Annotated in this window: 46 protein-coding genes and 1 riboswitch; of the genes, 15 read left to right on the top strand and 31 right to left on the bottom strand. The window is 39.0% G+C overall.

Annotation, left to right across the window (positions count from 1 at the left end; genetic code table 11):
* Positions 1-73: 73 nt before the first annotated feature.
* The 16 genes from SYJ56_RS22980 to SYJ56_RS23055 form a co-directional block, all read right to left on the bottom strand.
* Positions 74-394: an NADPH-dependent FMN reductase gene (locus SYJ56_RS22980; RefSeq protein ID WP_323838333.1), complete on the bottom strand. Its 321-nt coding sequence runs from the start codon at positions 392-394 to the stop codon at positions 74-76.
* Entirely contained in the window at positions 394-612 is a 219-nt protein-coding gene (locus SYJ56_RS22985; RefSeq protein WP_323838335.1) for a DUF6500 family protein, read from the bottom strand. Before SYJ56_RS22985 ends, SYJ56_RS22980 begins: the two co-directional genes overlap by 1 nt.
* Before the next feature lie 423 nt (positions 613-1,035).
* Complete coding sequence (locus SYJ56_RS22990; RefSeq protein WP_323838337.1) at positions 1,036-1,503, bottom strand: nuclear transport factor 2 family protein; 468 nt, start codon at positions 1,501-1,503, stop codon at positions 1,036-1,038.
* An 890-nt stretch (positions 1,504-2,393) separates the two neighbouring features.
* Positions 2,394-3,533 carry a glycosyltransferase gene (locus tag SYJ56_RS22995; protein WP_323838339.1) on the bottom strand — a complete coding sequence of 380 codons (1,140 nt, stop codon included), beginning with the start codon at positions 3,531-3,533 and terminating at the stop codon, positions 2,394-2,396.
* 32 nt (positions 3,534-3,565) lie between these two features.
* Positions 3,566-4,207, bottom strand: coding sequence for an acyltransferase (locus SYJ56_RS23000; protein ID WP_323838340.1), 642 nt, complete (start codon positions 4,205-4,207; stop codon positions 3,566-3,568).
* Entirely contained in the window at positions 4,204-4,797 is a 594-nt protein-coding gene (locus SYJ56_RS23005; RefSeq protein WP_323838342.1) for an acyltransferase, read from the bottom strand. Before SYJ56_RS23005 ends, SYJ56_RS23000 begins: the two co-directional genes overlap by 4 nt.
* Before the next feature lie 13 nt (positions 4,798-4,810).
* Positions 4,811-5,992: a glycosyltransferase gene (locus SYJ56_RS23010; RefSeq protein ID WP_323838344.1), complete on the bottom strand. Its 1,182-nt coding sequence runs from the start codon at positions 5,990-5,992 to the stop codon at positions 4,811-4,813.
* Positions 5,985-6,920 carry a hypothetical protein gene (locus tag SYJ56_RS23015; RefSeq protein ID WP_323838346.1) on the bottom strand — a complete coding sequence of 312 codons (936 nt, stop codon included), beginning with the start codon at positions 6,918-6,920 and terminating at the stop codon, positions 5,985-5,987. The genes SYJ56_RS23010 and SYJ56_RS23015 overlap by 8 nt, the downstream gene beginning before the upstream one ends.
* A gap of 9 nt (positions 6,921-6,929) precedes the next feature.
* A complete protein-coding gene (locus tag SYJ56_RS23020; RefSeq protein ID WP_323838348.1) occupies positions 6,930-7,895 on the bottom strand; it encodes a GNAT family protein in 966 nt (321 codons plus the stop codon).
* Positions 7,896-7,904: 9 nt separating this feature from the next.
* Positions 7,905-9,701 carry an ABC transporter ATP-binding protein gene (locus SYJ56_RS23025; protein WP_323838350.1) on the bottom strand — a complete coding sequence of 599 codons (1,797 nt, stop codon included), beginning with the start codon at positions 9,699-9,701 and terminating at the stop codon, positions 7,905-7,907.
* A 27-nt stretch (positions 9,702-9,728) separates the two neighbouring features.
* Positions 9,729-12,317 carry a glycosyltransferase gene (locus SYJ56_RS23030; protein WP_323838351.1) on the bottom strand — a complete coding sequence of 863 codons (2,589 nt, stop codon included), beginning with the start codon at positions 12,315-12,317 and terminating at the stop codon, positions 9,729-9,731.
* A gap of 1,071 nt (positions 12,318-13,388) precedes the next feature.
* Positions 13,389-14,546, bottom strand: coding sequence for a M14 family metallopeptidase (locus tag SYJ56_RS23035; protein WP_323838353.1), 1,158 nt, complete (start codon positions 14,544-14,546; stop codon positions 13,389-13,391).
* A 421-nt stretch (positions 14,547-14,967) separates the two neighbouring features.
* Positions 14,968-17,307 carry a TonB-dependent receptor gene (locus SYJ56_RS23040; protein ID WP_323838355.1) on the bottom strand — a complete coding sequence of 780 codons (2,340 nt, stop codon included), beginning with the start codon at positions 17,305-17,307 and terminating at the stop codon, positions 14,968-14,970.
* Between the two features lie 63 nt (positions 17,308-17,370).
* A complete protein-coding gene (locus SYJ56_RS23045) occupies positions 17,371-18,624 on the bottom strand; it encodes a sensor histidine kinase (RefSeq protein ID WP_323838357.1) in 1,254 nt (417 codons plus the stop codon).
* A gap of 88 nt (positions 18,625-18,712) precedes the next feature.
* Positions 18,713-18,847 carry a hypothetical protein gene (locus tag SYJ56_RS23050; RefSeq protein WP_323838359.1) on the bottom strand — a complete coding sequence of 45 codons (135 nt, stop codon included), beginning with the start codon at positions 18,845-18,847 and terminating at the stop codon, positions 18,713-18,715.
* Positions 18,844-19,527, bottom strand: a complete 684-nt coding sequence (locus SYJ56_RS23055) for a response regulator transcription factor (RefSeq protein WP_323838361.1) — start codon at positions 19,525-19,527, stop codon at positions 18,844-18,846. Before SYJ56_RS23055 ends, SYJ56_RS23050 begins: the two co-directional genes overlap by 4 nt.
* Positions 19,528-19,896: 369 nt before the next feature.
* On the opposite strand from SYJ56_RS23055, the gene SYJ56_RS23060 reads away from it, so the two are divergent.
* From SYJ56_RS23060 to SYJ56_RS23075, 4 genes are all read left to right on the top strand, one after another.
* Positions 19,897-20,307 carry a hypothetical protein gene (locus tag SYJ56_RS23060; protein ID WP_323838363.1) on the top strand — a complete coding sequence of 137 codons (411 nt, stop codon included), beginning with the start codon at positions 19,897-19,899 and terminating at the stop codon, positions 20,305-20,307.
* A 154-nt stretch (positions 20,308-20,461) separates the two neighbouring features.
* Positions 20,462-21,550, top strand: coding sequence for an efflux RND transporter periplasmic adaptor subunit (locus SYJ56_RS23065; protein WP_323838365.1), 1,089 nt, complete (start codon positions 20,462-20,464; stop codon positions 21,548-21,550).
* 28 nt (positions 21,551-21,578) lie between these two features.
* Positions 21,579-24,746: an efflux RND transporter permease subunit gene (locus SYJ56_RS23070; protein WP_323838367.1), complete on the top strand. Its 3,168-nt coding sequence runs from the start codon at positions 21,579-21,581 to the stop codon at positions 24,744-24,746.
* Positions 24,739-26,178: a TolC family protein gene (locus tag SYJ56_RS23075; RefSeq protein WP_323838369.1), complete on the top strand. Its 1,440-nt coding sequence runs from the start codon at positions 24,739-24,741 to the stop codon at positions 26,176-26,178. Before SYJ56_RS23070 ends, SYJ56_RS23075 begins: the two co-directional genes overlap by 8 nt.
* Before the next feature lie 93 nt (positions 26,179-26,271).
* Here the strand turns inward: SYJ56_RS23075 and SYJ56_RS23080 are convergent, their stop codons facing one another.
* From SYJ56_RS23080 to SYJ56_RS23110, 7 genes are all read right to left on the bottom strand, one after another.
* Entirely contained in the window at positions 26,272-26,796 is a 525-nt protein-coding gene (locus SYJ56_RS23080; protein WP_323838371.1) for a lipocalin family protein, read from the bottom strand.
* A 354-nt stretch (positions 26,797-27,150) separates the two neighbouring features.
* Positions 27,151-28,263: a Fic family protein gene (locus SYJ56_RS23085; RefSeq protein WP_323838373.1), complete on the bottom strand. Its 1,113-nt coding sequence runs from the start codon at positions 28,261-28,263 to the stop codon at positions 27,151-27,153.
* A gap of 239 nt (positions 28,264-28,502) precedes the next feature.
* Positions 28,503-29,198, bottom strand: coding sequence for an ABC transporter ATP-binding protein (locus SYJ56_RS23090; RefSeq protein ID WP_323838375.1), 696 nt, complete (start codon positions 29,196-29,198; stop codon positions 28,503-28,505).
* Complete coding sequence (locus SYJ56_RS23095; RefSeq protein ID WP_323838377.1) at positions 29,195-30,679, bottom strand: DUF5687 family protein; 1,485 nt, start codon at positions 30,677-30,679, stop codon at positions 29,195-29,197. The genes SYJ56_RS23090 and SYJ56_RS23095 overlap by 4 nt, the downstream gene beginning before the upstream one ends.
* 255 nt (positions 30,680-30,934) lie before the next feature.
* Positions 30,935-31,906 carry an ABC transporter ATP-binding protein gene (locus SYJ56_RS23100; RefSeq protein WP_323838379.1) on the bottom strand — a complete coding sequence of 324 codons (972 nt, stop codon included), beginning with the start codon at positions 31,904-31,906 and terminating at the stop codon, positions 30,935-30,937.
* Between the two features lie 3 nt (positions 31,907-31,909).
* Positions 31,910-32,941 carry an iron ABC transporter permease gene (locus SYJ56_RS23105; RefSeq protein ID WP_323838381.1) on the bottom strand — a complete coding sequence of 344 codons (1,032 nt, stop codon included), beginning with the start codon at positions 32,939-32,941 and terminating at the stop codon, positions 31,910-31,912.
* A 75-nt stretch (positions 32,942-33,016) separates the two neighbouring features.
* Entirely contained in the window at positions 33,017-34,201 is a 1,185-nt protein-coding gene (locus tag SYJ56_RS23110; protein WP_323838383.1) for an ABC transporter substrate-binding protein, read from the bottom strand.
* Between the two features lie 99 nt (positions 34,202-34,300).
* Positions 34,301-34,515: riboswitch (cobalamin riboswitch) on the top strand.
* Between the two features lie 113 nt (positions 34,516-34,628).
* Between SYJ56_RS23110 and SYJ56_RS23115 the strand changes: the two genes are divergently transcribed.
* From SYJ56_RS23115 to SYJ56_RS23130, 4 genes are all read left to right on the top strand, one after another.
* The gene (locus tag SYJ56_RS23115) at positions 34,629-36,485 is read left to right on the top strand and encodes a TonB-dependent receptor (RefSeq protein ID WP_323838385.1); all 1,857 of its coding nucleotides are present in this window, start codon (positions 34,629-34,631) and stop codon (positions 36,483-36,485) included.
* Entirely contained in the window at positions 36,482-36,607 is a 126-nt protein-coding gene (locus SYJ56_RS23120; RefSeq protein WP_323838387.1) for a hypothetical protein, read from the top strand. Before SYJ56_RS23115 ends, SYJ56_RS23120 begins: the two co-directional genes overlap by 4 nt.
* A gap of 4 nt (positions 36,608-36,611) precedes the next feature.
* Entirely contained in the window at positions 36,612-37,661 is a 1,050-nt protein-coding gene (locus SYJ56_RS23125; protein ID WP_323838389.1) for a YncE family protein, read from the top strand.
* A 218-nt stretch (positions 37,662-37,879) separates the two neighbouring features.
* Entirely contained in the window at positions 37,880-38,998 is a 1,119-nt protein-coding gene (locus tag SYJ56_RS23130) for an ATP-binding protein (protein ID WP_323838391.1), read from the top strand.
* A gap of 1 nt (position 38,999) precedes the next feature.
* On the opposite strand, the gene SYJ56_RS23135 is transcribed toward SYJ56_RS23130, so the two are convergent.
* Genes SYJ56_RS23135 through SYJ56_RS23145 form a run of 3 tightly spaced genes read right to left on the bottom strand, consistent with a single transcriptional unit; the run spans position 39,000 to position 41,142 of the window.
* Complete coding sequence (locus tag SYJ56_RS23135) at positions 39,000-39,740, bottom strand: DUF4163 domain-containing protein (protein WP_323838393.1); 741 nt, start codon at positions 39,738-39,740, stop codon at positions 39,000-39,002.
* Positions 39,737-40,738 (bottom strand): methylmalonyl Co-A mutase-associated GTPase MeaB, encoded by a 1,002-nt coding sequence (meaB, locus tag SYJ56_RS23140; RefSeq protein ID WP_323838395.1) that lies wholly within the window; start codon positions 40,736-40,738, stop codon positions 39,737-39,739. The genes SYJ56_RS23135 and meaB overlap by 4 nt, the downstream gene beginning before the upstream one ends.
* Complete coding sequence (locus tag SYJ56_RS23145) at positions 40,735-41,142, bottom strand: hypothetical protein (protein ID WP_323838397.1); 408 nt, start codon at positions 41,140-41,142, stop codon at positions 40,735-40,737. The genes meaB and SYJ56_RS23145 overlap by 4 nt, the downstream gene beginning before the upstream one ends.
* Before the next feature lie 52 nt (positions 41,143-41,194).
* Here SYJ56_RS23145 and SYJ56_RS23150 point away from each other — a divergent pair, with 52 nt between their 5' ends.
* Genes SYJ56_RS23150 through SYJ56_RS23160 form a run of 3 tightly spaced genes read left to right on the top strand, consistent with a single transcriptional unit; the run spans position 41,195 to position 42,824 of the window.
* Positions 41,195-41,731, top strand: a complete 537-nt coding sequence (locus SYJ56_RS23150) for a CopD family protein (protein ID WP_323838399.1) — start codon at positions 41,195-41,197, stop codon at positions 41,729-41,731.
* Positions 41,732-41,736: 5 nt separating this feature from the next.
* Positions 41,737-42,387 (top strand): SCO family protein, encoded by a 651-nt coding sequence (locus SYJ56_RS23155; RefSeq protein ID WP_323838401.1) that lies wholly within the window; start codon positions 41,737-41,739, stop codon positions 42,385-42,387.
* Entirely contained in the window at positions 42,384-42,824 is a 441-nt protein-coding gene (locus tag SYJ56_RS23160) for a c-type cytochrome (protein ID WP_323838404.1), read from the top strand. Before SYJ56_RS23155 ends, SYJ56_RS23160 begins: the two co-directional genes overlap by 4 nt.
* On the opposite strand, the gene SYJ56_RS23165 is transcribed toward SYJ56_RS23160, so the two are convergent.
* Positions 42,825-43,244: a hypothetical protein gene (locus tag SYJ56_RS23165; RefSeq protein ID WP_323838406.1), complete on the bottom strand. Its 420-nt coding sequence runs from the start codon at positions 43,242-43,244 to the stop codon at positions 42,825-42,827.
* A 128-nt stretch (positions 43,245-43,372) separates the two neighbouring features.
* On the opposite strand from SYJ56_RS23165, the gene SYJ56_RS23170 reads away from it, so the two are divergent.
* Together SYJ56_RS23170 and SYJ56_RS23175 are read left to right on the top strand one after the other, a co-directional pair.
* The gene (locus SYJ56_RS23170; protein WP_323838408.1) at positions 43,373-44,194 is read left to right on the top strand and encodes an aminotransferase class IV; all 822 of its coding nucleotides are present in this window, start codon (positions 43,373-43,375) and stop codon (positions 44,192-44,194) included.
* Between the two features lie 78 nt (positions 44,195-44,272).
* The gene (locus SYJ56_RS23175; protein WP_323838410.1) at positions 44,273-44,647 is read left to right on the top strand and encodes a hypothetical protein; all 375 of its coding nucleotides are present in this window, start codon (positions 44,273-44,275) and stop codon (positions 44,645-44,647) included.
* 298 nt (positions 44,648-44,945) lie between these two features.
* On the opposite strand, the gene SYJ56_RS23180 is transcribed toward SYJ56_RS23175, so the two are convergent.
* The 4 genes from SYJ56_RS23180 to SYJ56_RS23195 form a co-directional block, all read right to left on the bottom strand.
* Positions 44,946-45,347: a hypothetical protein gene (locus tag SYJ56_RS23180; protein ID WP_416377833.1), complete on the bottom strand. Its 402-nt coding sequence runs from the start codon at positions 45,345-45,347 to the stop codon at positions 44,946-44,948.
* 72 nt (positions 45,348-45,419) lie between these two features.
* A complete protein-coding gene (locus SYJ56_RS23185; protein WP_323838413.1) occupies positions 45,420-46,682 on the bottom strand; it encodes an ABC transporter permease in 1,263 nt (420 codons plus the stop codon).
* Positions 46,679-47,311 carry an ABC transporter ATP-binding protein gene (locus SYJ56_RS23190; RefSeq protein WP_323838415.1) on the bottom strand — a complete coding sequence of 211 codons (633 nt, stop codon included), beginning with the start codon at positions 47,309-47,311 and terminating at the stop codon, positions 46,679-46,681. The genes SYJ56_RS23185 and SYJ56_RS23190 overlap by 4 nt, the downstream gene beginning before the upstream one ends.
* Positions 47,312-47,313: 2 nt before the next feature.
* The gene (locus SYJ56_RS23195; RefSeq protein WP_323838418.1) at positions 47,314-48,489 is read right to left on the bottom strand and encodes a hybrid sensor histidine kinase/response regulator; all 1,176 of its coding nucleotides are present in this window, start codon (positions 48,487-48,489) and stop codon (positions 47,314-47,316) included.
* A gap of 288 nt (positions 48,490-48,777) precedes the next feature.
* On the opposite strand from SYJ56_RS23195, the gene sucD reads away from it, so the two are divergent.
* Positions 48,778-49,659 (top strand): succinate--CoA ligase subunit alpha, encoded by an 882-nt coding sequence (gene sucD, locus SYJ56_RS23200; protein ID WP_323838420.1) that lies wholly within the window; start codon positions 48,778-48,780, stop codon positions 49,657-49,659.
* Positions 49,660-49,910: 251 nt separating this feature from the next.
* A complete protein-coding gene (locus SYJ56_RS23205) occupies positions 49,911-51,212 on the top strand; it encodes a serine hydrolase domain-containing protein (RefSeq protein WP_323838422.1) in 1,302 nt (433 codons plus the stop codon).
* The last annotated feature ends 254 nt before the right edge of the window (positions 51,213-51,466 follow it).

Consider the following 51,466-nt stretch of genomic DNA (forward strand, 5'->3'; position numbering starts at 1 on the left):
AACAAAAAGACCTGTACCAACTTCTTCCCTCAAACTGGAAGCAGCACAGACCTAAACCGATTCTCTGAAATTCCTAATCCAAAACATATGGGATGCTCGGAGCGATACATTCAATTGCGTTTTTCAGTCCACTAGGAATACTAAAAACATATTCAGGAGTACAAATTATTATTCCATCAGCGTTTTCTACTTTATCCCGAAATTCTATTACTGCTTCCGGAGTATTTTCACTGGTTAATTCAGTCTTGAAATGTGGCAGTTCTGTTAAATCGTCAAAAATTATCAATTCAAAATTATTCTGCTCCATTTCGGCGATTGCTTTCAGAATGGCAAGGTTAGAGGAGTTTTTGCTCACACTACCATTAATTCCTAAAACAGTTAGTTTTCCAGCCATTACAGTTTATTTTGGACCATGTCCTTGATTTTAACAGCTTTCTCAAAGTGATCAAGTTTATGCCTCATAATCCACCATTCTGAAACTTCCATTAGTAGTTTCGGATTGTCGTTTTTATTTGCAAAAAAAGCATAAAATGAAAGTCCAACGTTTTCCCCTTTTTTCTCAATTTTTTCGTTGCAAACCGAAATTATTTTTTCAATTATTAATTCATTCATTACTCTCAATATTTACATATAGCTTGTTTCAGCTTGCCGGGAATCGGGTCAGGCAAGGGAATCACACCTTCACCTTCCAACAGTTCAGATAGTTATCGCAACGTGCGTAAGAGTCTCACCTCACACGGTACAGGTTTTCTGTTGAGACTAAAGAAGGGTTTTATCGGTTCGGGATTTTAGCCCATAAAGATAATAAAAGTTGGTTTTTCTACCTCACCCCCGCCCTCTACTGATGTGAGAGGGCGGGGGGCTCCGGTAAATGATAGCTCCCGAATAGCTTTCCCCCGAGTCGCTTACTCTCGTGGTCAAGACCTCGGGATCTTTGATTTCAATAACTAAAAAATATCTGCAAGAAAGGAGAAAAACCGGAAGTTATGAATCGAATACAAGGGAAGCTTAGTTGATAGTTATTGATTTTTTTTATTACCAATATTCAAAAATGCGGGAGATTTTACCATCTCTAAATTCAAAAAGGGTCATTTCCAGCTTGCCATCTTTCATTCCGCTGTCTTCTTTTTTTACAAATCTTTTTTCCACAACCACAGCGTTTAGTCCAATAATTTTGTTTTCTATCTTTATATCAGCGACTTTCCCGTCATAACCTCCATTTTTTTGATTCCTAACGTATCCGTTATACAGATCCTCTTTTGTATAAGTCCCGCCATATTTTGGATGAACATATGTAAAGTCGTCTGTAAAAAGTTCAAAAGTGCTATCAATATCTTTGATTGTCGAGTTGGCCTGAAATATTTTAAGGTTCAGATCGTAATATTCCTTTACTACGGTTTCTAATGAATCTTTATGAGCTTTTGAGGCCTCTTGAGCAATTATTTGGCTGGTTGCTAAAAAAAGTAAAGTTGTAGAAACTAATATTTTCAAATGTGTTTTCATATGATTATAATTTGATTTTAAAGGCCATAACTTGTCCCGTGACGATGGAAACGGAATGGAATCTCGCAAGGCAAATAATCCTTCCACTGTGGTCGTTCTTCGACATGCTCGATTTCATCTGTTTATAATTGATTTTTTATGGTCATCCCGTCCCGATAATTATCGGGAGCTATCGGGAGGAATCTTGCAGTGGTTAATCATCCCTTTGTGTCGCTTTGGTCATGCCTGCCTGTCCGGTAGGCAGGCTCGATTTCATATGTAATTTTGTTGGTTCAAATTTTATCCAATTTTTGTGAATTTGCAAGGTGGGAGTTGCATACACCTTAATACAAAGGGTAAAGAAAATAAAACATCTCCCTGTAAATCCGGCCCCTCTCAGGGCATGCTATTTGACACTATTCTTCTAAAGAACTGCTGTTAGTTTGGGTAGAAAGTAGAAAAGTGTGACTATTCTGTTTAAATTCTATTTCTCCAAAAATAGCCATATATCCATTTGACGGCAAAGGAACTTCAATCCAATATTCTTTGATAGATTTACTAGTATCATTATTATTGTCTGGTTTACTCTTTAAAGCTATGGGCTGAGATTCCCATAAGGCTTGACGAAAATCTTCATTTGCTGACTGGCTTGTCTATAATCACGCTTTTGTTGCAGAAGCATCTGCAGATATCTTTAGAACAATTTTATTTCCTTCCGGCAAGTTCTGCCACTTTAACTTTGGAAGGCTTTTATGGGAGGCTACCGCTCTGACAAAGGCAAAAGCAGTAGGGTTGATTCTAGGGTCAGTATCAGCACTTACATGATTGGCTTTTATTGATGCTACCTTATTATTGGTCCATAGCGGTCACTCACTCACCTGTTTAATCTCGCAGCTTCTTGAAGGAAGACACTAACAATTTTTTAGCAAATTTTTCAACACCTTTTCATAATGGAAATATTCCAAGGCAATTTCTCTCGCTCTCATACTATGAAAACTATAATCACGGTTAACTTCAATAAAAATTGACTTTAGATCTTCAGGGTCCGTAAAAGAAAATAAGCCTTGGCCAGTTTCTATGTTTTTTGAAAATCCGGTATCCTGGACTACTACAGGTTTTCCACTCATCAGATATGCAGCGCTTCGTTCACTAAACCAACCACTGTTACTTGAAACAAAGCCATCTTTGGCCACGCTCCACTCTCCTTTGGATTCTGAGATATATTTTTGAAAGGCTTCCGGAGTTTTCGAAGCCACTTCGGGATTAGTTATGATCCATCCCCTTGCTCTTAATTCATCCCGAGGGGCTGATTTACTACCTAGCGCTAATTCAAATCGTTCATTGATTATTCTTGGTAAATCAAAATAAGGTTGGAATGAGGTGGATTTCATTCCAAATATTTTACCATCCCACTCCGCATTTTTATGACTATCCCAATTCATAAGCGTAGTCCAATTTCCTTTAGTTAATACTTTTTCGTTCTTCCAAAGCTCAGGGATAACGGGCTGTCGGGTAGGAACCCACGTAAATTGATCCTTTGGAATTTGACAATCTTTGTTCCCGATGTTTTCTCCAAAAGAAAAAAACACATTATGCTCTTTTGCCATAGCATTTGAAATTGGGTCCTTGATAAGTCGAATCTGTGTAAATACTGGATCCGTATCGATAAAGATCTTGATTGGAATATTTTGAACCTCTTCTCTTAGTGGATTTACTCCCGCAATATTGATAAGAACATCAGCGTCACTTAAAAAATTTAATATTTTTTGCTTGGGGTTTCCAAACCATCGACTTGTATGATAATCAAAATATGCCCATTGGCGATTCATCCCATAATTTGAAAAAATTGCATCGATAAATTTTAAGCCATATGAGGGATCAGTTGACACTTCAAAAGTGATGGGATTATAACAGGAAGGATAATCTTCACTATACTCTATAAAAAGCACTTCATGTCCCAAAAGTTTTAACCCTAGGGCATATTGAAAATGATGCCAAACCGCACCTCCAAAAGGTCCCCTGACGATATATCCTAATAAGACAATTTTCATTACTCTTGAATAATTTTAAGATCAAATTGAAGTTAATTCTGATAATCCCAATTAAGATCTGTGGGATCAAGCTGTTTGATAATTTTTGCTGGATTTCCTACTACTACCGAATATTCCGGGATATGCCCTGATACAATGGATTTACTCCCAATTATTGAACCTCTTCCGATGAAAGTGCCTGGTAAAACTACAGAGTCAAAACCAATCCAAACATTATCCTCAATAATCACTGGAGAGGAGGTAGAAAAAGGTAGTTGACGGGAAATTGATACCGAACTCCTTTCTAACAAAATCGCTCTCTGTTCGATAGTAAGATTTTCACCAAAATAATTATCTGTAATTACAGAGCCCCAAGAGGCCATGACATAATTCCCTATTGAAATTTTTTCGGAACATAAAAGTGTGGTTCCCTGTAGAATGCAATATTCTCCGATTTCGGTTACTCCATTTTCTGAGGTAACGATTTGAGCCAAGTCATAAATGCCTGAACCCTTTCCGACTTTCAATGCTACTTGTTCTTTGCTTTGAAACATTAAAAAACAATAGGCGGAATCTATGTAAACATCATTGTCCAATAAAATATTGGCAGGCAACTCTCCATGGTACCAATCATTAGGGATTAAATATCTTCCATCCTGATCTGTGAATCCACTCTGTTTTATGTTCCGTTTCATACAATTGGTTTTGCGGGATTTCCAGAAACCTTCTGGCCGGGTAAAACATTTTCCAGAACCAAAGAGCCAGGATAAATATAGGCCCCCTTACCGATTGTAACTCCTTTAAGGATTGTGGCATTCAACCCAATCCAGACGTCATCTTCAATTTCTACATCTTCTACTTTAAATTCAGGCCTTTCCTTTCTATTTCCCAAGGGTGAAAGAGCGATAATATCTAATAGCCTTTCTAATGGATCTAAAGGATGAAAATCTGAGTCCACTATTGTAACCCCGCCAGAAATAAAAACTCTGGATCCGATTTTTATCCTCCTTGAACAAACCAACGAAGCATTGGCTAAAAAGCAAAAATCCCCTATTTCTATTAGTCCATTTTCTTCTGCAGCTAGAGAGGTTCTCCACAAAGTAACATTGGAGCCAATCTTCAGCCCAATGTCTAATTGCGAATGATAATTTTTAAAACAATGACTTGAATCCAGCATGGTATTTTCTCCAACCTGGATATTAGTCGGGACTATTCCACTAAACCAGTCCCCTGGGAATTTAGATCCTGGAATTAAAGGATAAAACTTTGGAATAGAATTAATCATTTGTTTGATAGAATTAAAGTGAATCAATCAACTTCCCTAAAACAATGTTATGGTCAAAGTATGATTTTGCCAGTTCTCTTGCTCCCAATGAATGTGCCTTCCAATTTTCCGAAATTTTCCGAATCGCATGTTCTGCTTCATGTTCATCCGTAAAGGAAAAAAGCCCCATTCCTGTGGGATAAAATTCAGACCAACCGGTATCCTGTGCTACAACAGGGCGGCCTGATGCTAAATAACAGGCCGATCTACATGAAAACCAGCCAGTTTTAGCTTTAACATACGTTTCTTTAGCTACTGAAATTTCTCCTTCTGAAGAATAAATAAATTCCTGATACAATAAATGATCTCCCGATGCCTCCTCAGGAGAGATTAAATTCCAGCCATTCTCCAATAATTTATAAAATTGTCCACCTTTAACACCTCCTCCTGTTTGACTCACGGCAAGCTTGAACGAAATATGCGGAAGTAGATTTGGTAGATTTAGTATGAGAGGAAAAGTAACATCTTTTTGACCCCAATCTTGCCCGGCAAATTTTAATTTTTTTCCTACTTTCCAGTTCATTAGCGTGGTAAAGGAAGATTTTGATAAGTCAAGTTCTTTATACTTCCAAAAATCCATGCAAATGGGTTGCCGAGTAGAAACCCAAGAAAATTCTCCCCGAGGAATTAAGCAGTCTTTACCAAAAATATTCTCCCCAAATGTAAAATGGTGGGTGTGCCATTGTGCTAATTCTTTTAAATTACCATTATCCGTAGTAAAAGATTGGTTAGAATTTATTTGAATTTGAGTAAACATTGGATCAGTATCCAATAAGATCCTAACAGGGATATGGGAATATTCCTCTCGAATCACATTCGAGCATGAAATATTTATGAAAATGTCAGCAGCTTTACAAATTTCAAGATATTCCCTTTTTGACCTACCAAAAAATTGTTGCGTCAGTTCATCTCGGTAAATATATCGGTCTTCCAGACCAAAATATTTCATAATTTCACGAAGCCTATTTACCGTATCAGTACTATCATTCCAGACTCTTCCAAAGACAGGATATATTTTAGTGTCTTCTAAGTAATAGACATCGTACCCCATCCACTGAAATCCAATCACATATTGAATATAATCCCATACGACTCCTCCAATTGGCAGAAGTCCTAAAAAACCTCCAACAACTACAGTTCCTTTTGAATTAATCATTTGCTGAGACATACCAATTCGGACTTTTGAGGACTTGGTTTGGGATACTTGGGTTCAACAATTTAACACCAAAGTAAAAATCATAGTCTCCATATTCATAACCCGCTTGACTAAGGAGAATCTTCAATGAATCAGTCGCTAGACAAACTATTTTTTGAAATTGATCCATTGACCCATACATACTGAATAAGTAATTGGAAATTTCTTTTATTACTGATTCACCAAACCCAGCTTTAAATAACAAATCACAAATTTGAATTTGATTCTCCTTTGCCTTTTCCAAATAGGTAGCAACTCCAATAAGAGTTTCGCCTTCTAAAACTCCAACGATTTTATAATCACGATGGCTATTTTTCCATTTTAGATTTTGACCGTCTCTAGAGATCATATAATTGTTTTGATTAGAAATCTCATCCCAAAGTAGATCAATACGATTATCATCAAAATCAATGGGACTAATTTCATATACAGCATCATCAAACTTCATATCGGTAGATAAGGACAATTTAAAAAGCGGAAAACTAAATATATGAATATCAAAAAAACTTGCCAGTCTCTTCCATCTTGGATCTGGAAGCATAATTACTAGATCAAACTTCTTTTTCTTCAAAAGTTGAATACCAAAATTATATAACTGAATAATATATTTATATCCCGATAAGCCCGTGGACCTTTTAGCTATAACAGCAGCATAGGGCCGACTTCCAAAAAAGACCTCTTTACCCAATGATACACTCAATGATACAAAAATAAGTTGAGCTTGAATATTGCCGTCATTTTCAACAATTACTACAAAGGAATTACCAATAGGCGAAGAAAGAAAACGCTCTTTCCAAAGTTCCTCATTAATCACATCCCAACCAGCATTTAAATTCCAAAACTCAACCAGTTTAGGATAGTCACTTGAAGTACATTCCCGCAGCGCCATGATCTATAATTAATCATTTGGAAAAATAAACCATTCATTATCTAAATTTTCAACTTCTGCTACAGAAACTGTAGAAGAAATACCAAACACAAATTTATATTCAACATATTGTGTTTTAAGCTGATCCAGAAAGGGTTTTAAAAAATCATTTGATATGATTTTAAGTTCTTGCTTCTCAATAGGGATCGCTTTCTCTATCCATAATAAATGAAATTTTTTAAGTTTTTTGAAAAGAAGAGGAACATCAATGAATTCAATCATTAAAAAATCCAAAATCAAACCTGAATTTTTTTTTATCACAAAATATCCAGTTAGTTTTTTCTCTAAATCAAAAATTCCGACGATTAAGTCATTTCTCCATTTGTAATTTAACCACTCTTTCGATCTATTGATAAAAGAAAGGTTTGAATTTTTTAGTTTAAACTTTTCCCAAATCAGATTAAATTCATTTGTAAATCCATTTAATTCATGTAGCGTATACTTAGTATCTTCAACATCTTCCTCCAAAATTTGAAGGCAAGGGAAAATTTGAATTTTCCATGGAAATAAACCAACCTTATGAATGGATTTTAAACTTTTTACCCACCCATATGCAGGCATGGTATAAAGCCAGTTATATCCTTTCTCTTTGATATATTTATTGCCTTCCAAAAAAAGCTCAACCACCAAAGATTTACTTTCAGCATATACGGATGACCTATACTCCTCATGGATAATTGGGGCAGAAATTTTAACAGCCTTTACTTCCATACTACTCAAATACATTAAAGTGGGAGTATAAAATATTTGACCAACAATTTTATCAGATTTATCCGTGGCCAAAAAAATTATTGCGTCCCCAAATGGCCCTGGAAGCCACATCTTAAACTCGCTTTCTTCTGGTCTTCCCCAACCAGAAAAATATTCCCATAAATCAAGGACTTCTTTCAAATCAGAATCTACATATTCTCTAAAGAAGAATTTTTCAGTGTTCATATCAAAAAGTTAGTTAATGTTTTGCTGGGTGTAAAGATTAAAATAGAGCCCATTTAGTTTAATCAATTGATCATGAGAGCCCAATTCAGATATTAGTCCATCGTTTAAAACCAAGATTTGATCTGCGTTTTTAATAGTAGAAAGTCTGTGGGAGATTATAATCACTGTTTTATTGAAATAATACTCTTTAAGCCTTTTAAATATTCTTCCTTCTGTAATTGCATCCACAGAAGATGTCGGCTCATCTAAAACAACAATTGGATTGTCCATTACAAAAGTCCTAGCTAGAGACAAACGCTGTTTTTCTCCCCCTGATAAGGACAATCCAGCTTCGCCTACCATCGTGTCATATCCCTTTGGAAGCTTCATAATGAACCCATGTGCTTCGCTAAGTTGCGCTGCTTTAATCACCTGATCCGTCGTTGCTTCAGGATTACCGAACCTAATATTTTCAGCAATACTCACCGGAAACAATATCGGATCTTGCAAGACCATTGAAATATTACTTCTTAAAGAATTTAAACTAAAATTACTTATATCAACACCATTAATTCTTATCTCCCCCGCCCATGGATCATAAAATCTACCCAACAAAGAAATAAGTGAGGTTTTTCCTGCCCCGGTTGTTCCAATTATCGCAGTTACTTTACCCGGAAATGCTTTAAAATTAATAGCCTTTAATACATGATTTTCATCATCCTTAAATCTATTATACCCAAAATCAACATTTTCAAACTCAATTAAACAGGATTCTTCTGACAATTCGAATGGATTTTCTTTTTCAAATACTTCTTCTTTAGAATCCAATATCTCGTAAATTCGACTTGCTCTAGCTGCTATTGTAATGGTTGCACCAGCGGCAGTTGAAAGCGAAGTTACCGGCCCATAAATTGCGGTTATGTACCCTAAGAAAACATATAAATCTCCAGGAGACACTTTCCCGTCAAGTCCTTTATACGCACCAATCGCCACCAAAACAACAGAGGCTATTCCTGTGATTAAAGCAACTGATTGATTATAACCTTCCCCAATAGTCACTGCCTTTAAATATGCCTTTTTAAATCCTGAAATTAAAAAGTCCAATTTTTCTAACATGAACTTTTCTCTGACAAAGGTCTGAATGACTCGCATGGATACCAAAGCTTGTTGCACAAACGCAGAAAGTTCACCTTGTTTTGTATACTGTTCCACAGTAGTATCATTCATTGGTTTATTGACAATAAATAACACATACACTAGTAAGGGTACAACAGAAATGGCGACAATCGCTAACGTCAAATCTATCAAAGCCATTACATAAAACATCCCGATAAGAATCAAAAGGGAAGAAATTATTGGAAGGACAATCTGAGCGACTAATAAATACACCACGAAAATATCTCCATTAAACCTTTGGAGAAGATCTCCAGTTTGATTTTTGGAATAGAATTTCATGGATAAAACCTGAAATTTTTTATAGAGATCAAGAGACAGATCATACACAAGACCTATCCCAATTTTTGTTACAAACAAAAAAGAAATATAATTTAAAACAATTCCTCCTATGATGATTATTAACATGAAAAATAAACTATAGTTGAGCAAGTCACTTTCAGATTGCCCAATATTATTCAATTGTAAAAAACCACTAATAAACTCAGGTAAATCCTTTTTCAACAGAACATTATCTATTATTACTTTAACCGGAAGTGGCTTAGCAACTGTAAAAAATACACCAACAATTGAAATAAATATTAAAAGTATCAACTTCCACTTATATGGAAGCAGATATCTCAGCAATCTACTTATCGTATTTATATTTTTCATTTCAAATTACTAATGTCAAACACATCTTCAATTCATTGAATCAATTAAAACATTCTCAATATTAGAATTTTCAAATTTTGGCTTAATTTTTTTCAGGTCGTATTGAATTTCTTTTTCGCCATTTTTTCTTGAAGCCAATGTTTCTACTGAAACTCTAAAAAACCTTAAAATATAACATGAATCAGCTACAATCTTGAGCACCAATAAAATTGACAAGGACCCAAAAAACAATAAGCTTAGGTAGGCTTTAAATTCCAATGCAATGATGGTTACTAAAAATAGCCCCAAAAACAATGATACTGTGATCATAGAAAGACGCAACCACTGTTTAATTTTAAAATATTGTCTCCCCATTCCATGTTCTTCAACAGTCAATAAAGCTCTTGCAGAAATAAATGGTCCAATTTTATATTCTAAATCCCAACGGTCAAATTCACCTCCATTTTGCACTTTCATTTTCTTTTTTAATAAGTCGGTTTTCAAATCCAGTTGCCATTCGGATAATTCTGTCCACTTTTCTGACCAAACATAAATCACCCGAGGAAAGGCAGAAAAACTCTTAAAATGCTTAAGGTTTGTAAGACTTCCCCTTGATGGGTTCAAGCCATGTTTTAATCGTCCTCGAAGTCTCGATATAGGTTGGATAAAGTGCATATAAGTTGTAATCAAAAAACCCTTAAACTTTTGATCTTTTGGGATTGACTTATTTTTCTTGATTGCTTTTCGCGCAGAAAAAGCGGACTGCGCAAGGATCAATCCGAGTAAGAATAAAAAAATCGGGAATGCAATTCCAAACATGGGAAATTCTAGTCCAAAAACTGAAACAATTCCAAAAAACAAGACTAAAAGAAACCATTCTGGCATTAAAGAAAAGCTACTCCAGGAATTAATTGAATCATTGTAAACAGACTGAAACAAGGCAGAACCTTGACTTCCATAAAAAATTTTCCGTTTTTCAGGATAGATAGAATTCGTTAATCCATTCCCATAAATATGACCTCTCCAGCTTAAATGACCCAAACTATTATATTTTTCTGGCCATTTTTTTTCTAACAGAGCTTCCGCTTTTCCATATCCTTCTTGCTGTTTCCAATACATCTTCAAAGAACTACGCCTATGATGCCATACAAAAGCAGAGTGATGAAACCCTATTGTGTAACCTTTATTCTGAATCCTCCAACAAATATCTACATCATCTCCCGCAGCTCTAAAAATGGGGTCAAAACCTCCTAATTCTATTAAAACAGACCTTTTGAAGGACATATTACATCCAGGAATATGCTCTGCTACCTCATCATCAAGCAATACATGGCAAGGGCCTCCTGGTGAATTTGCCACACAATGAGACACTAATTCAGCCTCCTTTGGCGGTAAATTTGGCCCTCCTATTCCTGCATGATTAGTACTTAAGTATGAGGATGCTAAATAAGTAAGCCATTGAGGGTCTGGGTAAGCATCATCATCGATATAAGCAATGATTTCACCATTTGAAGCATATAGACCTGTATTCCTAGCACTACTCAGCCCTCGGTTTTCTGTACTTATCAATTGCACGCAAAACTGTGATGCAATTTCTGCTGTATTATCTTTTGACCCATCGTTTACTACAATCACCTCGTAACTTGGATATTCTATTTTAGATAACCCAACCAATGTATCTCTGATTGTTTTTGAACCATTGTAGGAACAAACCACTACAGAAATAAGAGGCAAACCGTCTTGCTCCTTGTATGGCAATTCCCCAAATACTTTTCTTACAGTGGCTAAAGCAGGTTTTGGATTTCGGGATCTGTCGACCAATCCAAAATCCCAATCATCAATTGGGAGTCCTCCCCTCCACCAATCGTCTGTCCATGAAAAAACAAAACATCCGGCACACCCCTTTTCAAAAATCTTTCGAATCTGCCAATCCAAGATTTCGGCTTGCTTTTCAAGCCCATTTCGCATACTGTCGAGCCCAATTTCAGAAAGTAAAAGTGGTTTATCCTCCGCCAGATTATGTAATCTGGCTAAATACCGAATCAATTTTTCCTCAGTTTCAAGAAAGACATTGAAACAAAAAAAGTCAAGAAAGGAAAGATCCAAATATTCAGTTGTTGGATAATTCACATAGGTAACCAAAACATCAGGATCCACTTCTTTGACAGTATGATAGAGTTTTTTCAAAAACAAAGAGATCCTTTTATCCCCGTACCATCTCACTATCTTTGCTGGTATTTCATTCCCGATAGCATAGCAAAAAATAGCTGGGTGATTTGAACAAAGAATAATATTTTCCCTAACCCGATCAACAATTTCACTTTCTTGTTTCTCCGAATCTAAAAAAGTTAAATGCTGCTCCCATGGCATACCAATCATCATTTTAAGATTGTACTTCAACGCAATATCCAAAACAGGCGTTGGGGGCACTGTATAAGTTCTCACAGTGTTTACTCCATTTTCTGCCATTAACTTAAAATCCTTATCAACAACTTCTATTGGGGGGAATAAGTCTCCGGATTCATTGGGCTCAAAGGTACCATAGGTAACTCCTTTAATGTAAAATCTTTGATCTCCCAACTTGAAAAATTTACCATCGATGGATGGTCGATTGCCTTCTTTTTTGACATTTTCCATAAACTTTAGATTAAGTGTTACCTTATCAAACTTTTTGAAACTTGCCACATATTTTGTCCAATGTTATTGATTCAAAAAAAACAGAACCTCTTTGAACGAAAGTGGCACCTTTTTATAATTAAAACCATAAATCAAAATATTCAAGTCTGCTTACTCCCAGAACAAAGAATCCTACGCTAAATTTTTAAAAACATGCCTTATTGATCACAAATCAAATTTGATTTTAAAAATTTTAGAAACTAAAGCAGTGTGTTTTGTAACTATTTTCCTTTTTTTTAAAAGTGAGTTTTAAGTGTAATAATCCTACTTATAAAGCCTTAATTCAATTATTTTTGATGTTTCTTTATAAATTTACATTATTTTTTTCAAAAACATATTTTTGAAGTTAATATCCATAAAAAAACTTTTCATTTTTTTTACCGAACATTAGAATTATGTATTTCGCAATTTTTTTGGGATATCTCTAGACTAATTGTTAAAAACAATGGTAATTTTTACCATATTTTAAAAAAAATAATTTAATTATTGAAAATTTCTTGCTCTACGAATTTTCTTCTTTTTACTTTTCTAAATAACGTATAGTTGGATTAAAAAATAAATACATTAAATTCTATGTTTAGTTTTAACTAAAAGACATTTGAAGCAATCTTAGTACAAGGATTGGAGATTTACTTTTGTACAATGTATAAGTTGGAGTATATGAATTTGTAGAACATCTGCCTGACCCATTGTGACAAAATATTCTTATAGAATTTCTTCTCAATCCCTGTTAAGTTACCTATTAGAAATTCTGATTAACCAAAATTATTATCTATTTCTCTATATGTGTCAACTAAGAGAATTTACTCTTTGTTCCAAACACTATTCCATCATGGAAAGGTTAAATTTCTTAGAAAAACTAATGTTATATCTATAAGATTTCACTACTGTAATAATCAACAATGCATTCACCTTAAGAAAGCGGACATTCATGGATGTGACACATATTTATAATAAACATAGCTCCGTCTTATGCTTAGGCCATATCATTCCGCCCATGTTTACCTTGAATGAAGATAAATTGCTTCTCTTCTAATTCACTTTAGCGATCACCGTTACATCTTCTCCTTTATTAACAGGAGGAGTAGTGACTATCAATAGCAGTAATCCATCATCTTCTGCGTAAATGGTCTGAAGAATATTATTAAAAAAATCAGTTACATGACCTAGCTTCATTCCTTTTATCACATAATCTCCGGCTTTTTTCGCAGGATAGAATATGCCATCAAAATTGGAAGAAGAATAGATTCTCTGATGAATAACAATAGGTAAGTTTATTACTTCTCTTTTCTCATCGAGTGGAAGAAAGCCCAAGTGATCAAGTAGGTTCAAGACACTTACGGCAACCTTTTCCACCGCATCCTGCTCTATTATTCCCAAACGACCGCACTCAATATCAATGGAAGGTATTCCTCTTTTGAAAGCTTCAGCAGTACAATACAAGCTTGGTTTATCGGCTTTCATATAATCTTTCCCGTCCGTATTGAATATCACCACATGGTCAAAACCAAGCGAAAGAGCCATCTCTTTTCCTTTGGCAGAAACCTCAGGCANGGCTTTCATATAATCTTTCCCGTCCGTATTGAATATCACCACATGGTCAAAACCAAGCGAAAGAGCCATCTCTTTTCCTTTGGCAGAAACCTCAGGCATGTCACTGTTACTGTAGTAGGCTGCGTATCTCATCAGATCCTCGGGTGCATCTCCCGAATGCATATCTAAGAAATAATCAGCTCTGGATATGATATGTTCTGAGATAAAGTGAGCTACTTTTTCTGTAGTAGTTCCAATTTCATTACCCGGAAAAGACCTATTCAAATTCTTGCTATCAACTGGACTGATATAGGGAGATCTTCCCAAAAAACTTTCTACCCCCGCCAATTGCACCAGAATGACTACGCCTTTTAATTTTTGCGGATTGATTGAATGGATCAACTTCTGCGCGCCCATAATTGGCGCATATTCAAAGCCGTGAACTCCAGCTGTGATCCCCAAGGTCTCCCCATCCTCTACCCCATTAAAGACGGAGACAGGAATAAAAGTAGAATCCTGACCATTAACTATTGGTATAGTAAAATGTTCTTTTGTGCCTGCTTTAATCTCCTTGTTTTGAAATAAAAAGGAAGACTGGGCAGCAGCGAATTCTGACATTATCAACATGGCGATGATTAAACTAATTTCTCTCTTCATCTCTGATATGAATACATTGATTTCCCAATACGGTTAACTTCTTAATCCCGCTTTAGGAACAAACCTATTAACCGCAACAAAGTTGCATATAATGTAATGTTAATACAACTTGTACCACATAAAATCTAGGGATTTACCATTTTGATCATATTTTTGTTAATATCTAAATCAGACATCTTACTTGCTTCAAAAGTAGCATTCCTCAGAAGTTTGATTCAACATCTATCAAAAAGATATTCTAAGAATATGATTATCAGTAACGATGCCAGTTCCAAAATAATCCATGGTTCACCTCGACAAGCTCGGTGTCCCGATTGAGATTAGTGTTGAGGTAGGATCAACATAAAAACTCCGGTGGTCAAGCTTGTCGAGACCACTTTTCGAAATGACGCCTACTGGTAAAAACGCGGACTATCATATTTTAGAAATTATATCTTGCTGTTACCAGAAAGATTCGGGTTTCCCTTTTCGCCCTGAATTCCTGAGAAAAGGTATTTGTTAGCGTTTGTCCCGCAAATCTCTGCGTATTGAAAACATCTCTCAAACTGAGTAATATACTTGCTTTGTCATCGATAAAAGACTTTTGAACACTAGCATCCACAGAGTACCGGGCAAGGTCCCGACCTTGGGCTTCCACTTCGGGGGAATCGTAATTCCCAACCAATTGCAGGTTAACACCCAGCGGTAATTTGAAATCCTGAGTAAGTTTAGCATTCCAAGAAAAGCCAGAATTGGTAAAATCCTCACTGATATTTGATCCATCCACCGTTATTCTAAAAAGTGTAAGTCCACCATTCACTGAATACCAGCTGTTAACTTCGGAGACACCGATGAATTCCATCCCATACGATTGGGAGGATAGCAAATTTGACGGTTGTGAATAGGAGATTCCATCTTCCACGATGGTGATAAAGTCGAGCTGTCCATTTACCTGCCTGTAGAACAAATTGGTAGTGAAGCTTGATTTTTCAAAATTTGCCAAATGCCCAAGTTCAAATGAATTGATCATTTCTGGTTCTAGATCGGGGTTACCACGTCTAATATTCAAGGAATCTGTGATATCTGGAAAAGGATTCAATCTCCAAGCAGTAGGTCTATCTATCCTTCTGGAATAGGTAACTTTCAAGGAGTGATTTTCATTAAGATTATACATACCCTGCACACTTGGGAAGAGGTTGAAATAGCGCTGGTTATTTGTCTCATCTGTATTTTTCAGATAAGTATCTACTTGCGTGTATTCACCCCGAAGTCCCAGTGCATACTCAAATTTTTCCTTTTTAGATGAAAATATGGCGTATCCAGCATGAATCTGATCTTTGTAAAGAAACTGGTTACTGACAGCTGGGTCTTCAACAAAAGAATCACTGGTCTCCCTATATCTCAGGTACCGATAATCATTATCAAACTTCCTTATGTTTGATTTCAGACCTGCTTCAAATTTACCTGTCTCCCAGGGTTGAATGTAATCAGCCTGTAGCACCGTGATATTTCTCACCTCATCAGTGAATGCCTGCTCTTCGCCAGTCAGATTCTCCGGTGATGGGTTTAGTGTGTTGGTGAAAATGTCAATATTCTGCGTTTTATACTGATTACGATAAGAGTAACTCGCAGTAGCCCGAAATAAATGTCCTTTATCTTTGAAATTATGCTCAAAAATCAAAGCATTATCCAATCCTTCATCTATCTCATCCTCATTGTTCCTTCTGACATAATCAAATGATTCCTCCGAATCACCTGATGCCAAACTTGATAGTTCAGAAAATAACGTATTTGTCTGGAATTGGTGTCCATATTGGTAAACACCTTCATAGCTCAACACATTATTACCGAAGTAATAATCAGCTCCATAATTAAGGTTATGGCTTGGTTCCCGCTCTGAGCTTATAGTATTTTGATCAAGTTTTTCCTGATCTTCGAATATTACCCGAATGGAACTCCGCTCCCCAATGCTCTTCCAGTTCCTGTAATTATACCCTCCAAATACATTGAATTTGACGTTACGATGATTTATTCTTCCGCCCATACTTGTCCTTGCCCTTGTTCCGTAGGTAGCTTCCACCCCCCCATGAGTCCCAAAATCTTGCCCTTTTTTTAAGACAATATCTATCACTCCACCTTCTGCTGCTGCATCATATCTTGCATTTGGATTGTTGATGATCTTTATTTCCTCCACCGCACTTGCTGGAAGCTGATCCAAATTCTGGGTGAGAGAAGAGTTTCTTCCGTTTATCAGAATATTGGTGCCACTACTTCCTCTCAGTGAAATACTGCCGTCTTCAGATACCGAAATGGAAGGTGTATTTCTCAGTATGTCCAATAAAGTTCCGCCAGCATTTGCCAGGTTGTTTTCAGGTGAGATAATGATACCTTCCAAACTTGATCGCACAGGCATCTTAGTAGTCTGAACTACCACTTCTTCGAGCTTAGCAGCATCGCTTACCATAGTCAGTTCGCCAAGAGAAACATCACCATTGACCTTCACACCTTTTACAAGTAGGTCTTCATAGCCGATAAAAAAAGCTTTCAGCACATAGTCACCTTGTTCTGCTTGGAGAACAAATTGACCTTGCTCATCGGTATCGCTATAGATTATGGGACTTGCTGATCTTTCAGATTCAAAAAGTGCCACTTGAACAAAGCCAAGAGCCTCATTCCTTTCTTGGTCACGAAGTGTACCGGTGAGTTCAAAAGTCTGGGCCAATCCAAATAATGGACTGGCGATCAAGGCTAGTATTAGAAGGAATTTATGTTGCGGCTTCATCAGGATAATCAGTTGGTTTTAGTGTAAGTATACACCAACATTCTATACCAATTTTGAAGCATGTCATCTAAATTGTATGCGAACTACATGAAGTTGCTTCTCAAATTTGTATTGGAGACGGAATCCGTAGTTTTTACAGATTTGGTTTACAATTGCCAATCCTAAGCCTACTGAATCTGAATAGTCGGATTCTTTCTTGAATCTATTGAGCATTTCTTCCGGGTGGAAAGAAGGTTCTTTTCCTGTATTTTTTATTTCCAGTACGTGTTGATCCAATTGGATTTCTATTGATCCTCCTTCTAAATTATGCTTGATGGCATTTCCTATCAGATTGTGAAGTAGAATCTCGGCAACATACGGATGGATATCCAGGATTACTTCATCCTCTATCTCAAGGTCCAGTCGTATGGCATGGATCTGAATAATTTCTTCTAAGCTTCCTAGGAGATGATGCATTCCCTCGCTGAAATTATAAGGGTCGGGAGACTCAAATTCTTCATTTTCCAGCTTGGCTAAAATTGCTAATGACTTGACAATTCTTCGAATCCTCTCATTGTTGTCGTATGCAGATTGAATAAGTACAGCCTGAGGTTCAGAAATATCTTCATTCATTAGCAATTCAAGTTTCCCTCTAACTACCGCTGAAGGTGTTTGAATTTCATGCGAGAGATTCTCAGAGAACTCTTTAATCTGTCGATAGTCCTTTAGGAGTTTTTTGGACATTTTTTCTAAAAACATATTTAGTCGGTCAAACTCATAAATTCCGTTGGAAGAAAACTTCAGAGGCTCGTTTTTCTGGAATGAAAACCATTGTAGCTTATTCAAACTTTCATTAAAAGGACGGAAAATCTTTTTGGATATCACACGCAGAAAAAACCCTATAAACACCAATTGAATGAAAAATACCACAAGCATGGTGGTGACAACCGTCTCTGTGATGTCATCTGCTTCCACCACCAAATTAAAGTAGGAAATCCGGTAGTGTTTTCCATCTATTTTGAAGGACCGGCTGGCTTTTAGCTGAATCTCATTTTTGTTCATAGGATCGTGATAGGCCAGCGTGTCACGGAGCGAAATATCTTCTATCGGCAAGTCCATCGGGATCTCCTGGATTTCGAGTTTATCCATAGCCAGACTTTGGACGGGTGCGCCATTCTTAATTCGCTCGGCATAAGAACTTATCTGCCGATCAAGCTCCATTCCCAGCTCAAAATCTATTTCGGAACTTAGTTTATTGTATATAAAAACAGTACCGAATAGCAATGCTGCTACAGTGATACCCAAAAACCAAAGACTGATGATATTGATGAGTTTCATGTGATTATAATTGTATTTTGAAGGTCACATGGAATCTCGCGATACAGAATAATCATTTCTCCTTGAGTCACTTGTGTCATGCTCGATTTCATCTGTTTATTTTTTGTTTTTCAATGGTCAGATAGCCTGTCCCGTCCCGATAGTTATCGAGATCGATTCGGGAGAATCTCACATGGATAATAATCATCTCTCTGAATGTCGCTTGAGTCATGCTCGATTTCATATCACTGAAGTGTCAAATTTGTATCCTAATCCATAGACTGTATTTATGTAATCCCTACCGCCGGCTGTAGATATTTTTTTTCGTAGATTTTTGACATGCTGATACACAAAATCAAAATTTGAAAGATCGTCTGTGTAATCTCCCCAGAGATGCTGCGCAATAGCCTGCTTACCCACTACCCTATCTTTATTTATCAGAAAAAACAGGAGAAGGTCAAATTCTTTTTTGGTAAGTTCCAGAACCTTGTCATTCACCAAAGCCTGAAAACTAGAATTCAGTATGGTGATTTCGTTGAAAACCATTTCATCAAAGCCCTGCATTTTAGTTCTTCTGTAAATGGCCTTCAATCTTGCCAGCAGTTCTGAAAGGTGAAAGGGTTTTGGAAGATAATCGTCAGCTCCCTGATCCAGACCCGAGAGCCTGTCATCCAAAGAATCCTTCGCTGATATTATAAGCACATTCGTGTCAATTTTGTGCGTTTTGATACTATCCAGAAGATCTAGACCACTTCCATCTGGAAGCATAAGATCTAACAGTACGCAATCATAGGCATAGCTGAGCAATTTATCCTGGGCATCAAAAAGTGTACGTGCCGATTCACAGCGAATTCCTTCATTGAGGAGGTAATTACTGATATTCTCTGTAAGGTCTATATTATCTTCTACCAACAATATCTTCATGAATAACTTATTCCAGGATAGCTAAGCAAATTACGGATCATAAATTTGTCTCCGAAAAGCTACGGTTTTCTTTTGAAGGAATTCTGAAGTACCAAGACTTCGCCTCCTCTAGTAGAACTTTGACTAACAATTTAACTCTATCTCGGGGTTATCATTTTCATCAACTCCTAGACAAATCTTCTCATGCATCTAAGCTAACTACTTCAAATACAACGTAAATACCCTCTAATAAGCCTTCATTGAGGTCTTAATCGATAAACAGAGGAAAATTGGATAAGAAATCAATGCGGATACTATAAAACAATATTCATTAATAATTAACCAAGTGTAGTTGACTATCATAAAACTCTTATCTAAGTTTGTGCCCAAATGGCAAAGTATCTAATTAGATTCTTATTATCGCTAAGCATCCTCATATCGAGTGGCTATAGTTCTATCTATGCCAATATAGATACGGATAATGCTATTAATAGCTATGGAGGCACATTTGAAAATGTATTAGGTACCAACAGTACCCGCCAGCATCCTCTTTCCATCTCTACGACCAAAGGTCACGGCAGTGATATATTCACAGTCAATAATTCCAAGATTGAGGAAGAGGAAAAGGAATTTGTTAGTAACGATCACTTTGAGGAGTATCAATATCTCACGGCACTGCACTTCACACGTTTTTTTGAATTTTTATTCCAAAACTTACTAGGAGACTTGCACTTCAGCAAGTTTATCCCGAACACTCAAACACATCGAATACACCTTGTAATTCAAGTGTTTAGGATATAATACCCTTTTTTATGCAATCGTTTATTGCCCACCCTTCCCTTTTTATTTATTAGTCTATTCCCTATAGCGACTAGCTATAGAGACACAGTGTATTTGCTATACACAGCTTCCCAAAATCACCTAGAAAATAGTATCATTTCTAAAAAACCATCCCATGAAAAATCAAATTTTCATGCTCTTGAGCCTGTGCGGCACATTGTGGATTACTAGCTGTAATACACACAGAGAAGAGCATAAGGAAAGTGCAACCACATTCCTGGTCACTAGTCCTCTTATTATGGATACATTAATCACCAAAGATTATGTATCCCAAATTCATTCCATCCAACATATTGAGCTTCGTGCTCAAGAAAGAGGCTACCTGCAAAGGATTTATGTAGATGAAGGCCAGCTCGTAAAAAAAGGGCAACTCATGTTCAAAATCATGCCCAAGCTCTACGAAGCTGAGCAACAAAGTGCTGCAGCAGAAGTGGATTTTGCTGAGATAGAATTTCAAAACACTAAAACTCTGGCTGACAGAAACATTGTCGCTCCCAATGAATTGGCCATGGCCAAAGCAAAATTAGCGAAAGCAAAAGCTGAGCTGGCTCTTGCAGAAGTACATTTACAATTTACAGAAATCAGAGCCCCTTTTGATGGAATTATCGGTCGATTCCGGGTACGGGAAGGGAGCTTGTTAGATGAAGGTGAACTTCTTTCTGAATTCTCAGACAACAGTAAGATGTGGGTTTATTACAACGTTCCGGAAGCAGAATACTTAGAATACCAAACAGAAGCGAGGAGTGATGATGAAGTCATAGTCAACCTTCTAATGGCAAACAATAAGTACTTCACCTATCCTGGAGTAGTAGAGACAATTGAGGCAGATTTCAATAATGAAACAGGAAATATTGCATTCAGAGCAACATTCCCTAATCCCGATGGACTTTTAAGACATGGCGAAACAGGCAATATAGAAATGAGTATTCCACTCAAAGACGCATTGCTGATACCACAAAAAGCGACATTTGAAGTACTGGAAAAAAAATACGTGTACGTGGTGGATGAAGAAAATAAAATCCGCTCTAGGGAAGTGACTATTGCTGCTGAGCTTCCGCACATTTATGCCATTTCAGGTGGTTTGGAAAAGACTGATAAAATTCTTTTAGAAGGTCTTCGACTGGTTAGGGAAAATGACGAAATCCATTACGATTTCGTGCGGCCGCATACAGCATTGTCTCAATTAGACTTGTATGCAGAGTAGTCAATTCTCATAAAAACCAGAAGTAATAATGTTTACTATTTTCATAAAAAGACCAGTCTTTGCGATTGTGATTTCGATCATGATCGTATTTGTAGGATCACTTGCTATTAAGCAACTACCTATATCTCAGTTCCCTCAGATTGCTCCTACGACAGTAAGTATCTTCATAGCTTATCCAGGATCAAGTGCAGATGTGTTGGTGAAGTCAACCCTTATTACGCTGGAAAACTCCATCAACGGGGTAGAGGATATGCGCTACATGGCTTCAGATGCTACGAGTGCAGGCGAAGCGACTCTGAATATCATTTTCGAACCAGGCACTGACCCGAACCAGGCTGTCATACGGGTCAAGACTAGGGTGGATCAGGTAATGCCTCTTCTACCTGAACTCGTTCAGAGAGAAGGTGTGGTAATTACACCTATCCAACCGAGTATGCTGATGTATGTCAACCTGTATTCCACGAGCGAAAACATGGATGAAAAATTCCTGTACAATTATGCTAACGTGAATATGATTCCTGAAATCAACAGGATCAAAGGAGTGGCAAGATCACAGATATTAGGCAGCCGTTCATACGCTATGCGTGTCTGGCTAAATCCTGACCGCATGCGTGCCTACAACATCTCTGTGGAAGAAGTCATGGAAGCATTGGGAGATCAGAGTATTGTAGGACGTCCGGGTAGAATTGGGCAAAGTTCTGGAATCGCCGCACAGTCGCTGGAATATGTGCTTACTTATAAGGGACGGTTTAGCAAATCTGAAGAGTATGACAATATTATCATCAGAGCTAATGCTGAAGGTGAAAGCATTCATTTAAAGGATATCGCCAAAACTGAATTGGGAAGTGAATTCTTTGATATTTATTCCAATTTGGATGGTCACCCGTCTGCTGCGATTGTACTGAAGCAAAACTATGGCAGTAATGCAAGTGACGTAATCGAAGAAGTAAAAGCGGAGTTGGAAGTAATGAAAGCTTCTTTTCCTCCCGGAATGGATTACAAAATCAGTTATGACGTATCCCGATTCTTGGATGCATCTACCGAGCAGGTGATCCATACGCTACGGGATGCATTTATTCTGGTAGCCTTGGTTGTGTTTATCTTTTTGGGGGATTGGCGTTCTACTTTGATCCCTATCATAGCAGTACCTGTATCGCTGATAGGAGCGTTTTTTGTCCTGCAGATGTTCGGACTCTCGATCAATATCATTACACTATTTGCCTTGGTACTTGCCATCGGTATTGTGGTGGATGATGCGATTGTGGTGGTGGAAGCTGTACATACCAAGATGGAGGAGTTCCCTCATTTGACTCCATACCAGGCTGTAAAAAGGGTGCTTGGTGAAATCAGTGGGGCGATCATCGCCATCACTGCGGTAATGGTATCTGTATTCTTGCCTATCTCATTTATGAGTGGGCCGGTAGGAACATTCTATCGACAGTTTTCTATCACCATGGCCAGTTCCATTGTGATTTCCGCCATCATTGCATTAACGCTGACACCTGTGCTATGTGCCATGCTTTTGAAAAACAACCATAGTAAAGAGAAGAAGAGAAACCTGCTGACGAAAGGCCTGGACAGTTTCAATAGCGGTTTTGATAAATTAACCGGGAAATATGTAAGCTTGCTTAGATCCATGGTAAGCAGAAGGTGGCTTACATTCGGTATCTTATTGCTCTTTGGAGCAGGTATTGTTTTGGAAAACCAAATTTTGCCTGCAGGATTTATTCCTAGTGAGGATCAGGGAACCATCTATGCCATTATCCAGACACCTCCCGGCGCTACGCTGGAAAGAACCAATCAAGTCTCACAAAAGCTGCAGAAAATATGTGAAGAGATAGACGGTGTAGAATCTGTTTCTTCTTTGGCAGGCTACGAAATCATGACTGAAGGCAGGGGATCCAATGCCGGCACTTGTTTGATCAACCTAAAACCATGGAGCGAACGAAAGCACAGCGTAAAAGAAATCATGGAAGAACTGGAGGGAGAATCCAAAGGTCTTGGTGCAGTGATAGAATTCTTCGAACCGCCGGCAATTCCCGGATTTGGTTCGTCAGGAGGATTCTCTATGCGGCTTTTAGACCAGACTACGACGACTGATTATCAAGAGTTTGATAAGATCAACAAGCAATTCATGGATGACTTGGGCAAGCGAAAAGAGATCACCGGCTTGTTTACCTTCTTTGCAGCAAACTATCCCCAATACGAACTGGAAATAGACAACGACAAGGCAATGCAAAAAGGTGTATCCATAGGAAAAGCGATGGAAAACCTGAACATCCTTATCGGAAGTACATACGAGCAGGGATTTATCCGATTTGGCAGATTCTTCAAAGTGTATGTTCAGTCAGATCCTGCATTTAGGAGACTTCCTTCCGATGTCTTGAATCTGTTTGTGAAAAATGAAGCAGGTGAAATGGTTCCTTACTCAGCATTCATGACCATGAAGAAAACCCAGGGACCAAATGAAGTTACCCGCTTCAACATGTACAATTCCTCATCCATCCGTGGACTTCCGGCACCGGGATATACGACTGCAGATGCGATTCAAGCGATCAGAGAAGTATCTGCCCAGACGCTTCCAAAAGGTTACGACATTGCCTGGGAAGGACTTTCATATGATGAATCCAACAGAGGTAATGAAGCTCTTTATGTATTCCTGATCGTATTGGTATTCGTGTATTTCGTATTGGCAGCACAGTATGAAAGCTTTATCATTCCGCTTGCTGTGGTTTTCTCGCTTCCTGCGGGAGTATTTGGCTCCTTCTTCTTGCTGAAACTGATGGGGCTGGACAATGATATTTATGCACAGATTGGACTCATTATGCTAGTCGGATTATTGGGTAAAAACGCCGTGCTGATCGTGGAATTTGCTGTTCAAAAACGACAGGAAGGATTGAGCATTTTTGAAGCAGCCATCGAGGGAGCTAAGGTACGTTTCCGCCCAATTCTAATGACATCATTTGCCTTTATCGCTGGGTTGATTCCATTGATTTTGGCATCTGGTGCAGGGGCAATCGGTAACCATACCATCGGTGCTTCTGCACTTGGAGGCATGTTATTCGGTACCGTTTTCGGGGTAATTATTGTCCCTGGCTTATACTTCATATTTGGAAGTTTAGCGGATGGTCGCCATCTGATCAAGAACCAAGATGAAAGTCCATTATCCGAACCAAAACACCACTCACATGCTTAAGAAAACAATAAATATATGTCTAGTGTCAGTGACAATGGCTTTAGCTGTGACTGCTTGCAAAACTCCTGAGTTACTACAGAAGAGCATAAATAACGATGTACCTGAGAGCTATACTGATAGCCCTCAGGACACAAGAAATACTGCGTCAGAAGTGAAATGGCAAGACTATTTTGCTGATCCGTACCTAAAGGCGCTGATCGACACTGCGCTGAGCAACAATCAGGAACTGAATATCATCTTGCAGGAAATTCAGATCGCCCAAAACGAAGTTAGGGTCAGAAAGGGAGAGATTCTTCCATCGGTAAACATAGGCGCAGCGGCCGGAGTAGACAAAGTAGGCAGGTATACCAGCCAAGGTGCAAATGATGCCAATACGGATATCAAGCCCGGCAAAGAAATGCCTGAACCACTTCAAGACTACATGCTTGGTGCATATGCTACTTGGGAAGTAGATATTTGGCACAAGCTAAGAAGTGCCAAAAAGGCTGCAATGACCAGATACTTGGCCAGTGTGGAAGGTAAAAACTTTATGGTTACAAATCTGGTCTCGGAGATCGCCAACTCTTATTATGAATTGCTGGCACTGGACAATGAGCTGGCTATTGTAAAGCAAAATATTGAGATTCAAAACAATGCCCTAGAGATTGTGAAATATCAGAAAGATGCAGCCCGGGTGACAGAGTTGGCGGTGCGAAGGTTTCAAGCGCAGGTGTTGAATACCCAAAGCCTTCAATATGGTATTCAACAGGATATTATAGAGGTCGAGAATCGAATCAACTTTCTGGTAGGTAGATTTCCTCAGCGGGTGGAGAGAAATTCAGACGCATTCGGAGACCTGATTCCTGAGACAATTCAGGCTGGTATTCCTTCCCAACTGTTGGCAAACCGCCCTGATATCAGGCAGGCTGAACTCGAATTGGCCGCTTCTAAAATTGACGTCTCGGTGGCAAAAGCTGACTTCTATCCTTCGCTGGCTATCACGGCTGGGCTTGGATTTAACGCGTTTAATCCTAGCTACATTTTCACAGCTCCAGAATCTCTGATCTATTCTGTCGCAGGTGAACTGGCAGCTCCACTGATCAATAGAAATGCTATAAAAGCAAAATATCTGACTGCAAATGCCAAGCAGATTCAGGCTATCTACGACTATGAGCAAACCATTTTGAACGCTTACATAGAAGTAGCCAATCAACTCTCCAATATTCAGAATCTGAAGCATACCTATGATCTAAAGTCGCAGGAAGTTCAGGCGCTTACTTCGTCAGTAGACATTTCCAACGAACTATTCAAGTCTGCAAGAGCAGATTACATGGAAGTGTTGCTGACTCAAAGGGATGCCTTGGAATCCAAATTCGAATTGATCGAGACCAAGATGAAGCAAATGAATGCCAAAGTAAATATATACCAAGCCCTAGGTGGCGGATGGAAATAAATTGGTTGATTAAGGTTGAATGTCAATCCATTCAATGGTAGGGATAGGAATGTGGAAAGTCCCCCCGAATATTTGGAGGGACTTTTTTTAGTATTAATTACGGGAATAGTATGCAGTTCCTTCTATCATTGTTTCAATATTTGACCCATTAGAATTCTCATTAAGCCCTTTAGTAAAATGAAGTACCAGTGAAGTGCTATTTAATTCTACTATCGTTAGTTCGTCTGTTTGCTGATCTGAATTAGAAACAAAGAGTTTATCTCCACTAACTTCCCAAGTACCCTCTTGGAGGAAGTTGTCTACCTCTATTACTTGCTCATAAGATGTACCATTAACTTCTGTTTTTAAAGAAACTAAATAATAACCTTCCCCAGAATAAGTATTAGGTAACTCACTAAATGACACTTTAGCATCAGATTCAATAGCTGTTCCTTCGCTTTTTGATTCATAGATATCTCCATTAAATGAGGTTTTTGTAGTAACTGCATAATCGTAGGAATCAAATTTCCAGTCACCTACTAATAATTTTGAATCCAAAGGCGATTCATTCTCACTGGAGCTACATGACAAAGCAATGCTTACAGTAGCTAATAAAATAAGGGTTTTGAAAAGTTTCATTTGATAATTTAAAGATATGAATTAGATAATAAGTTGTGAATATAAATACTTTGTTCAACTATTATGTGATTAATAATACAATTAACATACAGCCAATACATATTTCATTACTATAAAAACACTATGTACTGACTATCAATTACTTAATCCCATATATTAGAGGGTATGTATATCCGATTTTCTACCTAAAGAGATTAAAGCACCAAAAGATTTTGGTAAACTTTATCATTTAGGCCATTTCAGCCAGCCCGCTGTGGTGGATCTTCTAGCCAGTAAAACAAAGAAAATTTGGCAACTGGTATCATCCGATAGCTCGGATGAGGGTAATCATACTAAAAATTACAGGTTTCTATTTCAATCCGCCAAAATCCTGACAAGCTCTTCATTTACATAGTACACTTTTTTCCCATCCTTTTTAGGGAAAAGAATTTTTGCCTCAGCCAGCTCGGCGAAGTACTTCGTCAACGTTGTTCTTGAGCTCACTCCCATCAATTCCCCCAGCGATTTGGATTTCAGATACGGCTGGGAAAAAATAAGTTCATTCACCTCTTTCGAATACCACTTGATTTTTGATTTTCCATGCTCTAAAGTAGCTTCCATCTGGACAATGATTTGACGGATTAAATCCTCAGTTAGAATTGAAGTTTTCTCCACTGCTTCCAGCATAAATAAGATCCAAGTCTTCCAGTCACCTCGCTGTGTAACTCCACCCAGATGGTAATAATAGTCTTCTTTATGGACGATGATATATTTTGACAAATACAGCACGGGAAGATCAAGTAGTTTTTTATTGACCAAATAGAGCTGATTCAATATTCTGCCCGTTCGCCCATTTCCATCTGCAAATGGATGAATCGCTTCAAATTGATAGTGTGAAATGCACATTTTCAGCAGCGGATCAGTTGGAAAGTCAATGTCATTCCCGAGATATTCCGTCCAGTTATCCATCAAGTTCTGAAGCAACTTCTCTCCCCTCGGTGGAGTATAAACCGTCTCCCCTGATCGAAACTCACTATTCCCCCGCTTGATAATCGTCTGTGTGGCAGGAGATCTAAAACCTGCATTCGTGTTTTTCACTTCTCTGAACACCCCCAAGATCACATCTTGATTAATGCTGGACTTGTCTTTCATCGTTGCATATCCTTCCCAGAGTGCTTCTCTATACCGCAGCACTTCCTTTGTCGCCGAATCAGCTCTTTCCTCTTGGATCAAGTCTGAAACTGCCTTGTACAACTCATCTTCCGTGGTGAAAATATTCTCAATAGCAGTGGAACTCTTGGCCTCCTGAAGGGCGATGGTATTCACCAGCATCGTTGGATTTGGCAAGCGAAGTACGCTGGCATTCACAGAAGCCAACGCTCTCGATGCAGTAACCAGTTTTTTCAGAATCGTAATTTCTTCTTCCACTTCCTTGGATATTGGAAGTAAAGGCAAGTCATTAAAGAGAATATTTCGATCGTAAGGCATGGAACACGTTCTTTATCGCGTCCAAATTTACCGATTATATGAACATGAAAAAATAAACATGTTCATATTTTTCATAAAAATGGACACATATCGATTATATGTCCATTTGCTGAACACATATTGGCTATATGTCCAGATTTCAATAAATTCTGGACACGTATGCAAAACCTGTCCAGAAAAATCCATCTATTACCAATCATGTTCATTTTATATCAAAAGATGAACATGATCTCCAAGGCTCAGCCAGTAAAATAAGCATCCAGTTCAGCCAACATTGCGGATTTGTCTTTCAGGTCATTGATAATTTTTCCCTTCTCAAGCAAGACAATTCGATCACAGATCTCCGCCACATGATTTAAGTCATGGCTGGATATCAAAAAAGTAACCTGGGAAGCCTCCTTTTCCTGAAGGATCAATTTCTTCAATCGGATCTGAGAACTGGGATCCAAGTTCTCGAATGGCTCATCCAGAAAAACTACCTCAGGATTTCCCATCAAAGCAGCTGCTATTCCCACTTTCTTCAGATTACCCTTTGATAGATCACGGATATATTTCTTTTTCCCCACGATCTCATCATTGAACAGCTCTGTAAACTTGCTCAGATGAAGTTGCAAATCAGCCTCCGATAGGCCATAGATCTTGCGAAGTGTATGAAAATATTCATCGGCAGTCAAATAAGACAAGAGCATATGCTCGTCCAAATAAGCTCCTGTGGTGGCCTTCCAGTCTTCAGATTTACTTACATCCTTGGAATCAATCTCCACCTTTCCTTGCGAGGCTCTCACAAGATCAAGCATAATCCTAAACAAGGTCGTTTTTCCAGCGCCATTATTCCCCACCAATCCAAAGCACTCCGACTTGGGAATGGTTAGATTGGCCACATCGAGGACAACGACTTCTTTATATTGTTTTTTTAGATCAGTAACTTGAATCATAACTCTTGGCGGAATGAAGATGAAATTTCGTATCGGTTTTTTAAAACCCTATTGATATTAATCATGGAAAGCTGATTAAAGAATAAAATCCCTATAACTCCTATGATACCTAATGCTGCCAATCCAGCATAGAAATTGAAAATCATAGCAAAAGGCAAATAAACTACGTATGGAGCAACCATCATTGGGATAATCATAAGGAACTGAGCAGCCCCCACTCCCTCGTAGTTAAACATTGCACCTTTATTTAAATCCATAGGTTTTGGCTTCCAAAGAGCCAAATAAATAATCAGATGGATCATTATTCCAGCATTAAACAGAAAAGTAGCCAAGTGAATCAGTAAGAATGACCAACCAAAATAGACATAGGGAATTGATAACAAAAAGCATAATAAGGAGATGGATAACAGCAAAAGGTATTTGCCCCTTACTAAATTTTTTACCCCATCTTTTCGACTAAGGAAAAAGTCAAAATATCCAGAATTCCAGCTTAAGAAAAGCTGCCCATACTGAATCATGAAAATTCCTGTAATAAAGATTCCTACGAAAATAAAAATATTTTGCATTGGCCCAGATTGATAGTCTGGATTATCATAGAAAATGGTCCCATACAGTAAGAAAAAGGCACTCAGCATTAGAAAAGTTCTACTCTTTTTGTGACGAATGATCAGCTTCCATTCTAAGTTTGCAAGCTCGCCAGCCATTCCAAATCTCGAAAAGAACCCTACCGATTGATTGACAAAACGTGCTTCTTCTTCTTTCCCCAAATCTTCCAAGTAAGCATTGTTCAGATAATAGGAGAATGCCAGATAATACCCTACCAGACAAACGACCAGCATTACAGCCAAAGGAAGATAACTACTCATGGCAAGTGTGAAAAATGGAGCCACCAGTTCCCCCAGATTAAACCAGCCCATGTAGGTAGAACCACCGCCCAAAAGAAGGACAATAAATACAATCACCACACCTATCAGACTGTCCTCAAAACGCTGTTTGAACCAAAGCATTAACCAATGCAAGGACCAACTGATAAACACCACCGTTCCTAGCCAAGATACTGCGCCTGAAACTCCGTACTCAACAGAAATCCCAGTAAATGCAAAAGGTGTAAAAAGCACCAAAGTAATAATACTTAATGGAGAGAAAAATGATCTTCCCAGTAGCATATGCATGATTTTTTTCTTCGAAATCGGCAGATGCAAGAGACTTTCCAGCTCAATAACAGGAAGCTGTTGAAGAAAATATCTATACATGAATTCCACCAAAAAGAAGAAAATCAAACCTGAATTGAGCACCTGAATAGGATCTTGTCCCTCTGCAAGTGCTTCCAGAATTCTGCTTAGAAAAATCCCTGCCATCAAAAGATATCCTAAAAGCATAATTGCTAAAAATCCCAGAAAAATAGCTACCATCACACTTTTAGCAAATGCCGTGGATCGGAAACTCTTTAGGAATTCCAAGCGGATCAGTTCAAATAACATACAATCTCAAAATAATTAGATGTTTAAATTTCAACTCAAAATATAGGAAAAAGATAGTTCAATCTTGATCCAAGGGTTGATTAAAACATGTAGAACACTAAAATATACGCCATTCTTTTCTCCCGATCCAATTACTAACAACGGTAGAAACATCGCTATTGAAATCCCTGATTGTCCACTCTATGCTTCTATCGTTGTGGATTGATTAATTGGAGGACTTTAAAACTTAGAGGTCAAAAAGAAAGGAATTAACATTTACATATGTGACAAAAAATCCAAGAAATCTTCTAAATCCAAGAATTTTTTGTCAGCGTATTTTATTGAAAATGGAATACTGCTCACTTCAATTAATTCGGGGAAATCCTTAATTCGCGCTTTTTCAAGTGCTTTTCGAACCAGCGAGGTTAAAGCAGAATCACCAATAATTTCCCATCTTCCAGAGCCCTGCTTACGCTCTATCCTACCCTTTTCCACGCTGAATTGGAATTTCTTTCCTGGCAATAACTGATTGATTTCTCCAGAAATCACCAAATCTTCGGGTAACCCTGAGACAAGTGGCGTACTACAATTCATCAACCAAAACCTATCTGCTGTTTCTAAGGCAATCTCCAAATCATGTGTTACCACAAGAATTGACTTTCCTTGGCTTTTTGAAATATCCTGGAGTAGGTGCATGATTTCATACCTATTCACCAGATCCAAATGAGCTGTCGGTTCATCCAACACCATCACCTTTCCATCTTGAGCAAGTGCTCTCGCGATCAACGCTTTTTGCCGCTGTCCATCACTTATTTCGGAAAGTCTCTCCTCACGCAAATATTCTATTTTCGTAGCCGAAAGTGCATTTTGAATAACTTCACGATCACTATCTGCTAGCTTCCCAGTCCAGTTTGTATGCGGAATCCTACCCATCGCAACCAATTGTCCGACTGTCATATTTGCAGGTAAAAATGGTTCTGTCAACACTACAGAAAGTTCTTTGGCCAGCGCCTCATTAGAATAGCTGGAAATAGATTTTTCATTTAGCAAAACTTCTCCTACGAATGGTTTCAATTGTCCCAAAATCGCCTTGACTAAAGTTGATTTCCCTACCCCATTTGGGCCCAGCAAACAGGTCAGTTCACCAGTCAAAAGCTTAAAATTCAATCCACTCAGAACTTCCTTCCGAACTTTGCCTTTGCTGTAGCCAAGACTGAGATTTTTACCTATAATTGATGTACCCTTCATAACCTAAAATTCCTTACTGAAGTTTTTGCGCAGCACCAAGCTGATCACAATCGGAGCTCCCACCAATGATGTCACCGCATTGATCGGTAGTGTCTGAGCTGATCCTGGAAGTTGGCCAACAGCATCGCAAAGGAGTAGTAAACTCGCACCCAACAGCGCTGAAGCGGGGAAAAGAATCCGGTGATCTGAAGTTTTCCAAACCATCCTGGCCAAGTGCGGAACAGCAATCCCAATAAATGCAATTGGTCCACAAAAGGCCGTAACACTCCCAGCCAATAAGCCTGTACTGATAATCATTAACCAACGCAAACGATCAGGATTTATCCCCATGCTTTTCGCGTAGCTCTCACCTAAAAGCATCCCATTGTAGGATTTTATAGAAGCGACAACTGGAATGATTCCAATAAAAATAACGAGACCTAAAATCCAAACCTGATCCCAAACCAAGCCTCCCAAACTCCCCATAGACCACATGGTAAATAGCTTCAACGCTTCCGCGCCGGAGAAATATGACAAAACGGAAATAATCGCCGAAACAGCTGATCCAAACATCAATCCTATGATCAAAAGCGTCATACTGTCTTTGACTTTCCACGCTGCCAAACTCACCGTGAGTAGCACTAAACTTGCTCCTAAGGTCCCAGCAATCGCAATTGCCCAAGGGTTAATTGCTCCTCCAAAAGTGGTCAAACCAAACGCTGACCCAGCCAACATTAAAATCGCAACTCCCAACCCAGCACCGGAACTAATTCCTAGCACAAACGGTCCTGCAAGTGGATTTCTGAAAAAAGTTTGCATCTGAAGTCCACTGATGCTTAGTCCAATTCCCGCCAAGATTGCGACCAGAGCTTTCGGAAATCTGTAGTTTAGAATAATCTGTTCCCTCGAAGCCTTTGTCCACTCACCAGTAAAAATCCCGGACAGGATTTCACTTGGAGAAATAGATACGGAACCCAAACTCACATTGAGCAAAAAACTCAAAACCAGCACAATCAGCGCTGCAAAAAGAAGAAGAATTGAGCTATTTTGTTTCATGTGTTTATAACTTTCTTTCATTTGTCACATAGCCTGTCCCGAACTCGATTCGGGAGAATCTCGCAAGAACATTAATCATCTCTCTGTGTTGTCTTCAATATGCTCGATTTCATTGAGTTGCTGATAAAAATACAACTCATAGTCTGGAAGCAAAGCCGGATGAAGAATTTTGATTAGATCTTTCAAAATCAAATCAGGTCGCATATAGCCCAGCTCAAAATACTCCAGTCCACCAGCTCTCCCCCGTTTTTGAGTGTACGAAAACACATTTCCAGACTGATAAGCTTTAAATGCTTTGTATCGTGGTTCTGAATTTCCCATGGTCTGTAAGTCTGGAAAATCAGCAGAACCAATCCAAAAATCAGCCTCCAGTGAATTTTCCAGCACAAACTCATAATTAAATTGGGCACTGCCTGTTCCTTTCTGGTTAGAGAAAATATAGTTTCCGCCAGCATTTTCAAGGATCTTTGCTCCCCAGCTTTCGCTTCCGGGAGCATACCAAATATCCTGATAAAGCACACCACTCAGCACCGTAGGACGAAGGGAATCGATAATAGAATCACCCAATTTCTCAGCCTCCAAATAATCATTTTCAACCCTATTAAACACAGCGTTAGCTTCCTCAAAATTTCCCAGAAGTACTCCTGTAAACTTGATCCACTCAGCTCTGCCGAGCGGATGCTGCTCCACATATTCCCCATTAATTACCGCAGGAATCTTGGCTTGGTCCAGCAAATCGAGATATTTCAGATCATCTCCCAGGGTAGAAATCATAATCCAATCAGGGGACATATCAATGACCATTTCTGTATTTGCCGAAGGCCCCGCACCCAAATCCTCTACTTTTCCATCATCAATTTGCGCCCATGTTTTCCCAGAAGAAATTAAATTCAGATTGGGGAAACCAATCAATTTGTCTGTCTCATTTAGCATGTCCAAATGAGGAATATGAGTGGTCGAAGTCAGGATAATTTTTTCCACAGGAAGTTGGATAATTGCATCAAAATCTCCCACAGGTTTTTCAGCATTTTCTTCCAATACCAAATAGGTAAAAATCCTATCCGCTCCTGACCAAGCCTGAGTAACTTCCATCACCCAAAAATTATTTCCTCGTGAAATTGTAAATCCAGAAGCATAACTTAATTCTATTTTTTCAAGTTCTTTTACCCCCTCTCCTTTCTGATCATTACACGCTGTAAAAGAATAGGTTACCATCAAAAAAACTGAAGTAATAAAGAGCCTAAATCGTTGGTTTTTCACAGAAATTCTTTGAGATATTGAATTCCAAAATAAGCTCTGGTTTTGGCCACTTCCAAAATTTGTCTGCAAACAGATTTTTTTTCTAAGTTTTCCCGATCTACTTTTGCAGCCGAAATAGGTTCCCAATCTCGCATCAGAGCTCTTGGGATTAAAAGGGAATTTGGTGAAATACCAAAGCTGTCCCCGCAACTGTAAGCCGAGCGGATTTTTCCGCAAATGATTTGTCAACAATGCCATTGTTCCGAAAAGAATTCGGGATGAGAAGGCGGCAAATTAAGGCGAGCCAGGAGACCTGCCGATTTCTGTTGATTCTGTGCTTTCGGAGGAAAAGCAATGAAGAAAGTACCTGAGCCGATTGATCGGCTTCGATCCCTTCTTCCCATTTCTCTTTAAGCCCGAATCGGATTTATAACTAATTCGATCAGGGATGTTTTTGCTTGTATGGGCATTTTCTTTAGTGGCTAATAGCCCAATTCAGGACACAGTCAAATTGGCTGAAGTAGAAGTCTATGCCCCTGAATTGGATCGATTTGCCCAAGGGCAAAAAGTAATCAACTGGACAAAAAAGGACTTGGAGGCTTACCAAGGCCGTTCTCTGGGCGACATCCTTCAGGAGCAATCACCGGTTTTTGTGCGGCAATACGGGGCTGGAATGATCGCATCTCCCTCCTTTCGTGGCACTTCCGCAGGCCATACGGCCGTATTCTGGAATGGTCTTCCGATCAACAGCCCTTCACTTGGACAAAGCGATTTGTCCATTTTGCCTATTTCCTCCGTCGATCAGGTTAGTGTACAGTTCGGAAATGCCGGAGCACTTTTTGGAAATGAAGCCATAGGCGGAAGTGTTCATCTAGGCACTAATTCTGAATTTGGAAAAGGGTTTCAGGCAGGGATTTCACAGCAGATTGGCAGCTTTGGTCTATTCAACACCAGTGGATTTGCAGGATTTTCATCGAAAAATTTCATCAGCAAAACCAAAATCTACCGGGAATTCTCCAAGAATAACTTCCCCTATACAGACCTGGGGCAATTCGGCACTCCTGAAGTGAAAGAAGGCCATGCCCAAGTAGAGCAAATCGGAATTGTTCAGGATTTGGCATGGAATCTCAGCGTAGCCAACCAGCTTAAAACCGCTTTCTGGTGGAATAAAACCAATCGGGAAGTCCAGCCAGTGATGGGCTCACACACTACAGATACGCAACTAGATGAGGCTTTTCGGGCAGTGATTGATTTTTTCCATTTTGAAAAAAAGTCGATGTGGAATCTGAAAACAGGACTTGTCCGAAACGAGCAACTCTTCAATGCCAGCCAAAACAACAGCACGCAATATTTTCTGGGGGGAGACTGGGATCAGGAGATTTCAAAAAAATGGATCTCAAAACTAGGTGCGAGATATACACTGACAAAAGGAGATCTGAGCACCTATCAGGCGGATGATAAACGTATCGAATTGTATCAAAGCACGAAATTCTCAGCTACGGAACAACTCTCTTTTGCTTTAAACCTCCGTCAATTAGTTTACTCAGGCACTTTCGCGCCGTTCACGCCGAATCTCGGGATGGACTGGGATATCTGGTCTACAGAAACTAAAAACATACAGCTGAAAACTTCCCTAGGAAAAGGATTTAAAGTCCCAACCCTAAATGATCGCTTTTGGAATCCTGGAGGAAACCCCGACTTGCTTCCGGAGGAAAGTCTTAGCGGAGAAGTCGGCTTAACTTGGAGCGGTAAAGGAAAAATCAATTGGGCTCAAGGGTTAACTTATTACCAAATGTCAGTGGACAACTGGATCATTTGGCTCCCTAAAGGAAGCTTCTGGACTCCTGAAAATATCAAGAAAGTCAGGAATCAGGGTATAGAATATCAAGGGAATTTAGCAGGCAACTTTCTCTCATGGGATTGGGAATTGACTACTTCTTACACCTACTCCAAAGCCGTGACCACGAAAGGCACAGACGAAAAAGATCAGTCTGTAGGAAAGCAACTGCCCTACACACCGCAGCATCAAGCCAATGGAAAAGTGCTAGTTAGAAAATCAGGTTTCAATACCTCCATAGGAACCTATTTCGTGGGAGAAAGATCCGTCACTGCTGATAATCCCCGCATGATGCCTTCATTTCAACTCTTCAATTTTGGACTAGGCTATGATAGACTTGAGCTTGCAAAAGTTCACTTTCCTGTAAGTTTTCAAATCAACAATATCCTCGACACCGACTATCAAGTGCTCTATCTTAGAGCTATGCCTGGAAGATCTTATCAATTCAATTTATCCATACTATTATGAAATCGAGGATAACGATAACGTCACACGAAGGGATGATTATCAACTATGCGAGAATTTCCCGAATCGATCCCGATAACTATCGGGACGGGACAGGCTATCTCACCTTAAAAAATCAATTATAAACAGATGAAATTAAAACAACTACTCTGGGCATCCGCCTTACTCTCTATCTCTTTTGCCTGCTCTGACAGTGGAGAAGAAAAACCTTTGGGCAAGTACAACAATGGCATTCTGATCATGAACGAAGGCAGCTTCGGAACCAATGACGGTGAAGTATATCACCTGAACCCAAACACTGAAGAACTCCTTCCTAATATTTTCGAAGCTGAGAATCTTCGCCCATTCGCAGGCTTGCTAGAGGATATGGTACTTGAAGGTAACAGGTTGTATTTGGTCGCCAACTCAGGCAAAGTAGAAATCGTTGATCCGGCTAATTTCAAAAGCATGGGAGCCGTGGCTGCTGAATTGGACCAACCAAGGTCTCTTGCCGTGAATGGAAGTAAACTTTTTATCAGTGATTATGGTCCTTATGATGAAAATTATGGTACGCCGGATTCCTATGTAGCGATGGTGAATGGCCTTGATGGCGGAGTAGTTTCTAATAAAATTGAGGTTTCCAACAAGCCTGAAGATCTTTTCTCTTACGGAAACTTTATTATCGTTGCCGGCTCTGAGGAAAACAAAATCGAAATCATTGATGTGACTCAAGAAGCTGTAATATCTACACTCGACTTAGATGCTTCTCCCCGTCAGTTTTATGAGGAAGACGGACTGCTATGGATATATGCGGTGGCAGCAGATGAGGTAAAATTCTATACTTTAAACCTAAGCAACCTGACTTTAGGAACTACTTACACAGTTCCGGTTTCAGATGCTACCAGCAGGATTGCCTTCGACGGAGATGATGAGATGTACGTTTTGACTAGCTCAGGATATCCAGATTACAATGACGCTGTAGTTAGTATTGACATCGAAGGAAGTAACGTGACTGCCACCGAACTGATGACTGGCTCAGGTTTCTACGGAATTGGCTTTGACGATGAACGGGATCATATTTATGTTTCCAATTCCAACGCATTCCAAGGCAACGGTACGGTAACTGTCCTTTCAGAAACAGGCTCGGTAGTCAGGACTTTCGAAGTAGGTAGAGGCCCTTCTGGGTTCTTGATTTATTGATATGTTAAAATTGGAAGATCGGAAGATTAGTCCCCATTAAATTAAGCTACTAGTTTCCCGAATTTACACATTTAAAAGCCGCTGCAAATTGATTTTCCAGCGGCTTTTTCTTATTAATTCAAGACACTATTCTATAAAAAGCTAGTCTTTTGTGGAATTGAATCCATAAAAAGATAGTCTTTTGTGGAATTAAATCCATAAAAGTCGTATTTTTAATTATGAAATTTAATCGATTGCACTTCCAGAACCTTTCTAAAAATCTAGACCGGAAAAAGGTAATCCTCTTAATTGGCCCTAGGCAAGTAGGTAAAACCACTCTTGTAAATGATTTACTGGCAGGAAAAGATCACCTCTTTTTGGATGGAGACGACCCTACCATTAGGCGCCTTCTATATACGCCAAATACGATGCAGATCAAATCAATTCTCGGCAACTATAAATATGTATTCGTAGATGAGGCACAGCGAATCGAAAACATAGGGCTCACTGCAAAAATAATTCACGATCAAATCCCGGATGTAAGACTTATCCTGAGCGGCTCATCTTCTTTTGAATTATCCGGCCTAACTCAGGAACCTCTTACAGGAAGAAAGACTACATTTCATCTCTATCCGATCAGCTGGAAAGAATTCGAGCAGAACGTAGGATATATAGCTGCGGAGCAGGATTTACCCAATCGGCTAGTGTATGGGTTCTATCCGGAAATTATCACAAATGTTAGTGACCAAGAAACGTTACTATACGAACTCACAGAAAGCTATCTCTATAAAGATGTGTTGGCATTGGGTATCATAAAAAAACAAGATGTAATCTTTCGGCTCCTGCAACTTTTAGCTTTTCAGATGGGAAGTGAAGTTTCCTACAATGAACTATCCAGATCCCTTCAAGTTGATGTCAAAACTGTCATTAGCTATATTGATTTGCTCGAGCAGGCCTATGTCATCTATCGAATGGGAACCTTCAGTAGAAATCTACGCAAAGAGATCAAGATGAATAAGAAAATATATTTTTATGACAATGGTGTACGTAATGCGCTGATCAAAAATCTGCAACCCCTTTCATTAAGAAACGATATCGGAGCTTTGTGGGAAAATTTCCTCATGGCCGAAAGGTTAAAATATTTAGAATATGAAGGAGTAAAAGTCAACCGCTATTTCTGGCGAACCAAAAACCAACAAGAACTTGATTACCTCGAAGAAAAAGACGGTAAATTAAATGCGTATGAATTCAAATGGAATCCTGATTCAAAATTCTCAATACCTTCATCATTCAGAGATACCTATGAGGCAGAATACAGTTTAATTCATAGAGACAATTTCAGGAGTTTCATAGGGTAATTCACTCTCTTACAATGCCTTTAACATCTTTCATCGGAAACTCCAGTTCGGTGTACCCTAATACATAAGGCCCAATTTCATAAGGAATATAGGTGAGCACAAACTTGTCATTACTGTAACCAACGGCATTTGGAAGAAAAAAACCTGTTTCCGGCAGAAAGAATCTACCATCATCTTTAAGTGCCACACCTTCTTCCACTTCATGATGTTTTCGAAAAGCTAGTTCTGCCATTTCTAGCATTTTATCCCTATCCAAAATCACACGATCCAAACTCAAATACTCTCCCGTTTCACGATCAAAATTCATATAGTAGTGGCTGGAATTGGGATGAGCTCCTCCGGAAAAATTGTATTCAGTAAAAAAAATACTGATCGTTACTTCTGATTCGTAGCTCACATCAGCTTCAACCTCCACCACCCAAGCACCGGGAGCTTCCGGGAAATCCTCCTTAAACACTTTGTAGGAGTTCAAAAAAATATCGGCTCGTTGAGCCAGATCACTACCGACCGAATCTGATTGGAAATAAGCCATAAGCTGATTCTGAATGTGATCGTTGATATTATCTGCAGTAGCGTTCCCGTGTGCAAAAGGATAGGAAATGGACATTTTACTACACTCTTCATCTACACAAAGCTCTTTTTCAAAATTCTTCGTCGAAAACTCTAGTGGATTTTCACTTGTAGCTTTTGGTTCCGCACAGGCAATTGTCAGTGCAAAAATCCAGATTAAATGCTTTCTCATTGAGATATATTATTCTTTCCAAAGAATGAGTCTGTCAATTCTATGGCCAAAGTCAAGGGACTAATCTCTCCCAATTTTACTTTCTCCTTTGCCTGACCTAGGCGTTCCGCTATCTTTTTATTTTGATAAAAGGCTTTTCCAAGGAGGTGTTGTATGCTTTCATCTAGCCAGTTGAGTCGTTGACCAGCTCTATTTTTCTCCCAAAATCCATTCAAGATTAATCTTTCTTGAAAATCTTTTATCATTTCCAGAACTTGGCTCAGTCCTTCATTAGTATGGGAGGATCCTGTAAGAACTTTTGGGGTCCAGCCATTTTCCCCCAAAGGAAATAGATGCAATGCATTGGAATAAATTGATTTAGCTTTGTTGGCTTCTGATGCATTTGCTCCATCAGCTTTGTGAATTAAAACGCCATCAGCCATTTCCATTATCCCTTTTTTGATCCCCTGCAGTTCGTCACCTGCACCTGCAAGCATTAACAAAAGAAAAAAATCTACCATTCCCTTCACTGCTGTTTCTGATTGCCCAACTCCCACCGTCTCAACCAAAATCACCTCAAATCCCGCAGCTTCGCACAGCAACATCGCTTCTCTGGTCTTGGCACTTACTCCTCCTAAAGTCTCCCCTGTGGGACTGGGGCGGATGAAAGCACGTTTATCTCCGGCCAACTTTTCCATGCGGGTTTTATCTCCCAGAATACTTCCCCTGCTTTTTTGGCTGGAAGGGTCCACCGCCAAAACAGCTATAGATTTTCCTTCTTCCGTCAGCATTTTTCCAAAAGCCTCTATAAAACTGCTTTTCCCAACCCCAGGAACTCCTGTGATCCCTATTCTGATAGACTTGCCTGTATATGGCAAGATCTCCTGAACCAAATCCGACGCTAAAGCCAAATCACTTCCCAGTGTACTTTCTGCAAGTGTGATTGCCTGGCTGAGCTTAGTTCTATCACCTGCTAGAACTCCTTCTTTGTATTCCTTAAGAGTGAAACGCTTCTTCATTTAGAATATCCATCAGTAAAACTTACATCTCCCATTGGACTTTTTTGGTAAGTAGCTATTACATAAGGGTGCATGTCTTGCGTGAAATAAGGATCGGTCGGAGACAAATTTATTTTCTGGTCAATTTCATCAGAAAAAAAGAACACTATGGTTCTTCCATATTTAGTATGTGGCATGGCATTGCCGTAATCCTTCATCCATTCCTTAGAACTATCCAGAGCCCTTATCGCATACACTCGCACAACTGGCCCAGTATTATTTTCATTTCTGAAACTTGATAATTCCTTGTATTTCCCTTCAAATCGCTCCATACCAGGTTGAGACAGAGAATCCATGGAGATATAAACTACAAGGCCTGCCACAATGAGGACTATAATCCAGAAAATGATTTTAGAGCTTTTCAAAAACTAGTGCGGTTATAAAGATTAGGGCTTAATTTAGGCGAAAATTCCGAGAATGACTTTCGAGTACCTCAAAGCACTTCACATCATTTTTGTAGTTACCTGGTTTGCAGGGCTATTCTATATCGTCCGCCTATTCATCTATCAAACCGAGGCAATGGAGCGTCCGGAGATTGAGCGTAATATCCTCAAACCCCAACTTGATCTCATGGCTTCGCGTCTGTGGTACATCATCACCTGGCCCTCCGCAGTGCTTACCCTCATCTTTGGTTCTTTGGTATTGAGTCAGCGTATGGGATATCTGGAAATGGGCTTTATGCATGCCAAACTAGGGTTCGTAATCCTGCTCTATGGTTATCATCTCTGGTGTCATAAACTTTTCAAAGAACTTCAAGCTGGCCGAACCCGATGGACTTCTACTCAGTTGAGGATTTGGAATGAAGCCTCTACGTTGCTACTCTTTGCGATCGTATTCTTGATTGTATTAAAAAGCACCTTGAGTATGGTTTGGGGTTTGGCAGGGCTGATCACACTTGGCATAACCCTGATGCTTGCCATCAGATTATATAAAAAATTCAGAAATAAATCTTAATTACCATGAAATCAACATTTTCAATACTTCCCCTTCTTGTGATTTCATTAGTATTTTCTCAGTGCACACCTCAGGGAGACAAGAGCGAGCCACTTCCAAAACTTGGAAATTGGCATATAGATGAACAGACAGTTGATGGAAAGATCGTTCAGGATACAGTTTACCATACAATCGCGGATTTCTCCTTCACTAATCAAGATGGAAAGACTGTGAATAATGCGTCGGTGAAAGGAAAAGTATATGTTGCAGATTTCTTTTTCACGACTTGCCCAACCATCTGTCCCATTATGAAAAAAGAAATGCTTCGGGTTTATGAAGAATTTGGAGATAATCCAAACTTCAAAATCCTGAGTCATACCATTGATCCAAATCATGACACAGTGGAAGTTTTGAAAGATTATGCTCAGAAACTGGGAATTGAAAATGCTGAAACATGGAATTTCCTGACTGGTGATGCAGAGAAAATTTACGAACTGGGTCAAACAAGCTACATCACTACTGCCCAGGCTGACCAGGATGAACCTGGTGGATTTTTACACTCAGGAGCTTTTCTTCTAATAGATCAAAATGGCCATATCAGAGGAGTTTATGACGGAACCAAATCAGACCAGGTAGATCAACTGATGGTGGATATTCCAAAGATTTTGGGAGAATGAAAAAGTATCTGATCATCCTGCTCCTTGCTGCAGCATGTAGCCCAAAAAGTTCTAGTGAGGAGAACACGCTTTCGCAAATAGAAGACCCTGAGGTGATGAAATATGCCGTCGAAGGCAAAATCATCTATGAAAATCATTGTGGCAATTGCCATCAAAATGACGGTTTGGGATTAGGTAAGTTGATTCCTCCTTTGCGGGATGCAGATTATTTCAAGGAGAATGTACACCGCGCTGTTTGGATCATGAAGCACGGCCAAGAGGGAGAAATAGTAGTAAATGGGCAAGTGTATAATCAACCCATGCCTGCTAGCCCAAAACTCACACCTTTAGAAATTTCCCAGATAAGCACGTATCTCTACAATATCTGGGGAATGAGTGAAGGGAAAATAACTTCAAAACAGGTGGAAGATTACCTCAAGGACAAACCTAATTTCTGACTATTTCAGAAGCGCTTCGGCTTTTGCCAACGCTTCCTTCATTTCTACATTTACAGCAGACACCAGCACCATTTGATTATCAAGATACTTCTTGAGTTCCTCTGGTGATTGATCTCCATCCTTCGGTTCATATTGATGCATCCATTCAAACATTGAATCATGTGCATGATTAAGATCATATGCAAGTGCCTTATATTCTTCTACTTTTGATGAATCTACCGGATTTACTCTTTCTAGTTCTTCCACCTTCTCCAGAGCCCTACGTTCAAGTGATTTCAGCTTACCCATTTTTGGCATCACTTCATCATGAACAGCAATTACTTCTTCTCGAAGTTTTTCATTTTCACTCGGACCTTTTGAGCTGCAAGCATTTATCAACAAAAATGAGGTAAAAATTAAATAAGGAATTGTTCGCTTCATAATTACTCTTTTTATTTACCCCAAAGTTACTATTAAATCTAAATATAGTAGTATTAATTTTGATCATATCAGAAAGTGATTTATTGGGCTTTAGCTGTTAATTTTAGACGCTCTTAAAATACTATATTATGAAACCATTTTGCTTTGCCGACGGGCAAATTATTTCTTTCGAAAAAGCCAGTATTCATCCTATGGATTTAGGTCTTATCCGGGGGTATGGGATTTTTGATTTTTTCAGAACAGTCAATTTCAAACCACTTTTCCTAGACAGCTACCTAGATAGATTTTTGGCTTCAGCAGAAAAAACCTTTCTACCACTGGACTATACCCGTGCAGAATTGAAAGCCATAATTCATGAATTGATAGAGAAAAACAACCTCAAAGAAGGAGGAATTCGTATGCTATTAAGTGGTGGGGTTTCACCAAATCACTTTTCGCCTGCTAAAGGAAAGCTATTTCTCTTTGCCGAGTCACTGATTTTTCCAGCTCAAGAAAAATACGATAAAGGCATCAAATTGCTCTCATTAGAATATGTGCGTCCTATTGCAGATATCAAAACGACAAATTATGCATTATCTGTATGGGATAGTATGCGCTGGAAAGATGCCGGTGCGGAGGATGTGATTTATCATATGAATGGTATCATAAGCGAGAGTTCAAGAAGTAACTTTTTCATCGTCAAGGATGGAATCATTAGCACTCCTGATACTCATGTTCTGATGGGAATCACCCGTAAACATGTGATAGAATTGGCTGGAGACGTACAAATCAAACCTGTCAGTATGCAAGAAGCTTTGAATGCTGATGAGGCGTTTATTACGAGTACTACGAAGGTGCTACTTCCGGTAACTCAAATCGATGAATATGAAATAGGTACTGGAAAACCAGGCCCAGTATCACTTGGCCTTTTAGAGAAATTCCGTGAGCTAGAGAAAGAGCTTTGCTATTAGGGTGAAATTTCGGAGAATAAAAAAACATTTAAGAATTGACAGCTTACAAATCTGTTTGAAAGTTAAACTGAGGCCACAATGATAAAAAGGATAAAAAGAGCAACTAAGAAGTATGGAAATCTAATTTTTATCCTTATTGGAGTTCTTTTTATTTTGCTTGGACTGACTTTACAGATGAGAGGAATTGAATCTTTTGAGGCTTATAATTACCTTATTCATCGAACACAAAATACTTCCACTTCTATTTCATATATCACAGGAATTTTTATTATTCTAATGGCATTCAAAAAAGATTGGATATTTAAGAAAAAGCAAAGACAAAGAATGGAGCAAGCCAGAATAGTAAAACTAAAACCAGATAATATTATTAAGAAAGCTTCGGGAAAAAATAAGAAAAAAGAGAAGGTCATTAAATTAGAGAACGTGACGATCTTAAAAATCAACAAAGAATAACTGTCGCTATATCCCATTTATAATAGACGGAAGTTCGTGCTCCGCAGACAGTTTTGAGATTATAATCGCTTAGTTCTCCGTATGAGAATTGGTGCTTAAAAGCCCATTAAACTCAAATTTGCAAAATGTTAAACACCTTACTTAAAACATGATTTTTGAGAATTTTTAGTAGTCAAAAACGGAAGGTAGACTTGAACCATTTAATTTTTTTTAGTGGAGAAGAGTTAAATCATAAGTTGTGCTCTCTGTGTAAAACTCTGTGATCTCAGCGGTTAAAACATCCTTCAGCAAAAGCCCCTTAATTCACCAAAGTTCCGTTTGTCAAAATATACATGAGTTTCTCAGGATCCTTGCTATTCAGAGTGAGAGTTCCGCGCACCCGCACTCTATTGGATGTGTATTTGATTGGCGAAGCCATATCTACTTCCATCACTGTCTCTGGGCCACCAGAACCACAAAAGAAGCATTCTGCCAAAGGCAAGCTTGAAAGGATGATATGCTCTGGTTTGAACATACCCTCAAAAGGAATAATGTAGCCATCTGCCTCCACTACTTTACCTTCCATCTTGGTAATATTCTCAGAAAAGACAGGAACATAGAGCTCACCATATTCGTCTTCTGAGATTTTATAGGTGACTTCAGAAAGGTTTTTCCAGACATTAGTACTTTGGGCCAGAAGTGACGCTTGTCCCAAAATCATCACTAGAACTGCCAAAAGGGCTATTTTTATTTTTCTCATATATTTTTATTCGAGTTTTGTATCAGTCGCTAGTTAGGCCTTTGTCAATTGCTTTGCAATACTTGTTTGATAAGCTGCAAGAGCTGGAATAATAGAAGCCAAAACTCCCACCACTAACGCATAAACTACTACCCAAAGTTCTTGCTTGAGAAAAATCCATGGCTGAAGACTGCCCAATACGCCCTGCTCATTCTGTGAAATAATCACCGCAAGAAAGGTATGACCCAGCAATATCCCCAGAACAGCCCCAAGAAATGTCAGCATAATTCCTTCTAGAAATATCAATATTAATAGCTGAGACCTAGATGCTCCAATGGCACGTAGAATTGCCAGATCGTATTTCCTTTCCTTTAGGGAATTATAGAGTGCAATGAAAATCCCAAGTCCTGAAATTCCAATGATCACCACAGCAAGACCCTGCAATAAGGTAATACCCACCCCAAGTAATTCAAAAAGCCTGGACATTTCAAAAGAAGGCGAAGCAGCTTGCATAGAAGTACCAGAATTAACCAATCGAGGCAGTTGTATCGCTGCCATTGGATTTCTGTATTGAATTAATAGCGTGGTCAATTCTCTGGATTCAGTGGTTTGCGGAAAACCTTTCGTAGCAACTGATTCTGCAAAATCTATCATCTGATGTTCTTCATTACTTGCTGTAGAATCTGATGTCTCAGCCTCTCCCTCATCATGAGTGTACCAGATAGATTCCACACTGGTCAAAATCAAACGGTCGAGTACATTGCCTTTCCGCTCTAAGATGCCAACTGCTTTGAAGCTATTGGCATCATGGTCGTGACTCCCTACGCTGATGCCATGGCTGCCAATAAACTTATCACCGACTTTGTAACCGGTCTTCTCGGCAACCTCAGCACCTAAAACTACTTCAAATGGTTTATCCCAAAGCACTCCACTTTGGAGTCTAGCTTCATAAAGTGCTGGATAATCATGGTTAGTCCCTACAATTCGAAAGCCTTGGTAATTATCTCCCAAAGCCATTGGGATACTATTTTTCACCAATCGATTTCTGGATAGTTTTTGAGCTTCATCCATCGGGATATTTCCCGTAGGAAAATCAATATGATAAACACCTGCGAGAATCAATTGTAAAGGACTTCCCTTTGCTCCAACTACCAAATCAATCCCTGCGGCATCCTGATTCATCTTCTTCTCAAACTGATCCTGAATAAGTAACAGCACTGTGATAATAGCCAATCCAAGAGCAAGCAAAAACACATTCAAGCCAGTGGAAAGTGGTCTGAATGTCAAATATTTCCAGCTTAGTTTAAATAAATTCATGCCGATTTTACTTCTACAAAATTGGGAATATGAGCCTTGACGCGGTGATCGTGCGTGACGATTATCAAAGCCGCTCCGATCTTGCTGGCTTGCGTCTTAAGAAGCTTTATGACTCGCTCCGTATTTTCATCATCCAAGCTTGAAGTTGGCTCATCTGCGAGAATTAACTTTGGGTTATTAGCCAATGCCCGGGCAATGGACACACGCTGTGCTTCTCCTTCACTCAATGTCAACACAGATGATTTTGATTTGCTTCCTAATCCCAATTCCTGTAACAATTGATCAATATTTTGTCCTTTCTTCTTACCAAAAAAATGAGCCATTTGCAGATTCTCTTTGACATTCAGAGCAGCCAGGAGATGTGGCTTTTGAAAAACAATTCCGATTTCTTTTCCCCGAAACAAATCCAACTCCTGCCCTTTCATTGTGGTGAAGTTTTTCCCAGCTAGCTTCACTTCACCTACGGCTGGCTGGAGTAATCCTGCAAGCAAATTCAATAGGGTGGTTTTGCCCGAACCTGATGCTCCTAGCACAAGCAAACTTTCTCCTGCCTGCAAGGCCATGTCAGGGAAAAATAACTTTTTTTGTCCTGAATGAGTATATTCTAGGTTTCTTGATTCAAAGAGCATAATTAACTAACGGGTATTTCTACTCTGAATGTTGTGCCTTTTTTAGTACTGCTTTCAAAAGTTATTTTCCCTTTCAAGACATCGATACATTTTTTCACAATAGATAAACCCAGTCCGGATCCCTCAACTACCCCAACATTCTTTGCTCTGAAAAAGCGTTCAAATAGCTGATTTTGCTCAGCTTCTGGAATACCAATTCCCTCATCTCGGATCGTACCTATCAATTTATTATCTACGAATTCCAAATTAAAAAACACGTCCTGCCCATCCTTAGAATACTTTACACCGTTTGACAAGAGATTTTCGAGAATCTGATACAAAAGCTCACTATCTGAGGTAATTACCTTAGGGAGATTAATCAATTTAGCTTTGATTTTTACGTTATTTTCAATCCCTGCATTTATTGTATCGAGAACTTCTTGGACAAATGCTCCCAAAAACATCTTTTTGGGTCTGAACTCGATTTTATCCGCATCAGCCTTACCAAAAAACAGGACGCTCGTCAGCAAATTATTCAATGCTCTCACTGAATTCTCAATTTTGAATGCATGCTTGCTGATCTTCTGCTTGAAGGGATGCTCCTTTTCCGCATAAATCTGAAGTAATTGCGCAGAACTCAAAATAGATGTGAGTGGAGTTTTAAACCCATGAGAAACATTCAATACAATTCTAGATTTCAATTCATTGATTTCCCGCTCCTTTTCTAGCGCTTTGGTAAGCTCTCTATTGGCATTGTAAAGCTCTACCGTACGTTGCTTTACTTTCTCTTCTAGTTCATTGTTGAGCTTCTGGAGTTCTTTTTCTTTACGGTCTTTATAGATGGCCAATTCAATCACCATATTTAACTCCCGAATGTTAAATGGCTTGATCACATAAGCACTTGGGTTGGTACCCACCACCTTATTAAGTGTCTCAGCGTCAGAACTTGCACTCAGGTAAACTACCGGAATATCGTACTTTTCATTGATGATTTCCGTTGTCTTAATCCCGTCCAGTTCTCCCGCTAAATTGATATCCATCATCACCATATCGGCATGATTTTCAGACAAAATTTCAAGAGCCTTTTCTCCAGAGTCTGCTATTCCAAGGATTTCGTGTCTGTTTTTTTCAAGTGCTCGCTGAAGTAAAAGGGCTGAAACTGGATCATCTTCAACGATGAGGATTTTAAGGCTAAACATAGATCATTGTGGCTGTGAAAAATCTAACTTGGGTCGAAAATATAAAAAATATGCGTCTGGTAGGTGGAAATAGATCAATTGCTTTTCAAAATCATTTTCTATTGTGGTTGCAATTCCTTACATGACTTTGCTAATAAGGCTCAGGAGATTCTGCTACTTTGATCGACTATCCAACCCCAATATGCTGACTTTCTTAAAGAATCGTCGAATTCCCTACATATTGTTACCCTTTTCTTTTGTAGGCGGTGGGTTTATTATATTTTTGTGCCAAACTATAGAAATCGCATCATGAGTGTTCTAGTAAATAAAAATTCCAAGGTAATCGTACAAGGTTTCACCGGATCTGAAGGTTCTTTTCACGCACAGCAAATGATCGAATACGGGACCAACGTAGTCGGCGGTGTTACTCCAGGTAAGGGAGGCTCGACTCATTTGGAAAAGCCTGTTTTCAATTCTGTAGAAGAAGCAGTTCAAAAAACCGGAGCAGATACATCTATCATCTTCGTGCCACCGGCATTTGCCGCTGATGCGATCATGGAAGCTGCTGACGCAGGCATCAAAGTAATCATCGCAATCACAGAAGGCATTCCTGTGGCAGATATGATGAAAGCTAAGCCATATATTATCGAAAGAGGAGCTACACTTATAGGCCCTAACTGCCCAGGAGTAATCACTCCAGGTGAGGCAAAAGTTGGCATCATGCCAGGCTTTGTCTTCAAAAAAGGAAGAATCGGCATCGTATCCAAGTCAGGAACGTTGACTTACGAAGCGGCTGATCAAGTAGCCAAAGCTGGTCTTGGCGTATCTACGGCTATCGGTATCGGTGGTGATCCTATCATCGGAACTTCTACTAAGCAAGCAGTGCAGCTTCTAATGGAAGATCCTGAGACTGACGCAATCGTGATGATCGGTGAGATCGGAGGAAACTACGAAGCTGAAGCTGCGAAGTGGATCAAGGAAACCGGCAATAAGAAGCCTGTAGTGGGATTCATTGCAGGTCAGACTGCTCCTGCTGGACGTAGAATGGGTCACGCTGGTGCGATCATCGGTGGAGCTGATGATACTGCAGCTGCCAAAATGAGAATCATGAGAGAAAATGGAATTCACGTAGTAGATTCTCCGGCTGAGATCGGGGCTACAATGGCAAAAGCCATGGGCGTGAATGTATAATATTTGTTAGATGTCGGGTGACCGATGTCAGATGTATGGAAGCCGCTTCGATTAAGTTCGGGGCGGTTTTTTTTGTGATTGAAGTAGGATACAACAGATAAAAGTAATACTCCTTCTAACCTAGATAATCAGGATTTTTTTACTAAATATCATATCCATGGGCGACACCCAAAATCTTCTCATGAGTACGACTAAGTGTACCTACCTAGAATCAGCTCCATATCAGAATTAGCTCAATTGTTAAAAATCTTATGTATAAAATCTTCTCTTCCTGCTTACTGTTTTTGTTGATCAGCCATTCTTTTGCCCAGAATTTTCCCCGATTAAATCAATTAGTAGATTCACTCGCTGCACACGATAAGTTCATGGGAAATATTCTTGTGATGCAAGAAGGAAAGCCGCTCTTTGAAAAATCAGTAGGCTATGGAAACATCACCTCCAAAACGAAACTCAGCGAAGATTCCAAATTTAGAATTGCATCCATAAGTAAGATGTTCACTGCTGTTATTTATTTTAAAACAGTAGAATCGGGAAAATTGCATGCTAGCCAGAGACTGTCCGAATTCTTCCCTTCTATATCCAAAGCAGATTCAATCATTATAGACAATCTCCTTAACCACAGGAGTGGGATTTACAATTACACGGATGAAGATTTCTTGGAATATAAATCCAATCCACAATCGCCGGAGTTTTTACTTAATAAAATAATAGAAGGTGGAAGTGAGTTTAGCCCAGGCAGTGATTCATGGTATTCGAATTCCAACTATTTATTGTTGACGTTTATTCTAGAGAAGGTTAATGGTGCTCCATTAGATCAGCTGATCAAAAAATGGATAACAGATCCATTAGAAATGAAGAACACCTTTTTACCTGAATCTAGTGATCATCCAGAGGTAAATTCTTATTCCTACTACAATGATTGGCAGTTAGTAGAACCAGCAGACCCTTCTGTTCTCTTAGGAGCTGGTGCAATTATCTCAACTACAGAAGATCTGGCAAAGTTTGCAGAAGGGCTATTCAAAGGAAAACTTATAAATAAAGAAAGCTTGTCCAACATGTTAACCATTGAAAGTGCTTTTGGGAGAGGAATTAGCAGCTTCCCATTTGATGAACATGCCGGTTATGGGCATATGGGCGGAATAGACGGATTTCAGAGCTTGCTGAGTTATTTCCCCACAGAGGATTTGACTATTTGCCTACTTAGCAACGGTATGAATTACAATTATGGCAATATCAGTGAGGCTATAGTATCCGCATATTTCGGACATGAAATTGAAATCCCTAACCTGAAAAACATAGTATTGAGTGAACAGGAATTGAAGAAATACATTGGGGAATATTCTAGCGATGACACCCCTTTAGAATTTACATTCTCGGTCGAGGATGGTTTACTTATTGCTTTTCCATCTGGGTATGAAAAAGCGGCATTGTCTCCAAAGAGCCTTGATACTTTTGAATATACACCCGTGAATGCAGTGCTCATTTTCAATCCTGAAAAAGGTGAAATGCAGCTAAATCAAGGCGGAGATAGTTATCTGTTTAGAAAAAAGTAAAGTATGTATGAATTAGCTATATAGGAAGATTAATCCATTTCCTTTCGGTTGGCTTCCAAAGGATAAACACTCACCGAAATTCTGAATTTACAATTCAACCGGGGAGTGTTAGCTAAACTCTGTCCTTCCCTTCCCTTGGGGTACCCCAAGGGAAGGGAACTAATTAATTAATTTTCCGTATTGATGTCCAGCTTCAGCCTTCCCTCAAATTTAATGGCCAGCTGCTGGACTGTCAAGCTCCAGTTGTGCAAAGG

This window comes from Algoriphagus aurantiacus, from assembly GCF_035156405.1.
Lineage (GTDB): Bacteria > Bacteroidota > Bacteroidia > Cytophagales > Cyclobacteriaceae > Algoriphagus > Algoriphagus aurantiacus.

What these genes read in the sequence shown, in the direction of transcription:
- SYJ56_RS22980 (WP_323838333.1), bottom strand. Translation starts at nt 394, where the DNA reads ATGGCTGGAAAACTAACTGTTTTAGGAATTAATGGTAGTGTGAGCAAA.
- SYJ56_RS22985 (WP_323838335.1), bottom strand. Translation starts at nt 612, where the DNA reads ATGAATGAATTAATAATTGAAAAAATAATTTCGGTTTGCAACGAAAAA.
- SYJ56_RS22990 (WP_323838337.1), bottom strand. Translation starts at nt 1,503, where the DNA reads ATGAAAACACATTTGAAAATATTAGTTTCTACAACTTTACTTTTTTTA.
- SYJ56_RS22995 (WP_323838339.1), bottom strand. Translation starts at nt 3,533, where the DNA reads ATGAAAATTGTCTTATTAGGATATATCGTCAGGGGACCTTTTGGAGGT.
- SYJ56_RS23000 (WP_323838340.1), bottom strand. Translation starts at nt 4,207, where the DNA reads ATGAAACGGAACATAAAACAGAGTGGATTCACAGATCAGGATGGAAGA.
- SYJ56_RS23005 (WP_323838342.1), bottom strand. Translation starts at nt 4,797, where the DNA reads ATGATTAATTCTATTCCAAAGTTTTATCCTTTAATTCCAGGATCTAAA.
- SYJ56_RS23010 (WP_323838344.1), bottom strand. Translation starts at nt 5,992, where the DNA reads ATGATTAATTCAAAAGGAACTGTAGTTGTTGGAGGTTTTTTAGGACTT.
- SYJ56_RS23015 (WP_323838346.1), bottom strand. Translation starts at nt 6,920, where the DNA reads ATGGCGCTGCGGGAATGTACTTCAAGTGACTATCCTAAACTGGTTGAG.
- SYJ56_RS23020 (WP_323838348.1), bottom strand. Translation starts at nt 7,895, where the DNA reads ATGAACACTGAAAAATTCTTCTTTAGAGAATATGTAGATTCTGATTTG.
- SYJ56_RS23025 (WP_323838350.1), bottom strand. Translation starts at nt 9,701, where the DNA reads ATGAAAAATATAAATACGATAAGTAGATTGCTGAGATATCTGCTTCCA.
- SYJ56_RS23030 (WP_323838351.1), bottom strand. Translation starts at nt 12,317, where the DNA reads ATGGAAAATGTCAAAAAAGAAGGCAATCGACCATCCATCGATGGTAAA.
- SYJ56_RS23040 (WP_323838355.1), bottom strand. Translation starts at nt 17,307, where the DNA reads ATGAAGCCGCAACATAAATTCCTTCTAATACTAGCCTTGATCGCCAGT.
- SYJ56_RS23045 (WP_323838357.1), bottom strand. Translation starts at nt 18,624, where the DNA reads ATGAAACTCATCAATATCATCAGTCTTTGGTTTTTGGGTATCACTGTA.
- SYJ56_RS23050 (WP_323838359.1), bottom strand. Translation starts at nt 18,847, where the DNA reads ATGAAATCGAGCATGACTCAAGCGACATTCAGAGAGATGATTATTATC.
- SYJ56_RS23055 (WP_323838361.1), bottom strand. Translation starts at nt 19,527, where the DNA reads ATGAAGATATTGTTGGTAGAAGATAATATAGACCTTACAGAGAATATC.
- SYJ56_RS23060 (WP_323838363.1), top strand. Translation starts at nt 19,897, where the DNA reads ATGGCAAAGTATCTAATTAGATTCTTATTATCGCTAAGCATCCTCATA.
- SYJ56_RS23065 (WP_323838365.1), top strand. Translation starts at nt 20,462, where the DNA reads ATGAAAAATCAAATTTTCATGCTCTTGAGCCTGTGCGGCACATTGTGG.
- SYJ56_RS23070 (WP_323838367.1), top strand. Translation starts at nt 21,579, where the DNA reads ATGTTTACTATTTTCATAAAAAGACCAGTCTTTGCGATTGTGATTTCG.
- SYJ56_RS23075 (WP_323838369.1), top strand. Translation starts at nt 24,739, where the DNA reads ATGCTTAAGAAAACAATAAATATATGTCTAGTGTCAGTGACAATGGCT.
- SYJ56_RS23080 (WP_323838371.1), bottom strand. Translation starts at nt 26,796, where the DNA reads ATGAAACTTTTCAAAACCCTTATTTTATTAGCTACTGTAAGCATTGCT.
- SYJ56_RS23085 (WP_323838373.1), bottom strand. Translation starts at nt 28,263, where the DNA reads ATGCCTTACGATCGAAATATTCTCTTTAATGACTTGCCTTTACTTCCA.
- SYJ56_RS23090 (WP_323838375.1), bottom strand. Translation starts at nt 29,198, where the DNA reads ATGATTCAAGTTACTGATCTAAAAAAACAATATAAAGAAGTCGTTGTC.
- SYJ56_RS23095 (WP_323838377.1), bottom strand. Translation starts at nt 30,679, where the DNA reads ATGTTATTTGAACTGATCCGCTTGGAATTCCTAAAGAGTTTCCGATCC.
- SYJ56_RS23100 (WP_323838379.1), bottom strand. Translation starts at nt 31,906, where the DNA reads ATGAAGGGTACATCAATTATAGGTAAAAATCTCAGTCTTGGCTACAGC.
- SYJ56_RS23105 (WP_323838381.1), bottom strand. Translation starts at nt 32,941, where the DNA reads ATGAAACAAAATAGCTCAATTCTTCTTCTTTTTGCAGCGCTGATTGTG.
- SYJ56_RS23115 (WP_323838385.1), top strand. Translation starts at nt 34,629, where the DNA reads ATGTTTTTGCTTGTATGGGCATTTTCTTTAGTGGCTAATAGCCCAATT.
- SYJ56_RS23120 (WP_323838387.1), top strand. Translation starts at nt 36,482, where the DNA reads ATGAAATCGAGGATAACGATAACGTCACACGAAGGGATGATTATCAAC.
- SYJ56_RS23125 (WP_323838389.1), top strand. Translation starts at nt 36,612, where the DNA reads ATGAAATTAAAACAACTACTCTGGGCATCCGCCTTACTCTCTATCTCT.
- SYJ56_RS23130 (WP_323838391.1), top strand. Translation starts at nt 37,880, where the DNA reads ATGAAATTTAATCGATTGCACTTCCAGAACCTTTCTAAAAATCTAGAC.
- SYJ56_RS23135 (WP_323838393.1), bottom strand. Translation starts at nt 39,740, where the DNA reads ATGAGAAAGCATTTAATCTGGATTTTTGCACTGACAATTGCCTGTGCG.
- meaB (WP_323838395.1), bottom strand. Translation starts at nt 40,738, where the DNA reads ATGAAGAAGCGTTTCACTCTTAAGGAATACAAAGAAGGAGTTCTAGCA.
- SYJ56_RS23150 (WP_323838399.1), top strand. Translation starts at nt 41,195, where the DNA reads ATGACTTTCGAGTACCTCAAAGCACTTCACATCATTTTTGTAGTTACC.
- SYJ56_RS23155 (WP_323838401.1), top strand. Translation starts at nt 41,737, where the DNA reads ATGAAATCAACATTTTCAATACTTCCCCTTCTTGTGATTTCATTAGTA.
- SYJ56_RS23160 (WP_323838404.1), top strand. Translation starts at nt 42,384, where the DNA reads ATGAAAAAGTATCTGATCATCCTGCTCCTTGCTGCAGCATGTAGCCCA.
- SYJ56_RS23165 (WP_323838406.1), bottom strand. Translation starts at nt 43,244, where the DNA reads ATGAAGCGAACAATTCCTTATTTAATTTTTACCTCATTTTTGTTGATA.
- SYJ56_RS23170 (WP_323838408.1), top strand. Translation starts at nt 43,373, where the DNA reads ATGAAACCATTTTGCTTTGCCGACGGGCAAATTATTTCTTTCGAAAAA.
- SYJ56_RS23175 (WP_323838410.1), top strand. Translation starts at nt 44,273, where the DNA reads ATGATAAAAAGGATAAAAAGAGCAACTAAGAAGTATGGAAATCTAATT.
- SYJ56_RS23180 (WP_416377833.1), bottom strand. Translation starts at nt 45,347, where the DNA reads ATGATTTTGGGACAAGCGTCACTTCTGGCCCAAAGTACTAATGTCTGG.
- SYJ56_RS23185 (WP_323838413.1), bottom strand. Translation starts at nt 46,682, where the DNA reads ATGAATTTATTTAAACTAAGCTGGAAATATTTGACATTCAGACCACTT.
- SYJ56_RS23190 (WP_323838415.1), bottom strand. Translation starts at nt 47,311, where the DNA reads ATGCTCTTTGAATCAAGAAACCTAGAATATACTCATTCAGGACAAAAA.
- SYJ56_RS23195 (WP_323838418.1), bottom strand. Translation starts at nt 48,489, where the DNA reads ATGTTTAGCCTTAAAATCCTCATCGTTGAAGATGATCCAGTTTCAGCC.
- sucD (WP_323838420.1), top strand. Translation starts at nt 48,778, where the DNA reads ATGAGTGTTCTAGTAAATAAAAATTCCAAGGTAATCGTACAAGGTTTC.
- SYJ56_RS23205 (WP_323838422.1), top strand. Translation starts at nt 49,911, where the DNA reads ATGTATAAAATCTTCTCTTCCTGCTTACTGTTTTTGTTGATCAGCCAT.